This window comes from uncultured Limosilactobacillus sp. (genome assembly GCF_934202705.1).
Classification (GTDB): Bacteria; Bacillota; Bacilli; order Lactobacillales; family Lactobacillaceae; genus Limosilactobacillus.
On sequence record NZ_CAKPYE010000010.1, the window covers coordinates 1 to 57,671 of the forward strand.

At 42.3% G+C, this 57,671-nt stretch carries 50 protein-coding genes, 5 tRNA genes and 1 other annotated feature; of the genes, 40 read left to right on the forward strand and 15 right to left on the reverse strand.

Annotated elements, in window-relative coordinates; all coding sequences use genetic code 11:
* Positions 1–82 precede the first annotated feature (82 nt).
* The 16 genes from Q0C76_RS06975 (at position 83) to Q0C76_RS07050 (ending at position 14,944) form a co-directional block, all read left to right on the forward strand.
* Positions 83–155: transfer RNA gene (locus Q0C76_RS06975), tRNA-Asn, on the forward strand.
* A 51-nt stretch (positions 156–206) separates the two neighbouring features.
* Positions 207–279, forward strand: a tRNA-Thr gene (locus Q0C76_RS06980).
* Positions 280–459: 180 nt separating this feature from the next.
* On the forward strand, positions 460–1,368 hold the full coding sequence (locus Q0C76_RS06985; RefSeq protein WP_295731385.1) for a DUF4767 domain-containing protein: 909 nt from the start codon (positions 460–462) through the stop codon (positions 1,366–1,368).
* 217 nt (positions 1,369–1,585) lie between these two features.
* Positions 1,586–3,085 carry a peptide MFS transporter gene (locus Q0C76_RS06990; RefSeq protein WP_295731386.1) on the forward strand — a complete coding sequence of 500 codons (1,500 nt, stop codon included), beginning with the start codon at positions 1,586–1,588 and terminating at the stop codon, positions 3,083–3,085.
* A 154-nt stretch (positions 3,086–3,239) separates the two neighbouring features.
* Positions 3,240–3,322 (forward strand) — tRNA-Tyr (locus tag Q0C76_RS06995).
* An 11-nt stretch (positions 3,323–3,333) separates the two neighbouring features.
* Positions 3,334–3,405, forward strand: a tRNA-Gln gene (locus Q0C76_RS07000).
* 54 nt (positions 3,406–3,459) lie between these two features.
* Entirely contained in the window at positions 3,460–4,110 is a 651-nt protein-coding gene (locus Q0C76_RS07005; RefSeq protein ID WP_295731388.1) for a hypothetical protein, read from the forward strand.
* A 108-nt stretch (positions 4,111–4,218) separates the two neighbouring features.
* Positions 4,219–4,791, forward strand: coding sequence for a TIGR01440 family protein (locus Q0C76_RS07010; protein ID WP_295731390.1), 573 nt, complete (start codon positions 4,219–4,221; stop codon positions 4,789–4,791).
* A gap of 151 nt (positions 4,792–4,942) precedes the next feature.
* A complete protein-coding gene (locus Q0C76_RS07015; RefSeq protein ID WP_295731392.1) occupies positions 4,943–6,565 on the forward strand; it encodes a bifunctional aspartate transaminase/aspartate 4-decarboxylase in 1,623 nt (540 codons plus the stop codon).
* A 52-nt stretch (positions 6,566–6,617) separates the two neighbouring features.
* Entirely contained in the window at positions 6,618–7,319 is a 702-nt protein-coding gene (locus Q0C76_RS07020) for a GntR family transcriptional regulator (protein ID WP_295731394.1), read from the forward strand.
* Between the two features lie 75 nt (positions 7,320–7,394).
* Complete coding sequence (locus Q0C76_RS07025; RefSeq protein ID WP_295731396.1) at positions 7,395–8,858, forward strand: nicotinate phosphoribosyltransferase; 1,464 nt, start codon at positions 7,395–7,397, stop codon at positions 8,856–8,858.
* A 9-nt stretch (positions 8,859–8,867) separates the two neighbouring features.
* Positions 8,868–9,698: an ammonia-dependent NAD(+) synthetase gene (gene nadE / locus Q0C76_RS07030; RefSeq protein WP_295731397.1), complete on the forward strand. Its 831-nt coding sequence runs from the start codon at positions 8,868–8,870 to the stop codon at positions 9,696–9,698.
* Between the two features lie 16 nt (positions 9,699–9,714).
* Positions 9,715–11,889 carry a Tex family protein gene (locus tag Q0C76_RS07035; protein ID WP_295731399.1) on the forward strand — a complete coding sequence of 725 codons (2,175 nt, stop codon included), beginning with the start codon at positions 9,715–9,717 and terminating at the stop codon, positions 11,887–11,889.
* The gene (locus tag Q0C76_RS07040) at positions 11,889–12,359 is read left to right on the forward strand and encodes a SprT family protein (RefSeq protein ID WP_295731401.1); all 471 of its coding nucleotides are present in this window, start codon (positions 11,889–11,891) and stop codon (positions 12,357–12,359) included. Before Q0C76_RS07035 ends, Q0C76_RS07040 begins: the two co-directional genes overlap by 1 nt.
* Positions 12,360–12,401: 42 nt before the next feature.
* Positions 12,402–12,486: transfer RNA gene (locus Q0C76_RS07045), tRNA-Leu, on the forward strand.
* A gap of 253 nt (positions 12,487–12,739) precedes the next feature.
* Positions 12,740–14,944, forward strand: a complete 2,205-nt coding sequence (locus Q0C76_RS07050) for a glycoside hydrolase family 3 C-terminal domain-containing protein (RefSeq protein ID WP_295731403.1) — start codon at positions 12,740–12,742, stop codon at positions 14,942–14,944.
* Positions 14,945–14,960: 16 nt separating this feature from the next.
* Here the strand turns inward: Q0C76_RS07050 and Q0C76_RS07055 are convergent, their stop codons facing one another.
* Positions 14,961–16,007: an AraC family transcriptional regulator gene (locus Q0C76_RS07055; RefSeq protein WP_295731405.1), complete on the reverse strand. Its 1,047-nt coding sequence runs from the start codon at positions 16,005–16,007 to the stop codon at positions 14,961–14,963.
* A 149-nt stretch (positions 16,008–16,156) separates the two neighbouring features.
* Between Q0C76_RS07055 and Q0C76_RS07060 the strand changes: the two genes are divergently transcribed.
* The 6 genes from Q0C76_RS07060 (at position 16,157) to Q0C76_RS07085 (ending at position 24,437) form a co-directional block, all read left to right on the forward strand.
* Positions 16,157–17,431 (forward strand): MFS transporter, encoded by a 1,275-nt coding sequence (locus tag Q0C76_RS07060; protein ID WP_295731407.1) that lies wholly within the window; start codon positions 16,157–16,159, stop codon positions 17,429–17,431.
* A gap of 12 nt (positions 17,432–17,443) precedes the next feature.
* Positions 17,444–19,021, forward strand: coding sequence for an alpha-rhamnosidase (locus tag Q0C76_RS07065; RefSeq protein ID WP_295731409.1), 1,578 nt, complete (start codon positions 17,444–17,446; stop codon positions 19,019–19,021).
* Between the two features lie 16 nt (positions 19,022–19,037).
* Positions 19,038–20,243, forward strand: a complete 1,206-nt coding sequence (locus Q0C76_RS07070; RefSeq protein WP_295731410.1) for an MFS transporter — start codon at positions 19,038–19,040, stop codon at positions 20,241–20,243.
* A gap of 99 nt (positions 20,244–20,342) precedes the next feature.
* The gene (locus Q0C76_RS07075) at positions 20,343–21,035 is read left to right on the forward strand and encodes a 2,3-diphosphoglycerate-dependent phosphoglycerate mutase (protein ID WP_295731412.1); all 693 of its coding nucleotides are present in this window, start codon (positions 20,343–20,345) and stop codon (positions 21,033–21,035) included.
* A complete protein-coding gene (locus Q0C76_RS07080; protein ID WP_295731414.1) occupies positions 21,022–21,912 on the forward strand; it encodes an alpha/beta hydrolase in 891 nt (296 codons plus the stop codon). Before Q0C76_RS07075 ends, Q0C76_RS07080 begins: the two co-directional genes overlap by 14 nt.
* Complete coding sequence (locus Q0C76_RS07085; RefSeq protein ID WP_295731416.1) at positions 21,912–24,437, forward strand: M1 family metallopeptidase; 2,526 nt, start codon at positions 21,912–21,914, stop codon at positions 24,435–24,437. The genes Q0C76_RS07080 and Q0C76_RS07085 overlap by 1 nt, the downstream gene beginning before the upstream one ends.
* 60 nt (positions 24,438–24,497) lie before the next feature.
* Here Q0C76_RS07085 and Q0C76_RS07090 read toward each other — a convergent pair whose 3' ends face one another.
* Genes Q0C76_RS07090 through Q0C76_RS07105 form a run of 4 tightly spaced genes read right to left on the reverse strand, consistent with a single transcriptional unit; the run spans position 24,498 to position 27,550 of the window.
* On the reverse strand, positions 24,498–25,835 hold the full coding sequence (locus Q0C76_RS07090) for an aminopeptidase C (RefSeq protein WP_295731418.1): 1,338 nt from the start codon (positions 25,833–25,835) through the stop codon (positions 24,498–24,500).
* Positions 25,836–25,884: 49 nt separating this feature from the next.
* A complete protein-coding gene (locus Q0C76_RS07095) occupies positions 25,885–26,499 on the reverse strand; it encodes a sugar O-acetyltransferase (protein WP_295731420.1) in 615 nt (204 codons plus the stop codon).
* A gap of 58 nt (positions 26,500–26,557) precedes the next feature.
* The gene (rpiA, locus tag Q0C76_RS07100) at positions 26,558–27,241 is read right to left on the reverse strand and encodes a ribose-5-phosphate isomerase RpiA (protein WP_295731422.1); all 684 of its coding nucleotides are present in this window, start codon (positions 27,239–27,241) and stop codon (positions 26,558–26,560) included.
* A 27-nt stretch (positions 27,242–27,268) separates the two neighbouring features.
* The gene (locus Q0C76_RS07105) at positions 27,269–27,550 is read right to left on the reverse strand and encodes a GNAT family N-acetyltransferase (RefSeq protein WP_295731423.1); all 282 of its coding nucleotides are present in this window, start codon (positions 27,548–27,550) and stop codon (positions 27,269–27,271) included.
* Between the two features lie 121 nt (positions 27,551–27,671).
* Here Q0C76_RS07105 and Q0C76_RS07110 point away from each other — a divergent pair, with 121 nt between their 5' ends.
* The 12 genes from Q0C76_RS07110 (at position 27,672) to rplA (ending at position 36,983) form a co-directional block, all read left to right on the forward strand.
* On the forward strand, positions 27,672–28,208 hold the full coding sequence (locus tag Q0C76_RS07110; protein WP_295731425.1) for a dUTP diphosphatase: 537 nt from the start codon (positions 27,672–27,674) through the stop codon (positions 28,206–28,208).
* A 12-nt stretch (positions 28,209–28,220) separates the two neighbouring features.
* Positions 28,221–29,594: a DNA repair protein RadA gene (radA, locus tag Q0C76_RS07115; RefSeq protein ID WP_295731427.1), complete on the forward strand. Its 1,374-nt coding sequence runs from the start codon at positions 28,221–28,223 to the stop codon at positions 29,592–29,594.
* Between the two features lie 18 nt (positions 29,595–29,612).
* Positions 29,613–30,746, forward strand: a complete 1,134-nt coding sequence (locus tag Q0C76_RS07120) for a PIN/TRAM domain-containing protein (protein ID WP_295731429.1) — start codon at positions 29,613–29,615, stop codon at positions 30,744–30,746.
* A gap of 367 nt (positions 30,747–31,113) precedes the next feature.
* Positions 31,114–32,523 carry a cysteine--tRNA ligase gene (gene cysS, locus Q0C76_RS07125; protein WP_295731431.1) on the forward strand — a complete coding sequence of 470 codons (1,410 nt, stop codon included), beginning with the start codon at positions 31,114–31,116 and terminating at the stop codon, positions 32,521–32,523.
* A gap of 1 nt (position 32,524) precedes the next feature.
* Entirely contained in the window at positions 32,525–32,938 is a 414-nt protein-coding gene (locus tag Q0C76_RS07130; protein ID WP_295731433.1) for a Mini-ribonuclease 3, read from the forward strand.
* Complete coding sequence (rlmB, locus tag Q0C76_RS07135) at positions 32,928–33,677, forward strand: 23S rRNA (guanosine(2251)-2'-O)-methyltransferase RlmB (RefSeq protein WP_295731435.1); 750 nt, start codon at positions 32,928–32,930, stop codon at positions 33,675–33,677. Before Q0C76_RS07130 ends, rlmB begins: the two co-directional genes overlap by 11 nt.
* 299 nt (positions 33,678–33,976) lie before the next feature.
* Positions 33,977–34,549 (forward strand): RNA polymerase sigma factor, encoded by a 573-nt coding sequence (locus tag Q0C76_RS07140; RefSeq protein WP_295731437.1) that lies wholly within the window; start codon positions 33,977–33,979, stop codon positions 34,547–34,549.
* 99 nt (positions 34,550–34,648) lie between these two features.
* The gene (rpmG, locus tag Q0C76_RS07145) at positions 34,649–34,798 is read left to right on the forward strand and encodes a 50S ribosomal protein L33 (protein WP_295731439.1); all 150 of its coding nucleotides are present in this window, start codon (positions 34,649–34,651) and stop codon (positions 34,796–34,798) included.
* Positions 34,799–34,810: 12 nt separating this feature from the next.
* Positions 34,811–34,990 (forward strand): preprotein translocase subunit SecE, encoded by a 180-nt coding sequence (secE, locus tag Q0C76_RS07150; RefSeq protein WP_295731441.1) that lies wholly within the window; start codon positions 34,811–34,813, stop codon positions 34,988–34,990.
* 107 nt (positions 34,991–35,097) lie between these two features.
* A complete protein-coding gene (nusG, locus tag Q0C76_RS07155; RefSeq protein ID WP_295731443.1) occupies positions 35,098–35,646 on the forward strand; it encodes a transcription termination/antitermination protein NusG in 549 nt (182 codons plus the stop codon).
* Positions 35,647–35,772: 126 nt separating this feature from the next.
* Entirely contained in the window at positions 35,773–36,198 is a 426-nt protein-coding gene (gene rplK / locus Q0C76_RS07160) for a 50S ribosomal protein L11 (RefSeq protein WP_295731444.1), read from the forward strand.
* 92 nt (positions 36,199–36,290) lie between these two features.
* The gene (rplA, locus tag Q0C76_RS07165; protein WP_295731446.1) at positions 36,291–36,983 is read left to right on the forward strand and encodes a 50S ribosomal protein L1; all 693 of its coding nucleotides are present in this window, start codon (positions 36,291–36,293) and stop codon (positions 36,981–36,983) included.
* Positions 36,984–37,148: 165 nt separating this feature from the next.
* Here the strand turns inward: rplA and Q0C76_RS07170 are convergent, their stop codons facing one another.
* The gene (locus Q0C76_RS07170; protein ID WP_295731448.1) at positions 37,149–38,480 is read right to left on the reverse strand and encodes an APC family permease; all 1,332 of its coding nucleotides are present in this window, start codon (positions 38,478–38,480) and stop codon (positions 37,149–37,151) included.
* 318 nt (positions 38,481–38,798) lie between these two features.
* Positions 38,799–38,917, forward strand: a sequence feature (ribosomal protein L10 leader region).
* A 29-nt stretch (positions 38,918–38,946) separates the two neighbouring features.
* Between Q0C76_RS07170 and rplJ the strand changes: the two genes are divergently transcribed.
* Together rplJ and rplL are read left to right on the forward strand one after the other, a co-directional pair.
* Entirely contained in the window at positions 38,947–39,447 is a 501-nt protein-coding gene (gene rplJ / locus Q0C76_RS07175; protein WP_295731450.1) for a 50S ribosomal protein L10, read from the forward strand.
* 66 nt (positions 39,448–39,513) lie between these two features.
* Entirely contained in the window at positions 39,514–39,879 is a 366-nt protein-coding gene (gene rplL / locus Q0C76_RS07180) for a 50S ribosomal protein L7/L12 (RefSeq protein WP_295731452.1), read from the forward strand.
* A gap of 101 nt (positions 39,880–39,980) precedes the next feature.
* Here the strand turns inward: rplL and thrC are convergent, their stop codons facing one another.
* The gene (thrC, locus tag Q0C76_RS07185) at positions 39,981–41,474 is read right to left on the reverse strand and encodes a threonine synthase (protein ID WP_295731454.1); all 1,494 of its coding nucleotides are present in this window, start codon (positions 41,472–41,474) and stop codon (positions 39,981–39,983) included.
* A 112-nt stretch (positions 41,475–41,586) separates the two neighbouring features.
* On the opposite strand from thrC, the gene Q0C76_RS07190 reads away from it, so the two are divergent.
* Entirely contained in the window at positions 41,587–42,861 is a 1,275-nt protein-coding gene (locus Q0C76_RS07190; RefSeq protein WP_295731456.1) for a homoserine dehydrogenase, read from the forward strand.
* 13 nt (positions 42,862–42,874) lie between these two features.
* The gene (gene thrB / locus Q0C76_RS07195) at positions 42,875–43,735 is read left to right on the forward strand and encodes a homoserine kinase (RefSeq protein ID WP_295731458.1); all 861 of its coding nucleotides are present in this window, start codon (positions 42,875–42,877) and stop codon (positions 43,733–43,735) included.
* A 108-nt stretch (positions 43,736–43,843) separates the two neighbouring features.
* Here thrB and Q0C76_RS07200 read toward each other — a convergent pair whose 3' ends face one another.
* Together Q0C76_RS07200 and Q0C76_RS07205 are read right to left on the reverse strand one after the other, a co-directional pair.
* Positions 43,844–45,250, reverse strand: coding sequence for a glycoside-pentoside-hexuronide (GPH):cation symporter (locus tag Q0C76_RS07200; RefSeq protein ID WP_295731459.1), 1,407 nt, complete (start codon positions 45,248–45,250; stop codon positions 43,844–43,846).
* Positions 45,251–45,262: 12 nt separating this feature from the next.
* A complete protein-coding gene (locus Q0C76_RS07205) occupies positions 45,263–47,446 on the reverse strand; it encodes an alpha-galactosidase (protein WP_295731461.1) in 2,184 nt (727 codons plus the stop codon).
* A gap of 190 nt (positions 47,447–47,636) precedes the next feature.
* Here Q0C76_RS07205 and Q0C76_RS07210 point away from each other — a divergent pair, with 190 nt between their 5' ends.
* Together Q0C76_RS07210 and Q0C76_RS07215 are read left to right on the forward strand one after the other, a co-directional pair.
* Complete coding sequence (locus Q0C76_RS07210; protein ID WP_295731463.1) at positions 47,637–48,674, forward strand: LacI family DNA-binding transcriptional regulator; 1,038 nt, start codon at positions 47,637–47,639, stop codon at positions 48,672–48,674.
* 44 nt (positions 48,675–48,718) lie between these two features.
* Positions 48,719–49,282 (forward strand): TIGR01440 family protein, encoded by a 564-nt coding sequence (locus tag Q0C76_RS07215; RefSeq protein WP_295731465.1) that lies wholly within the window; start codon positions 48,719–48,721, stop codon positions 49,280–49,282.
* 46 nt (positions 49,283–49,328) lie between these two features.
* Here the strand turns inward: Q0C76_RS07215 and Q0C76_RS07220 are convergent, their stop codons facing one another.
* The 6 genes from Q0C76_RS07220 to nrdH all read right to left on the reverse strand — a co-directional run bounded on the left by Q0C76_RS07220 (position 49,329) and on the right by nrdH (position 57,399).
* Positions 49,329–49,955 (reverse strand): pyridoxamine 5'-phosphate oxidase family protein, encoded by a 627-nt coding sequence (locus Q0C76_RS07220; RefSeq protein ID WP_295731467.1) that lies wholly within the window; start codon positions 49,953–49,955, stop codon positions 49,329–49,331.
* A gap of 78 nt (positions 49,956–50,033) precedes the next feature.
* Entirely contained in the window at positions 50,034–50,831 is a 798-nt protein-coding gene (thiD, locus tag Q0C76_RS07225; protein WP_295731469.1) for a bifunctional hydroxymethylpyrimidine kinase/phosphomethylpyrimidine kinase, read from the reverse strand.
* A gap of 92 nt (positions 50,832–50,923) precedes the next feature.
* A complete protein-coding gene (gene adhE, locus Q0C76_RS07230; RefSeq protein WP_295731521.1) occupies positions 50,924–53,563 on the reverse strand; it encodes a bifunctional acetaldehyde-CoA/alcohol dehydrogenase in 2,640 nt (879 codons plus the stop codon).
* 293 nt (positions 53,564–53,856) lie between these two features.
* A complete protein-coding gene (gene nrdF / locus Q0C76_RS07235; RefSeq protein ID WP_295731471.1) occupies positions 53,857–54,858 on the reverse strand; it encodes a class 1b ribonucleoside-diphosphate reductase subunit beta in 1,002 nt (333 codons plus the stop codon).
* 54 nt (positions 54,859–54,912) lie between these two features.
* Complete coding sequence (gene nrdE, locus Q0C76_RS07240) at positions 54,913–57,084, reverse strand: class 1b ribonucleoside-diphosphate reductase subunit alpha (RefSeq protein ID WP_295731473.1); 2,172 nt, start codon at positions 57,082–57,084, stop codon at positions 54,913–54,915.
* A 93-nt stretch (positions 57,085–57,177) separates the two neighbouring features.
* The gene (nrdH, locus tag Q0C76_RS07245; protein WP_295731475.1) at positions 57,178–57,399 is read right to left on the reverse strand and encodes a glutaredoxin-like protein NrdH; all 222 of its coding nucleotides are present in this window, start codon (positions 57,397–57,399) and stop codon (positions 57,178–57,180) included.
* Between the last annotated feature and the right edge of the window lie 272 nt (positions 57,400–57,671).

The following is a 57,671-nucleotide window of genomic DNA, read 5'->3' on the forward strand; positions in this document are numbered from 1 at the left end:
CGAACACAGAAGTTAAGCTTCAACACGCCAAAAGTAGTTGGGGGATCGCTCCCTGCGAGGATAGGACGTTGCCACGCGTTATTGCGAATTAGCTCAGTTGGTAGAGCACCTGACTGTTAATCAGGTTGTCGTCGGTTCGAGCCCGACATTCGCAGTTGCTGAGAGGAAGTGTTGATTGTACCGATCGGCATTTCCTTTTTATTTTTGCCAACTTAGCTCAGCTGGTAGAGCATCTCCCTCGTAAAGAGAAGGTCGGAGGTTCGACTCCTCTAGTTGGCATTTGAAATTCTTTGTATGTATTAGGAAGTCTGCATATCGGACCGTAAGTGTTGATATGTAGGCTTTTTCTATATCATTCAGCGTTCTAGTAATGGAGACACGAAAGTAAATTCAATTTTAGGTTTAGCTTTCTGTCGAGTATACTAGAAAACGATTATTAACAATTAAGGAGATAGAATAATGTTTCGGAAAAGAACTTTAGTCATAATTAGCGCGTTAGCATGCATTTCGCTTTTATTAGTCGCTTGCGGTAAGAGTTCACCAACCAATCACTCCAACCAAGCTACAAGTACAAGTGCATCTTCAAAGACAAAGCAAAAAGGAAATGCTGATGCTAACTCGTCAGCTCTTTGGAATAAGAAAAAGGATCAGGAATTAACGAGTTTTATCAATCAATGGGCGCCAACAATGGGGCAATCCTATATTAAATATGATGGTAGTAATGATTTAAAAACTAAGGCCGGTATGTATTATCCAAAAGACCTTGGTAAGACAACCGTAAACGGTAGTAATGATTCAATCGGTTGGGCGCCATCAGGCAAGGGATCATATGACTATAATGTGGTTGCTTTGTATAATTATGATCGTCCAGGGAATGCGGCAACACACATTACGTATGCGTTTGCATTTCATAACGGTGAACCAGTCGCGTTGGTAGAGCAAAGTACGAATGGGACTGCAAACTGGACCCCGACAAAGAATACGGATGTTTCTAGTAATTTCGCTAAAATTGCTAATGGTAATGGATCAGCAAAACAATCCTCAACCACCCAGAAAGGCCATAATACTTCTAGTACTGCACAACTGTCGTTTGAAGATGCCGCTGCTTTAATTCAAAAGGGTGGGTTTAGCGATTTTAACTATGACTCTGCCAAGACGATGCACGATGGTAGTCACGCGACTAGTAATGGTGGTTATGTTATGATTACGTATCCTGGTGCTAAAGGCCAAGACCAATTCACGATTACTAAGACAGGGAAAAATAAGTATCACATTGAAGCAAAGTATGGCACTCTTGAAGGTGGTAGTTTCAAAGCCTTTGATGATCAGAGTACCTATGGTCCAACTTCAGCTAATGTAACTAAATAATAACGATCCAAAAGCGGGTGATCACGATATTTTGTGATCACCCGCTTGTTTATAGAAAACTGGTATATTTTGAGTAAAATTATCAACTTAGACGAATGAACTTTGCGTTTAACAATCAAAGGTGTATACTAACGAGGTTGTTATTAATTTCAAATGAAATCTTAATAAAATTTTCATGTGCGCCACTTTGGTGCCTTTTTCAATTAGGAGGAATTGCATGAAAACGCAAAGGAGCTTAGACGCAGCCTTTTTTGGTCAGCCCCGGGGTCTTTCCACCCTCTTCTTTACGGAAATGTGGGAACGTTTTAGTTACTATGGAATGCGTGCCATTCTGTTATTTTATATGTATTATGCAGTTAGTCAGGGTGGACTCGGGATGCGGCAAACGACCGCTGCTTCGGTAATGTCCATCTACGGCGCGTTGGTATATCTGTCTAGCATGGTTGGCGGTTGGCTAGCAGATCGAGTTTGGGGTGCTCGCCGGACAGTATTTATTGGTGGACTGCTTATTATGTTTGGTCACCTTGCTTTAGCATTACCGCTCGGTTTAAGAGCACTTTATGTTTCCATTGTTCTCATTGTTTGTGGAACGGGATTCTTAAAGCCAAATGTTTCTGAAATGGTGGGCCGACTATATTTACTAAATGACCGGCGAAGGGATGCTGGTTTCAGTATGTTCGTCTTCGGTATTAATTTAGGAGCTGCTCTTGCTCCGTGGTTAGTGCCATGGGCTGCCAACGGTTTTAGAAACTCCACGATTGATTCATCAATGAACTTTCATGCTGGCTTTGCACTTGCTGCAGTCGGAATGCTACTAGGGTTAATTCAATATTATTCTGGGGGCAAAAAGTATCTTTCTAAAGAGAGTTTGTATCCTAATAACCCCATTGATCAGGAAACATTACGACCGATTATGATTTGGTTGGGAGTTATCGCCGTTACTTTGACGGTGATTTTAGCGTTAATGGCCGCCATGCGCTTATTAACCGTCACCAATTTAATTACCTTGATTAGTATGTTGGCGATTTTATTGCCAATTGGTTATTTAATTATGATGCTTAATAGTCGCAAGGTAACAGCTAATGAACGGGTTCGTGTTTGGGCTTACATCCCGTTATTTATTGCAGCAGCAATTTTCTGGGGGATTGAAGAGTCGGGCTCAGTAGTTTTAGCTTTGTTTGCTGAACAACGAACGGTTTTACGAATTGGCAAATGGCAATTGATGGCAGCTAATTTTCAAACACTCAATCCATTATTTATCATGATCCTGACACCGATATTTGTATGGCTGTGGGATCATTGGAAAGACCAGCCAGGGGCGCCTACTAAATTCGCAGCGGGGCTAATAATTGCTGGTGTTTCCTATCTCTGGATGGCATTACCCGGGATGATCCATGGGACAACAAGTGGACGCGTCAGTCCTGTCTGGCTGATTGGTTCCTGGTTGATTGTCGAAATAGCGGAAATGTTAATTTCACCAATTGGATTATCGATTACGACCAAGCTAGCGCCAAAAGTATTTCGTTCACAAATGATGAGTATGTGGTTTCTTGCGGATGCCGTAGGACAGGCGATTAATTCACAGTTAGTGAAGTATTACTCGACCGCAACGGAAGTGCCATATTTCTTGATAATCGGCTTGGTGACCATTAGCTTTGGGGTGTTAATGGCTTTAATAGCTAAACGGTTGCAAATACTCATCCAGAGCCATCTTTAAATGAATTTAGACGGACAATCATGATGATGGTTCGCCTTTTTTTGTTAAAAAGTTGGACATTTTTTCAAAAAAGTCCGAAAAATCCCTTGCAAAAAATGGGGGAGTTGTGTATTATAATACATGTTGATTGTTAGTAAACAACAACAGACCTCACGGAGGAGTAGCGAAGTCTGGTTAAACGCGACGGTCTGTAAAACCGTTCCTTCGGGTTCGGCGGTTCGAATCCACCCTCCTCCATTTTTTATTATTGGGCTATAGCCAAGCGGTAAGGCAACGGTTTTTGGTACCGTCATGCGCTGGTTCGAATCCAGCTAGCCCAACTGTCAAAGTCGTCACATTGTGGCGGCTTTTTTGTTTGTCAAGGAGGATATGAAATGCCAAAACCGGGTCAGTTTGCACAAAGCCATCATCAGAAAATCAGCCGGCCAATTCAGCAACGTCATCAAGTAAAACGGCAACGAACAATTAGTTTAGAAATCGTGAATGATTTTGTGATTGTTCGGTATCGATTAACCACTGGTAAGCACTTTAATCCGGTAGATCGGGAAACAGGACAACGTTTTTTACAAGAGTTAATGCCACGGTTAATTCAAAATCAATTTGATTTAAAAGCTGCACTTTGGCAAACACTGTCATCAGTTAACGCTCGTGTTCCATGGCAGTTTTTCTATCAACTTAGTCAGAACTGGCAACAGTTAAGTCACTTTTTAGACCGTGAATTACCTGCTTTACCATTGAAAAAAAGGGTGGTCGTCAAGCACCCAGTGTCCCAAGTAATGTTTGATCAGCAAGTTGCGAAGTTACTTGCTCAGCGAATCATTTCAATGACCTTGGTTAAAAAATTCGTGGACACCGTAACCAAGCAAACCCTTGTGGATCAAATGCTGAGTTCAATCATGCAAGATCGACAAATTCGGTGGTCATCAGTTCAAGCGTTATTAGCGCCATGGCCATTTCCGATTGATCAAGAGCTTGATGAAGGGACTCAATCCTGGCTGAAGTCCATTTGTGAACTTCAGATGTAAATTTCGACGTTTTTGAAACATTGTCATACGGTATTTGCTAGCGTTTTCTTGTCGAGAACTTTATAATGAAGTTATTAAGATAATAGACATAAAAGGAAGGACGATATCATGACAGAGGAACTTGAAACCTATCGAAAAGAAGTCCATACTGGTTTAACTGAACTACTACAAGAAGCTAAACTGGAAAAGGGTGACTTATTTGTGGTTGGCTTGAGTACGAGCGAAGTCCAAGGTCAACACATTGGTAAGGATTCTGACATTGAAATTGGTCGGACCATTATCAAAGAAATTATTTCAATTCTCCAGCCATTGGGAATTCATCTGGCGGTTCAAGGCTGTGAGCACCTTAACCGAGCTTTAGTAGTTGAACGGGATGTTGCAAAGCAATATGGCTTAGAAATTGTTACAGTCTATCCACAAATTCATGCCGGTGGGGCTGGTCAAATTGCCGCTTTTGAAAACTTTGAGGATCCAGTTGAAGTTGAACATCTGCAAGCTAAGGCAGGGATGGACATTGGAGATACCTCAATTGGGATGCAAGTTAAGTTTGTCCAAATCCCAGTTCGGACTTCTGTTAAGGAAGTCGGCAAGGCACACACGACCTACCTTCGTTCCCGTCCAAAATTGATTGGTGGTGCGCGGGCTAAATACACTTGGGATCCATTCAATCAAAATAAATAGTTTAGCTTAATCGCGAAGCTGGCTTGTCTGATGACAGCCAGCTTTTTAATTCGATAAAAAGTGATCGTGATTCTAACGTGGTGTACACCAATTTGTTATAATTAATAAGAACGATTAAATAAGGTTAGAAACTTTGGGAAGGATCTCTAACATGACAGCAGATTTAAATATTTTTCACCAAGTCGATGACAAGCGGGTCAAACAATTTGATCAACTTTCTAATTTTGAAATTGCGGCGATTTTCAAACAGTTGGCCAAAAATAATTTACGAAAACAACCCGTGGTCAATGGTGGGCGGGGGAACCCTAATTGGATTGAAACTAGTGGACGGCTTGCCTATTCACGACTGTTAGAAATCGGTGTTGTGGAAGCTGAAAAAACCTATCAGGATAATGCCGGAATGGCCGGTAATGTTCAAAAGACTGGTTTATATGATCGAGTCATGACATCATTAGACGATGGGACTCGTCGTGATGAATTTCTCCGTCAGGTGATTGAAGCAGCAATTAGTCATCTTGAAATTACTGATCGAGATGAGTTTATGTATGAACTGATTGATGGTGCTTTAGGGGACCATTATCCATTCCCGCCACGCTGCCTGAAATATACCGAACAAATTTTGGCGCATTACTTGCAGAAAAACTGTTTTAAGGATCAACATTTATTAAATGATGTTGATATCTTTCCGACCGAAGGCGGAACTGCAGCGATGGTTTACATTTTCCAAGAACTTCATAGTGCGCATATTTTATATCCTGGAGATACGGTGGTAGTTAATTCATCAATTTTTACCCCATACTTGCAAATCCCCGTCTTAAGTGAATACGACTTTAATGTTAAAACGGTCACGACCAAGCGGAGCAATAATTGGCAAATGACTGATGAACAATTTGAAATATTGAAGGATCCAAAAGTTAAAGCCTTCTTTGCGGTGAATCCAACTAATCCAACGGCACGCGCAATCACGCCAGATAATTTACAAAAGTTTAAAGAGGTCTTGAAGGTCAACCCTAATCTAATCATTATTACTGATGATGTTTATGGAACCTTTTCACCAGATTATCAGTCCATTTTTGCGGTGGCGCCTCATAATACAATCCTGGTGTACTCATTTTCTAAGCTCTACGGAGCTACTGGGGAACGGTTAGGATTAATTTGTATGCACAAGAAGAATGTTTGTGACAGATTAATCTACGAAAACTTACTGAATTCGCACTTGAATGATTTGGATGAACAACGTTACTCAATTGTAGCGACTGACCCACATAAGATGAAGTTTATCGACCGGATGGTGGCTGATAGTCGGGCAATCGGTCTTTACCATACTGCCGGATTATCTTCGCCACAGCAAATTATGATGGATATGTTCTCACTATCGAATTTGCGGGAACCGGAAGGCGATACCTATGTTGATACTTCACGTCAAATTGTTGCAGATCGGTACAATGAATTCTGGAATACGCTTGGTCTAAAAGCTGACCAAACCGCTGAAAATACCCGATACTATACATTAGTCGACATCGACCGGTTAATGTCTGAACGTCATAATCAGGAGTTTGCGGATTACTATCAACAACACTATAACTACTTAGACTTTACGTATCGATTGGCGGTTGAATTTGGGACAGTCATTATGGACGCCACGGCTTTTGGTGCTGAAAAAGGGAATGTCCGGGTTTCGTTGGCTAACCTTAGAATTGCAGATTATCACCGAATTGCACAAGACATGCTGGATTTGGTTGATGAATATTACACAGAATATCAACAACGGTAACGTCTGATCCGTGTTAAAATAATGGCATTAGTGATGGAGGAGGAAGAGCAGAATGGGCTCACCGGTATACATTCAGATTCATAATCAACTACGGTCCAATATTGAAAAGGGAAAGTGGCATGTGGGCCAAAAAATTCCTGCTGAACGTGAGTTAGCAACGGACTTTGGTGTTAGTCGCATGACTCTCCGTCAGGCGATTCAAACTTTAGTAGATGAAGGGGTCTTGGAACGCCGTGTCGGTTCCGGAACGTTTGTTGCCAACCAGAAAGTCCAAGAAAAGATGTCTGGAGTAACGAGCTTCACGGAATTAATGCAGGCGATTGGTAAAGTTCCCTCAAGCAAGACAGTTTCGTATCACTTAACCATTCCGTCAGAGAGTGAAGCAGAAAAGTTACAACTAACAGCTGGTGAACGGGTGCTCCGGATGGAACGAGTCCGGTACGGTAGCAGGGTTCCCATCTGTTTTGAAATTGCAACGATTCCAGCATCCTTAATTACGAATTTTAGTAAGGATGAGGTGACCTCTTCTTTTTATCGGACGCTGGCTGAGAAAGCAAAACTTTATCCAGGACACGCCGTTCAAAAGGTTTCAGCCACTAATGCTACCGAAAAAATTGCGGAGTATCTTGATATTCGTCGTGGTGATGCATTGTTGAGAATGACGCAGATTTCCTATTTGCAAGATGGGCGACCATTCGAATACGTGCATACGCAATATGTTGGTAGTCGTTTTGAATTTGTTCTTGAAAAATAATGACTAAATCATAACAGCCGGTTTGGTAGCTGGGATGTTGCTAGCACGGCTGTTTTTTATTTAAGGGAGAAAATAATGAAGTTTCTTTATCCAGATGATAGTCCAGCTCTTCATACGGATGCTTATGAGCTGACGATGATGCAAACCTATTGGCAACAGGGATTAGGTCATCGACGAGCCGTTTTTGAAACCTTCTTTCGAAAAATGCCGTTTGAAAATGGGTATGCTGTCTTTGCGGGACTTGACCATATCATTCGGTACATTCAACAATTACATTTTACCCAGTCAGACATTGATTATTTACGTTCGACGCAGCAATTTGATGATCAATTTTTAGAGTATCTGGCCGACTTTCATTTCCACGGTAATATTCGAAGTATGGCCGAAGGTGAACTGGTTTTTAATCATGAACCCATTATTCAGGTTGAAGGAAACTTGCTAGAAACCCAGCTTGTGGAAACGGCACTGCTAAATGTGATTAACTATCAAATTATGGTAGCAACGAAGGCTGCCCGTATAAAGTCAATTGTTGGCGATCAAATTGTGATGGAATTTGGTACCCGACGCGCCCAAGAGTTTGATGCGGCATTGTGGGGAACGCGAGCAGCTTATATCGGCGGCTTTGATGCCACTAGTAATGTCCGAGCAGGGAAATTGTTTGGAATTCCAATTTCTGGCACCCATGCCCATGCGCTTGTTCAGACGTATCGGAATGATTATGAGGCCTTTAAAGCCTATGCAGAGACTCATCACGACTGTGTCTTCTTAGTGGATACCTATGATACGTTGAAGAGTGGGGTGCCCAGCGCTATTCGGGTAGCTCGTGAAATGGGCGATAAGATTAACTTTGTGGGGGTCCGGATTGATTCTGGTGATATGGCCTACCTTTCTAAAAAGGTTCGTGAAATGCTGGATGATGCCGGCTTCCCGAATGCTAAGATCATTGCCTCAAATGACCTGGATGAAAAAACCATTTCCAACCTAAAAATGCAGGGAGCAAAGATTGATACTTGGGGTGTCGGCACTAAGCTAATCACTGCTTTTGACCAACCGACGCTGGGGGCAGTATATAAGATGGTGTCAGTCGAAGACGAAAATGGTCAAATGGTTGACACGATTAAACTGTCAAATAATGTCGCTAAAATGTCGACACCAGGAAAGCATCAAGTTTGGCGCATTACTGATCGCAAGGATGGTAAGAGCGAGGGTGATTATGTCACGTTAAGCGATGAAGATCCACGCAAACTTGATTCCCTGTTTATGTTTGATCCGAATTATACATTTCTAAACAAGACGGTTGATGATTTTGAGGCACGTCCACTTCTTCAAGACATTTTTGTTAATGGTGAACTAGTTTATGATGAACCGGATTTGGATGACATTCGAGCATCACGACAACGGCACCTTAATAAACTTTGGGATGAATATAAACGGGATCTTAATCCTGAAGTTTACCCGGTTGATTTATCACAAAAGTGTTATGACAATAAGATGAAGATGATTCAGCAGATTCACGAAAAAGTGCGCCATTTACATTAGGAGCTGAAAATGAAAGAGTTACAATCTGAGATTATTAATAAGTTACACGTCAAACCAACGATTGATCCAGCGAATGAAGTTCAGCAACGAATTAGTTTTATTGTGGATTATTTAAAAATCACCGGGATGAAAACCCTGGTGCTTGGTATTTCAGGTGGTCAAGATTCCTCATTAGCAGGACGACTATGTCAACTGGCAGTTGAAAAGCTTCGTCAGGAAACCGCTAATGATCAATATCAATTTATTGCAGTCCGGCTCCCTTATGGCGAACAGGCGGATGAAGCGGATGCCATGAGTGCTATTAATGACTTTATTCATCCAGATCAAACGGTGCGGGTGAATATTAAACCGGCGACGGATGCCATGGTTGAACAACTAACGACTGCTGATCAACACATCTCTGATTTCAATAAGGGGAATATCAAGGCGCGAGAACGAATGATTGTTCAATATGCCATTGCTGGTGCTCATGGTGGTGCTGTCGTTGGTACTGACCATGCGGCAGAGGCGGTGACGGGATTTTATACCAAGTTTGGTGATGGCGGTGCAGACTTAACGCCGCTTTCTGGATTAAACAAACGGCAAGGTCGATCATTACTTGAATTTTTAAAGGCACCGGCACACCTTTATAAAAAAACACCGACTGCTGACTTGGAAGAAGATCGTCCCGCTTTGCCCGATGAACAAGCGCTTGGCGTTAGTTATCATGACATTGATGACTATTTAGAAGGAAAGTCCATTAATGGTCAAGCAGCAAAGCAAATTGAAACGTGGTATCTTAAGACTCGCCACAAACGCCACTTACCAGTAGCCCCTGCGGATACTTGGTGGCAAAAGTAGAAGACAGGAGAATTTGATGGAAACAAGTGTTGTTAAAGCGGTCACAACCGCAATGCCAGAACTGAAGGCACACCAGATTGAGGCAGCCTTAAAATTACTGGATGAAGGGAACACGATTCCTTTTATTGCTCGTTACCGAAAGGAAATGACGGGGACCCTGGATGAAGTCCAGTTGCAAGGAATCCAAGACCAATACCATAAAGCTAACGAACTGTTTGAACGTAAGCAGTCTGTAATTAAGAGTATTGAAGAACAGGGAAAACTCACTAACAAGCTCAAAGCAGCAATTTTAAATGCGGAAGATCTGCCAAGTGTGGAAGATCTGTATTTACCTTATAAACAAAAGCGTCGAACGAAAGCACAGGTCGCTCGTGAACATGGATTACAGCCACTCGCTAATTGGATTTTGTCGTATCCAACAGATGATTTAACGGCAAAAGCCGAAGAATTTATAAATGAAAATGTCGAAACTGCAGAAGATGCCTTGGCTGGCGCGCATGAAATTTTAGCGGAGGCCATTAGTGAAATGACGTCCGTGCGTGGTTGGCTGAGAAACTATACTGTTAATCATGGTGAAGTGCAGACTGCGTTGAAAAAGAACGGCGAAGATCATGATGAGTTAAAAGTTTACCAACAATATTATGATTTTTCATCGCCGGTTAAGGACATGAGCTCGTACCGAACGTTAGCGATTAACCGTGGGGAAAAAGAAAAGGTCTTACGGGTAAGTGTGGCATCTGACGAGCAAACGGTCCTTAATTATCTTCAATTTCGGTTAATCGGTTCGCATCAAGAAAACGCTGCGACCAAGTTTGTTGAAGCTGCAGCTACCGATGCTTATAAGCGCTTTTTGCAACCGGCAATCGAACGGGAGCTGCGTCGGCAATTAACTGCCGATGCTAATGAACAAGCCATTAAGGTCTTTGGTGAAAACCTTTATAATCTTTTAATGCAGGCCCCAATTAAGGGTAAAGTGGTACTCGGTTTTGATCCTGCCTATCGAACCGGATGTAAACTTGCGGTGATGGATCCCAATGGCAAATTATTAACAACGGCGGTCATTTATCCCCATAAGCCGGCACCGGAAAAGGAGCGAGCTCAGGCGGCTGGACAATTTATTGACCTGCTGAAGAAATATAATGTCGAAATGATTGCGATTGGTAACGGTACTGCTAGTCGGGAGTCTGAACGGTTTGTGGCAGACGTTTTGAAAAAGCTTGATCGGCAGGTCTACTACGTCATCGTCAATGAAGCTGGCGCGTCAGTTTACTCAGCCAGTCAGGATGCCCGGGATGAGTTTCCAGAACTACCCGTTGAAAAGCGGAGTGCCATTAGTATTGGACGACGGTTGCAGGATCCACTGGCTGAATTAGTGAAGATTGATCCACAGGCGATTGGAGTTGGTCAGTATCAACATGACTTACCGACTGCTGAGTTGAAGACTGAATTAGCGGCAGTTATTGAGCGAGCTGTTAACCGAGTTGGCGTTAATTTAAACACCGCCAGCTACCAACTGTTGACTTATATTTCGGGCTTATCAGCAACGATTGCGAAAAACATTGTAGCATTCAGAAATGAAAATGGTGCCTATACTAACCGAACACAATTAAAGAAGGTTAAGCGGTTAGGACCAAAAGCATATCAACAAGCGGTTGGGTTCTTGCGGATCATTAATGGCGAAAATCCGTTAGACAACACTGATATTCACCCAGAAAGTTATTCTTTAGCGAAGAAGATTTTAGCAGCAGTACAGGTTGACATGGCCGACTTGGGTTCTGCAACTGCTAATCAGCAGTTGCAAAATTTAGATGCGCAACAGTTCGTTAATGATGACCATGGACTGGAAACCGTTCAAGACATCATTGCCGACTTGCAAAAACCAGGTCGTGATCTGCGGGATTCTCTCCCAGCACCGCTGTTACGGACGGATGTCATGACAATGGATGATCTAAAACCAGGAATGAAGCTTCAGGGAACAGTACGAAACGTTGTGGACTTTGGCGCGTTTGTTGATATTGGAGTTAAGCATGATGGATTAGTCCACGTTTCCCAATTAACGAAGAAGTTCACCCGGGACCCACGACAAGTAGTAGCAGTTGGCGACATTGTTGATGTTTGGGTCCTGTCAGTTGATCATGAGCGGCAACGAATTCAGTTAACTATGATTGAACCAGGGAGCAGTAAGCAATAATGACTAATGAGCAACTCCAGCAGTTGACGGAGCGACTGTCATTACATTATTTTCATCAACCGTTTAGGCATCAAGCCGTTTTTAACCGCCGTTTGCGGACGACAGGTGGTCGTTATCACTTAACGGATCATCACATTGATATCAATCCGTTGATGTTAGAAGAGTTTGATGAACAGAATCTTGAACGGGTGATTTTGCATGAGTTATGTCATTATCATCTCCATCTTGCTGGTCGAGGTTATCGGCATCGTGACCATGACTTTAAAACACTATTAAAAGCGGTTGGTGGATCGCGTTACGCACCACTAACGAGCACGGCTGCTCAGCAGAAGACGCCACGTTACCGTTATCGCTGTCAAGGTTGTGGCGTAATCCTGCTTCGACAGCGGCGCTTTAATGTTTACCGTTACCATTGTGCACGGTGTGGCGGACGCTTTCGCCTAGAAAAAACAAGAAAAGTGAAAAAATAGTTGTCAATGAATGGTATTTTTGATATGATACTATTTGTTGATGCGGCCATGGCGGAATTGGCAGACGCGCAAGATTAAGGATCTTGTGGTCGTTTAGACCGTGGAGGTTCGAATCCTCTTGGCCGCATAACAAAACTTTATTAAGTTTAATAATCCTTGATATATCAGCATTTTATGAAGATATATCAAGGATTATTTTTGTTTATTTAAGAATATGATGCACCCAGTTGTGCACACGATTTGGACCGTGCGCACGGCAAAAGCTCGAAGGAGTACGCATAAACTGTAATTTTGCAATGAAAAGTCAGTTCTGAGCAGCTGGATAAAGCGGTTACATTAGTCCTATAATGATAATATCAGTAAAAAGGAGTGATGATAAAGTGGTGCAACTTAATCGAGAGTTTGTTAATGGCTTAACTCTTGAAGAAAAAGCCTCCTTAGTAACGGGACATGATTTCTGGTTTACCGCAACTGTTCCCGGGGTTGACAAAATGATGATGACGGATGGCCCTTCAGGGTTGCGGAAACAGGCTGATAGTAGTGATGCTTTAGGATTGAACGACAGTGTAGACGCGGTGTGTTTTCCAAGTTCTGCACTTACCGCTAGTTCATTTGATGATGATATGCTGTTTAAATTAGGTGAACATTTAGGGGTTGCGGCCAAAGCTGAACGGGTTGGTATCTTACTGGGGCCTGGTGTCAATATAAAGAGAAGTCCACTTGCCGGGCGGAACTTTGAATACTTTTCTGAAGATCCCTTGTTAGCAGGACGAATGGCGACTGCCTATGTCAAAGGGGTCCAAAGTAAGGGGGTTGGTGTTTCGGTTAAACACTTTGCGTTGAACAATCGTGAAAACCAACGGTTTACCAATTCGTCGAACGTGGATGAGCGAACAATGCGTGAGATCTATTTAGCCCAATTTGAACGGGTGGTGAAAGAAGCCCATCCGGCGACTATTATGTGTTCGTACAATAAAATCAATGGCACCTTAAACTCGCAAAATCAACGGCTCCTCACCAAAATTTTACGTGATGAATGGGGTTTTAACGGGTTGGTAATGTCTGATTGGGGAGCGGTGGCAGACCATGTTGCCGCTTTACAAGCCGGGCTAGACCTTGAAATGCCCGGGAAAGGGCAACCATCAGTTGATGAAATTGTTCGCGCAGTCAAGACTGGCCGACTGGATGAAGAAGTGCTAAATAAGGGCGCATTGCGGGTCCTTAAAATGGTCGAAAAGTGGCAGACGAAGGGTCCAATAGAAAGTTATGACAAAGAAGCCCAGCACCGGTTTGCACGACAGTTAGCTGATGATAGTATTGTTCTGTTACAAAATCATAATGAAGAACTACCAATTCAAGCTGGCACATCCCTTGCAGTGATTGGCGAATTGGCAGCGAAACCACGTTACCAAGGTGGCGGTAGTTCACATGTGAATGCTCACCGCGTTGTGACACCGCGGGATGCAATGCCTCAGAATGCTAGCTATGCTCAAGGATATCGATTAGACAGTAATACGGTTGATCAAAGATTAACGTCTGAGGCTGTTACACTAGCCAAAAAGAGTGACCAAGTAATTTACTTTATGGGGTATCCGGCTGAGATGGAATCGGAAGGCTTCGACAAGACAACGATCGAGCTACCAACTAACCAAGAAGCATTGCTCAATGAATTGATCAAAGCCAATCAGCACGTCACGGTAGTTCTCCAAAACGGTTCAGTTGTGGCGATGCCATGGGCTAACCAAGTAAATGCAATTGTTGAAACATATCTTGCTGGAGAAGCAGTTGGTGAAGCAACTTGGGATATTTTAACTGGCGAGGTGAACCCATCTGGAAAACTTAGCGAAACGTTCCCAATACGGTTAGCGGACAATCCAACCTATCCGACTTTTAATAGTGAACGGGGTCAAGAAAACTATCATGAAGGGCTGTTTGTCGGTTATCGCTACTATGACAGTAAAGAACAGCCAGTTCGCTTCCCATTCGGTCATGGACTTAGTTACACTACCTTCCAGTACGACCATTTAATCGTGACGCAACAGAATAATTGGGCGAACGTTGAATTTACGATTACCAATACTGGAAAAGTGGCTGGTCAAGAGGTCGCTCAGGTTTATGTTGCTAACCAGGTCAGTCGAGTTGAAAAGCCAGCCAAAGAGCTACGCGATTTCGTTAAGGTTAGCTTACAACCGGGTGAAAGTAAAACAGTAAAATGCTTACTAGGTCGGCGGGCCTTTGCTTGGTATAACGATGAGCAACGGATGTGGGAAGCAGATAACGGTCAATACGAGATCATGATCGGTAGTTCTGTGGAAGATATTCGGCTACAGCAAACGTTTGATTATCAATTGGGGGTAGATCCGCTGCAAAATATCACACCGGAAACTTACGTGGTGGACGTGGTCAATAATCAGTCGCCACAAATTCAACGTGCTTTGGAAAAAACGGGTTTGGGTAAGCAATTAACGGCGATTCTGCAATCGGATAGTGCAGAAATTTTTGAAAATATCCCACTACGTTCCTTGGTAATGGCGAATATCGATCCACAAGTGGTTCGGAAGTTTATCGAATTAGTCAATGCATAGAGCAAACGGAGCAGATTTATTGGTCTGCTCCGTTTTTATTGTCATAATTGCTAAAATACCCAAGGTCAATATCGAGCTGCCGCGGATGACGAACCCGTTGTCGATATTCAGTGGGCGTAGTATGAAGGATGTCTTTAAATAGGCGAAATATTGACGAGTGATTTTCATAGCCGATGGCAGCGCTAATTTCATGCATTGACATATTTGTTTGTTCCATCAGGTTACAGGCGATGTTGAGTCGGCGCAGTTGTAAAATTTCCTTAAAACTCCTGCCCATCGTGTGTTTGATCTTATCACCCAGGTAATTCGGATTATACCCAAAGTGAGTCGCCAATTGACTCAAGGTGATGGTTTGAAAATGGGTATTCAAATAATTAATTACTGGTAATAATTCATCCTGTCGGACATCAATAAAATTGGTTTTCTGTTGAATTACCAGATTGTCAGTCGCTAGTAATAATGATTTGGTAAGTAATTGGAGGATTTGGTTGTGTTGGCCGTTGTTTTGCCAACCATTGATAATGATGGCTTCAATGAGGTTGGTGGCCGTCACTGAGTTGTGACAATTGCAGATTAAATAGTTATCGTGATTGAAGTTTGGCTGGGCAGCGTTAAAGAGAAATCGGCACATTAAATTTTGTCGAATCGTCAAGCCTGATAATAATTGATTGATTTCGTCATCATCGCGAACCAGAATGTTGATCAGTAGGTCGTCTTTACCAGCATAGTTGATTCTTTGCTGGACGTCACGATCCATAATTAATAATTGACCAGGGTGGAGAACGACTTTTTGATCATCAATATACTGGTGACTACTTCCGCTTAACACATAGTTCATTTCAATAAAGGAATGGGTGTGGGCAGGAATGTAGGAAAACCGGTTCGATTTAGTCACACTGATTTTACCATGATCAAAGAAGTCCCAGAAGGGCATTTTGATAATTGTTGAATTCACGTCTTGGCTGGGGAAGACGTCTGGAATGTTGCGACCATCTTCAATGATTTGTTTCCTTTCAATTGGTGTAATTTCTAATAATTGACGCAGAAAGTATTTTGGTAACAAGTTCTTTGCATCTCCCTTAACATGCAATCGATTGTTCTGAGATTTTGCAATCAAAGTTCAGTTCCGTCGATACTGAAAGCGCTAACATAATTGCTTATACTAAACATGTTAATTGATATATAAGTAAAAAATCAAGGGAGTGGATCAGAATGGATGATCAATCAACGGTACCGAATTTGGTGAAGAAATATCAGCCACTGGCAATTGCGGCGGGTTTTGGCTCGATTTTAGGTTCCGGAATTATTGTGGGCATGTCCGCGACGATAACGGTTTGGCAATTAGGATTACATTTGACTAATGGGCAAGTTGGGGTGATTTCTGGATCCTTAACTTTTGTAATCGCCGTCGGTTCATTGTTAGCTGGTTGGGTTACCAAAACGTTTGGACTAGCACGGTCTTTTAACTGGATGAACTTTATTTATGCAATTGGTGCGTTAATTTGTGTATGTGCACCAAACTATGTGACATTGCTTGGTGGTGCGATTGTGACTGGTTTAGCTTCTGGACTTGATTTACCGATTAGCTTAACGATGATTAGTCATGACGCGCCAGATGATCAAACTTCCTCAAAGCTGGTAGCTTCGACACAAATTTTCTGGCAAGTCGGTGTCTTTGCTTCTTACGGAGCGGCATTTATTGTTTCGAAAATGGCTGGAGCAAGTGGTGCACGAGTGGTCTTTGCCTGCTTGGCCATCTTTGCATTGATTATTTGGGCATGGCGAACCTTCTCGAAGAAATTTAAGATTTTCCACGCTGAAGGTGATCAACGGCAGAAAGCGCAACAACATGGGCAAACGGATGTCGCAAAAATTTCCGTTAAGGAAGTCTTATTTGGCAAAAAGCGGTCAATGTACTTACGGATGTTTATTTGTATTATCGTCTTTTATTGTTGCTGGAATATTTTGGCAAATACGTTTGGTCAATTTCAGACCTTTATGTTAGTGCAAGCGCACGCTAGTCAAACCTTTGCTACGGGGGCTGGATTAGTCTTGAACTTTATTTCTTTGTTTGCTGCAATGGCATTTGCAAAAGCTGCTGGTTCACCATCACGAAACAAGTTCTATGTGATCGGGATGATTATTCAGTTTGTTGGCATGTTTTCGCTAGTAGTTCTTCGTCATGACCTCTGGCCAATTGTAATTGCGATTGGAATTACCAGTATTGGCAGCAACATTGCGGGTGAAGCGATCTACAAAGTTTGGACGCAAGAAGCCTTCCCGGTGGCGGTTCGTTCTTCGATTCAAGGATTCATTGGCGGTTTCTCACGATTCCTGTGCGGAGTTTTCGCGTTTGTGACGCCGGTGCTGGTTGTCCAATCAGTAATTAAGAAAACAATGGTTGGTTTCTCAATCATGATTTTAGTTGCTTTTGCATTTGGTCTGGCGATGATCCGTTTGGAAAAGCATTACAAGATTGGTCAATAGGGGTGATTTACAATGGCTTTTAAATTTCAGATTAATCAAGGACTGCAGTTTAACCATGATCAAAAACTGCTTCACAAGGCCGATGAAAATCTTCCAGAAACCAAGATCAACGTTGTGAAGGGGAAACGGCTAGTAGAACTGGTTAAAGATCCCGAAAAATTAGAACAAGTGGGGATCAAAAACGTTGGGACGATGGAAGATTTAGCACAACTAAAGATGACCCGTGGCAGTAAAATAATTATTGATTTTGGCCGCCATGTTGTGGGAAAGTTTAACGTTCAGATTGAACACGCTGGTTCACCAATGGATGCACCGCTAGCCTTTCGAATTCGTTTTGCAGAAATGCCCAATGAGTTGGCTCACCAATCAAGCGAGTATGATGGCTGGCTGAGCAAGTCCTGGATTCAGGAAGAAACTATTCACTTAGATCAATTACCAGCCGATTTACATTTACCACGACGGTATAGTTTCCGTTATGTAGAAATTAGTGTGATTGATACGTCGCCAAAGTGGTTCGCGCTCTTTTCAAATCCAGAAGTGACAGCCCAAAGTACGGTTGAGCAACCGGTGAAGGATGCTCCACAAACTGGTGATTCTGAACTAGATCAGATTTATCAAGTCGGGGTCGCGACGCTCCATGAATGTATGCAAGACGTTTTTGAGGACGGCCCGAAGCGTGACCGACGTCTTTGGCTTGGCGATTTGAGGCTACAAGCATTAGCGAATTACGCCAGCTTTGATGATGTTCAATTGGTCAAACGATGTCTCTACTTATTTGGTGCCATGACGACGGCGGATGGTGTCATCAGCGCGAACGTCTTTACAAATCAGCAGTATGTTCCGGACGATACCTTTATGTATGACTACAGTCTCTTCTTTATTTCAACATTGGATGATTTAGAGCAACATCATCCAGATGAAGAAATCTTGCAAGATCTTTATCCAATCGCCAAGAAGCAGTGGCAATCAACTGAACAATATATTGACGATCAGGGAAAAGTTAGGACAAACGATGACTATCCAGTCTTTGTAGATTGGTCGAACGAATTTGATAAGACGACTTGTGCCCAAGCAATTACCATTTACGCTCTTCGTCAATTGATTGATTTAGGGAAACGAATTGGTGATGATTCGGCAGTGAGTGACTATGAAACGTTGCTGACGAAATTAGTCGCCTATGCCAAAACGTTGTTTGACGCTGATCAAGGCTTCTTTGTTTCTGGTGATCATCAGGAAGTCAATGTGGCATCACAAGTCTGGATGGTGCTTGCTAAAGTCCTTGATGATGACCAAAACCAGCAATTGATGAAGCGAGTGGTTAATCAGTTATTCCCAATTCAGGGGATTGCAACGCCGTATATGTATCATCACGTTACGCAAGCCCTATTTGAAGCGGGTCTGAAGGATGATGCAGTTCAATTAATTAAGGACTATTGGGGCAAGATGGTTCAACTGGGCGCCGATACTTACTGGGAAGCCTTTGAACCGGACAAGCCAGATTATTCTCCATATGGGAGTCCGATCGTAAATAGTTATTGCCACGCGTGGAGCTGCACGCCAGTTTACCTATTGCAAAAGTATTGTCGGTAAAAGGAAGGTGATTTAAATGCCACAACGCATTAGTAGGGGGCACGAATGGCTAATCATTTTGGCACTCCTCTCGTTAAATATCGTTGAGCAGGCGGCCAGTGTCGTTAATGCAACCATTCCCGGGATGGCGAAATCATTTCCTGCACAATCGTTGGTGCACATTGAATTAGTCGCCACCGTAGTTTCGGTATTTGTGACTATCTTTGTTTTAATCAGTGGAGCGGTGGTTAGACAAATTGGTCAAAAACAGACGGCGATCCTGGGACTTTTAATTGCGACGATTTCTTCAGTCGTTCCGGCAATGGCAAACAACTTTACCGTGGTGCTCGTTAGTCGAGCAGTTTTCGGAATTGGAATTGGTCTAGCTAATCCACTAGCGATTAGTATGATTGGGGTCTTTTTTACTGGTGAACGCCGAGCACGCTTAATGGGCTGGCGGTCAGCGGTTGCTGGAATTGGGACTGCCATTATGACCTATGTTGCTGGTAAATTGTTGCTTTTTGGCTGGCACCAAGCATATTGGGTGTACTTGCTATTCTTGCCCACCTTACTTCTTTTCGTCTTTTTCGTTCCTGATCCGGAGAAAGTCGGGTTAGTTACTCTAAAGCCTAAGGATGAAGGCTGGCAAGCGACGACGAACCAAGCGATGGGTAAAAATCCGTCTGGATTAATCATTATGTATGCCGTTCTAATTTTCTTGTTGCTAGTGTTGACGATGGTCTTTGCGGTCAAGTTACCAACGTTCTTTGTTCAATCAGGAATTGGTAGTGCGACGCAGGCCAGCACGACTTGGTCAATCGTGAACGTTACAACCGTGATTGGTGGCTTTATCTTTGGCCCGGTTTATAAAAAACTCGGGAAGTATGTATTGCCGCTTAGTCTTGTATTAGGCGGACTATGTATCTTTCTGATTGGAATCAGTCATTCAGTTCTGATGGTCCAAGTGATTGCTGGGATTTCTGGAATTGCCAGTTCCTTAGCCATTCCGTATATTTTCGAACGCGTCAGTGAAGTTTCTAGTTCACAGCGAGCACCTTTCTATACATCAATCGTGTTAGTTGGTTCGAATTTAGGATCATTCCTTTCGCCATATGCTGGCGAAATCTTGGGAACAACTGCCAAAGCGACGATTATTCATGCTGGAATTTGTGAAATTGTTTTAGCGATTATTATTCTGGTGGCGGTCTTATTCATGAAAAAGTCACCACAAACAATGGAATAAAATTATTAGGTTGAAGTCGTTAGTTAAAAACTAGCGGCTTTATTTATTCCGTAAATTCAAAGGTGGTAAAATAAAACCATGATGAAAGGGGAGAAAGTAATGGCAACTTTAGTAATGGTTCGGCATGGGCAGAGTCAAGCAAATCTCGATAACGTGTTTACGGGATGGAGTGACTCACCTTTAACAACGAAGGGACTTGCTCAGGGACACCAAGTTGGCCGTGAATTGTGCAAAGCTGGTTACCGATTTAATGATGTGTACACGTCATATATGCGACGCTCAATTATGACTGCCAATATCATCTTAGACGAAATTGACCAGCTTTATTTACCGATCCACAAAACGTGGCGCCTGAATGAACGTCATTATGGGGCGTTAAGTGGCCAAAATAAGGCTGTGGTGAAACGCCAAGTGGGCGCTGAACAATTGCACCGATGGCGACGCGGCTATACTGAAGTTCCACCCCGTCTTACTAAACGTCAACACGAACGTCGGTATGACCGATTGGGGGTACAGGAGCCACTAAGCGAGAGTCTCCAAATGACTTTAGAACGGATTTTGCCATACTGGCAGGATCGGATTGCTCCCCGACTATTAGACCAGAAAAATCAATTGATCGTTGCCCACGGAAGCTCGCTTCGGGCGTTAGTCAAGTACATTGAGCAGATCCCCGATGATCAAATTGATCAGGTGGAAGTTCCCAATGGTCAGCCGATTGTTTACCAATTTGATGACCAGTTACACCTATTAAATAAGAAAATTTTAAAGGAGAACGAAAATGCCAATTCATGAGATTGAAAACAACCCCACGATGAAGGGTCAGGTACGGCTCATTGAAAATGTTGTGTACTCTGCTGTAGATGGTGAAGCAGTTAAGATGGACGTGTTAGCACCGTGGTCACAACGCTATGACTACCTAACAAGTAAGCCACGACCACTGATTGTTTTTGTTCAAGGCAGTTCTTGGCGTTTACCAACAATGGGTGAAGAAATCCCACAATTAGTTCAGTTCGTAAAGGCAGGCTACGTGGTTGCAACGGTGCAACATCGGAATTCATTGGATGGGCATCCCTTCCCAGCCTTTTTGGAGGATGTTAAAACCGCTATTCGGTATCTACGGACGAACGCTCATAAGTATTCTATTGATCCACAGCGGGTTGCCATTTGGGGAACCTCATCAGGAGCGAACGCGGCGTTGCTTGTGGGCCTCACATCAGATGATCCACGCTACAAAACTACTGAATACGCGGATCAATCTGATGCAGTCAACGCGGTGGTCAGTTGCTTTGCACCAACGGATGTTCTGGATACGTTCAACAGTACCAATCAAATGCCCGGTGCTGATATTTTACAATTGTCGCTATTTGGCAGTGATCCAACGAAGTGGGATCAGCTCAAGCGGCAAATGAGCCCGCTGTACCAGATCAAAGATGGGGCTAGTTATCCACCTTTCTTATTAATGCATGGCGATGCTGACCAAGTGGTGCCATACCACCAAATGGAAGATATGTACCAAGCATTAAATAATCATGGCACAAAAGTTGAAGCATACCGGGTCAAGGGGGCCAATCATGAACGCGACTTCTGGAGCCAGAAGATTTATGATTTGGTCAAGAAATTCTTGGCACCAGTCGAGCATCCTGAGCAAGAGAACGAGGAGGATTTTTAATGAGTAAACGATTATTAGATGATTTTGTCCCAAGTAACTATCAAGTGTTTTTGAACATTGATCGACAGGCTAAGGCAATCCAAGGGATAACTACAATCACTGGAACTGCTAAGCATCAACAGATTGCAGTTAATCAAAAATTCTTAAACGTGGACCAAGTTGAATTAGATGGTCAACCACTATCCTTTGAAGTTAATAATGACGCTGAAACGGTGATAATTGACTTGCCGACCACGGGTAAAGTTACCTTTAAGATTACCTACCATGCGACATTAACGGACACGATGATGGGGATCTACCCGTCATACTACCAAGTTGACGGGGAGCAGAAAGAATTAATTGGTACCCAGTTTGAAACGACTGCAGCTCGGCAAGCCTTCCCATGTGTCGACGAGCCAGCAGCCAAGGCAACTTTTGATTTATCCATTAAATATGATGAACAACCAGGCGAAACCATTATTGCCAATATGCCCGAAGACAAGTGTGAAGCAGGAATTCACTACTTCAAACGGACAGTTAAAATGTCGACCTATTTAGTGGCGTTTGCTTTCGGTGATATGCAAAAGAAGTTAACGACCACCAAGAGTGGGGTTCAAGTCGGCGTATTTGCCACTAAAGCGCACCAACCTAAAGAACTAGATTTTGCTCTCGACATTGCTAAACGTGCGATCGAATTTTATGAGGAGTTCTATCAAACACCATACCCGTTGGACCATTCATGGCAATTAGCTTTACCGGACTTTTCGGCTGGAGCCATGGAAAACTGGGGGTTAGTTACTTATCGTGAAGCCTACTTATTGCTCGACCCTGATAACACTACGCTAGATAATAAAGAATTAGTGGCGACGGTTATCACCCACGAACTGGCTCACCAATGGTTTGGTGATTTGGTTACGATGAACTGGTGGGATGATCTCTGGTTAAACGAGAGTTTTGCTAACATGATGGAATACCTGTCGGTCGATGCCATTCACCCAGAATGGAAGATTTGGGAAATGTTCCAAACATCGGAAGTTCCAATGGCTTTGCAACGGGATGCCACGGATGGTGTACAATCAGTGCACGTTGATGTAGAAAGCCCGGCGGAAATTGATTCGATTTTTGATGGGGCAATTGTTTACGCCAAGGGTTCGCGAATGTTGGTCATGGTTCGCTCACTGCTTGGCGATGAGGCCTTAAGAAGGGGCTTGAAGCAATACTTCATTGATCATCAGTATGGTAATGCTAAGGGTGATGACCTCTGGGATGCCTTAGGTCAGGCTTCTGGAATGAAAATCGGTGAAATCATGCATTCTTGGTTGAACCAACCGGGTTACCCAGTCGTGAGTGCTTCAATTGTGGATGGCCATTTGAAACTGCACCAACAACAGTTCTTCATTGGTGCTGGGCAGGATCAAGGTCGGCTATGGAAGATTCCGTTGAACGCTAATTATGATGCTGCTCCGGAAATTATGGGTGAGGCTGACTTGGATCTCGGTGACTACCAACAATTACGGGCAACGAATGGTAAACCGTTCCGTTTAAATGTCGGCAACAATTCTCATTTCATCGTGAAGTATGATGAAACATTATTGAACGATTTGCTTGAGCACGTGGATGATTTGGATAACATTACGCAACTGCAATTATTGCAAGACCTCCGACTATTAGCTGAAGGCCGCCAAGTAACATTCGCTTCATTGGTACCACTTCTTCATCGCTTCAACAATAGTCATTCATCCATTGTGAATACGGTGCTTTATCAGATTGCCAACGCCCTCAAGAAATTTGTTGAACCGGGGACAGTAATGGAAGACAATTTACGAAAGTTCTTTAACCAGCTTAGTCAACAGCAGGTTGAACGTCTAGGCTGGCAGCCAATTGCTGGTGAAAGTAATGACGATCAATTAACCCGACCGATTGTTTTAGGGGCGGCACTTTATGGTAAGAACCAAACAGCTATTCAAAAGGCACATGAATTATTTACTTCAGTTCAAAACTTTGCTGAATTACCGGCAGCTGTCCGTCCGGCAATCCTAAGAAATGAAGCTGAGAATTATGGGACAGCGGAACTTTTTGACCGCTTTTGTAATGGTTACCAGACTGCAACGGATCCAAGCTTAAAGCAAGACTTGTGCTTTGCTACAACCAAGTTTACCGAGCCTGAACTCCTGAAACGTTTAGTTGCTAACTTCGAGGATGCGGGCTTCATTAAACCACAAGACTTACGAGCTTGGTATCGTGGCGTGCTAGCAAATAGTGCGGGGCAACAATTAGCTTGGGATTGGATTCGGAATGACTGGTCCTGGCTTGAAGCCACGGTTGGTGGCGATATGGAGTTTGCCACCTTCATCACGGTTACGGCTGGGGTATTCCATACGGCAACACGGTTAGCAGAATTCAAAGAATTCTTCGAACCGAAACTGTCGACACCAGGATTAACGAGAGAGATCAAGATGGATACTGGTGTGATTACCAGTCGAGCTGCTCTGGTTGAACATGAAAAGAATGGCGTGAATGCCGCAATTGCAAAGCAAGTGCAGTAATTAAGTTCCAGATGAAAAAGGCGACCAGCTTTTTGCTGGTCGCCTTTAGTTATGTCCTGCTTAGGCTAAAGTACCCATTGGGTCCCATGGCTTTAGCACAATTGGTTTTTGAGCAGCGGCTTTCTTAAGCTCGTCGCTAAGGTATTTTTTATTAATCACGATTTGGTAACAGTATTGATCCATCCAGGCGTCGCTCATAACAAAGTAGCCCTTTGTACCAACCTTAAGCCCCCATGAATTTTCAACCTTCCACTTAGTAGGTTGATCATTCACGAGGTCCACACCCGTGAGCACCATCGCATGATCCATCATGCTTTCACCATAGTCAAGGGCTTCCGCTTTAGTCATAGTTAACTCCGTATCAAAAAGCTGTTCGTAATTGTAAGTATTCAGTGCCATCAATCCGTGTTTAGTATTAGAATACTTAACCACATCAGAGCCAAACCAAACGCTTTCGCCGCCTTTGAGTTGGTTAATTGCTAGTTGTTTAAAGTCGTCCATTGACAGGTTTAAGTGCTTAACTTGGCGTCCGCCAACGACATTGCCAAGCATTTCAATCGTGTAGGTCTTACGATATGCTTTATCAGCAGTGGGTGCTTGAATGATTGAAATATAATCGTCAAGGTTCCATCCGACATACTTCTTAAAGAAGTCTTGTGGGGTTAAATCAGCATCGTGATGGTATTCTTTGTCCTTTTTGGTACGGTATTCAAAGTCAAATTTCGTGACGGGTTCCCCAAAAGCATATGCGAGCATCCGATAAACGTTGTTGAGCATTTGTTTCCGAATTGCATTGATTTCATCATTTACTGTTTGATCTTGGACAAGCTTTCGTAAAACCACCGCATCGTGACGAAGTTGGTTGTTCAAGACAGCGTTGATTTCATTTGAACGGCTGGAATTATATGATTCTGGCATGGCGGACTTCGGAACAACTCCGTACTTTTCAATCAGGGCGCATAACATGTCCCATTGACCACCATCTTGTTGGGGTGTTTCTAGCAGCCAAGCTACTTTTCGATCGCCCAGTGGTAAGTTGGCAGTGTTAATGATATTTTCGTAGAACCAGTTGGCTTTTTCAAATTTATCCCAGAAGAAAGCGTAAGATTGTGACAATTCAAAATTATCTGGAAGGTTGAATTTTTGTTGCATTTCATGACGCATCGTATTTAACGCTGCAAACATCCAGCATCGACCAGACTGTTTTTGATCGGCCACGTCACCGGTCGCCAAATCAATGGAAAAAACCGGGGCATCATCAGCAATGGAATGCCAATTGAAACTGGCAGCGCGCACTCCATTAGTGGTCACCGCATTTTCTAAAACTTGGGCGTTTGGCCGGTTGTGATAATCTTGGGCAAAATCTTGAAGATCATTGTTAGTAATGGTAAAACTCACAAAAAATCACTCCTTTAAAAGATATTGGTTACCATTATACCGTATTTAATTAATACGGGTAGGAATCAAGATGATCATTTTTGGTGATTTGGCGAACGGCTCTGGCTGGAACCCCAAGGACAAGTGAATTTTCTGGCATATCATGAGTCACCACAGCACCAGCACCAACGACACAACCAGCACCAATTGTGACCCCCGGACAGACGGTGACATTACTCCCGAGCCAACAATTATTACCGATGTTGATGGGCTTGCCCAGTTCTAAGTCCGTAAACGTCCCATCCGCTTGCTGCCGAGGATTTCGTTGTTGCCACCGCAAAGGGTGGGTAGCGGTAATCAGACTAACATTTGGTCCCAACATCACATTGTTACCAATGGTAATGGGGCAGGTATCTAAGACAGTGAGGTTAAAATTTGCGTAAAAATCATCACCGATGTTAGTAAAGCGACCATAATCAAACTGCATGGGTCCTTGAAGATAGATGCCCTTACCGTGGTGAGGAATGAGCTGATCAACAATTTGTTTTCGTGCTGCGGTGTTAGTATCGCGGAGTTGATTATAATCCTGACAAAGTCGATGAGCGATTTCATGCAAAGTATTTAGTTCTGGTGTGTCGGGACGATAAGGTTCGCCGGCGAGCATTTTTTGTGTATTTTCTTCCATCGCAAAAACTCCTTTGGTGTAAAAAGCCCACTGGTAACTACCAGTAGGCTAGATGAAATTATCTATTAGCATGTAAAACTTCAGGACCGTTATCGCGACCAACGATAACATCGTCAACTCGGTTCAAGAATAGGCCGTGTTCTACTACGCCAACGGTGTGGATCAGATCTTCAGCTAAGGCATGAGGATCTTTAATTTGTCCAAGGTGGATATCAATGATGAAGTTATTTTCATCAGTGCGGTATTTTTGATCGTCCGCCATTCGCCAAACTGGTTTGTAGCCTTTCTTTTCAAAAGCGTTAAAGACGTGTTGAGCACCAAATGGGATGACTTCGACTGGCACACCAAAATCACCGATTCGTGGTACCAGTTTTGATTGGTCAACAATCCAAATCTTCTTAGTTGAAGCGTTATTAACGATCTTTTCCCAGAGGAGGGCGCCACCACCGCCTTTAATTCCGTTAAAGTCATCGTCAACTTCATCGGCACCGTCAATACAAAGATCAATGTGGTCAACCTCATCAATATCTTTAATCGTGATCCCTAAGGATTCGGCCTGCTTCGTTGTACGGTTGGAAGTGGTGACCCCAATAATATTGAGTCCTTCATTTTTGACCCGGTCGCCAAGGGCATCCACCATGTAGCGAACCGTAGAACCAGTGCCAAGGCCAACAATCATGCCATCTTTGATATACTTAACGGCCTCTTTACCGACTTGTGCTTTTAATTCGTTTTGATCCATTTAAATAATCTCCTTTTACATTCGATCTTATGATAATAATACGGATTGTGCTTTCGGATGCAATTTAAAGTAGTGTTTGGCATATGGACACATGATTTTAACAGTCCATTGATGGTCACGAGCCTGCTGAACAAAATGATCCATCAGTCGAGTGGCTAAACCATGACCACGAAATGCCGGTACGACAAAAACTCGTTCAACTACTACATGATTACTGCCAGCGGTGACGGCTGAGAAACTGACTTCGCCAGCCCAACTGTCATCATCAGAGAATGCGCTGATTTTACCATTTGTAACAACGAAATGCATACCGAAAACACCTCCTTTCTAACGATCTTTTTTGCACAATAAATTGTCACTGTTTTAATAATAAAAGTCAAGCAAACTTCATGTTACAATTGATAAGTAATCAGATAAACGGGGTGAAATTATGAAACGGGGATTTAAAGTCGTTTCCACAAAGCTAGATCAAGGATTGCACTTACCACAGCGTCAAACCAAACAGGCAGCTGGCTATGACTTTGAAGCGGCGGAAAACTTTGTGTTGCCTTCGATTTGGAAGGGCAATTTTATTAAAACTTTATGGAAAATTCATCATCAGGACCAATTAACGGCAGATGATATTAGCAAGGGTGATCAGAGCTTGAAGCCATATTTGGTGCCAACGGGGATTAAGGCCTATATGCAGCCAGATGAAGTATTAATGTTGTTTAATCGTTCTAGCGGACCATTGAAACGGCGACTCATTTTACCGAATGGAGTTGGGATAATTGATGCCGATTATTACGATAATCCTGCCAATGAAGGCGAAATTTTTGTACAGTTAATTAATTATGGGTTGACTGATTACCACATTAAAAAAGGTGAACGAATCGCTCAGGGGATTTTCGTTCCTTACTTAATGGCAGACACGGAAGAACAACCGCAAGCCATGCGGGAAGGTGGTTTTGGGTCAACCAAGGAATAAGAGGGATAAAAGATGGCAAAAGCCAAAACACACTATGTATGCCAAAATTGTGGTTATATTTCACCGCGCTTCCTGGGACGTTGCCCGAATTGTGGTCAATGGAACACGTTAGTTGAAGAGGTGGACCAATCCACAATTAGGCAGCCTAAGACCACCACAACAACGTTAACCGGGATTGTGGCTAAACCACAACGAATTAACGAAATTGACACACAAAAGACGCCGCGGGTTAAAACCAAGTTAAATGAGTTGAATCGGGTTCTGGGCGGTGGAATTGTACCAGGATCATTAGTTTTGATTGGTGGAGATCCGGGAATTGGCAAATCAACATTACTATTACAAGTTTCGGGTCAATTAAGTCATGAAGGTCACTCGGTGCTCTACGTTTCTGGTGAAGAGAGTGCTAACCAGATTAAGATGCGGGCACAGCGGTTGAACGTTTCTGGTAATGATTTTTTCATTTACCCAGAAACAAATATGGACAGCATTCGAGCAACAATTGACGAAATGGATCCAGAATACGTGGTGATTGATTCAGTGCAAACGATGCAAGCCACTGACGTTACTTCTGCGATTGGGAGTGTTTCTCAGATTCGTGCAGTAACTGCGCAACTGATGCAGATTGCAAAGGGCAAAAATATCACTGTCTTTGTGGTGGGACACGTAACTAAAGGTGGAGTATTAGCTGGTCCAAAGATTTTGGAACATATGGTTGATACTGTTTTATATTTTGAGGGCGACCTTCACCACACTTATCGGATCTTGCGGTCAGTCAAAAACCGGTTTGGTTCGACTAATGAGTTAGGGATTTTTGAGATGAACAGTAGTGGCCTCAAAGAAGTTGCTAATCCTTCAGAAATTTTCTTAGAGGAACGACTAAAGGATGCCACTGGGTCGGCTGTGGTTGTTTCCTTAGAGGGAACCCGACCGATTTTAGTTGAAATTCAAGCACTGATTACGCCATCAGTGTTTGGTAATGCGCAGCGGACTGCCACCGGCTTGAGTCGAAATCGAGTTTCATTAATTATGGCGGTTTTAGAAAAGCGAGCCAATTTACTTCTCCAGAATCAGGATGCCTATTTAAAGGCTGCTGGTGGGGTAAAATTAGATGAACCAGCAATTGACTTAGCGATTGCGGTGGCGATTGCTTCTTCATATCGTGATAAAGGGACTCGCCCGACCGATGCCTTTGTGGGTGAAGTTGGATTGACTGGGGAGATTCGCCGGGTTAACCGGATTGAACAACGGGTTGCTGAAGCTGCCAAATTAGGTTTCCGCCGAATTTTCATTCCCAAAAACAACCTGCAAAACTGGGACCCGCCAAAAAATATTGAAGTGGTTGGGGTAACGACCATTAGTGAAACGTTGCAATTAGCTTTGGCATAATCGAAAGGAGGATGCATAATGAGAAAGGGAATTGTTCGATTAATATTTACAATCTTAGGAGCCGCCATTGGGTACTACTATCTTCCGCCATTATGGCCAGCGATCGGAGTCGAGTATAACTCTGTCTTAATGATTATTGCTGATCTGTTCATTGGTGGGATTGTTTTCTGGTTGATCTCACTGATTTCGATTGGCTGGGTACTACGATTAGTTCAACGAACTGAAGATTACTTAACGAAGAAGAGTCCGCTTTATTTATTTTTTGGTGCATTATTAACCATCATTGGTTTAGTTTTAGCAATTTTAATTTCGATTCCACTGTGGCGAACTCATATTCCGGTAATTAATAACATTGTCCCGATTTTATTAATGCTGATCTTTAGTTACTTTGGTTTTCGAATGGGGACAACACGACTGGACGATTGGCGGACTTTTTTGACGCTGAAACGTGGAACGAAAGACGGTGCTGGTAAAAGTGGCGATGTGATTAAGCAGCAAGACGCTAACTATCACCATTATAAAATTTTGGATACTAATATCCTGATTGATGGGCGGATTTATGATTTGGTTAAGACTGGTTTCCTTGAAGGAACGCTGTTAGTACCGAACTTTGTTCTATATGAACTGCAGTACATCGCCGATTCAGGTGAAAGTATCAAACGGGTCCGTGGTCGACGTGGCCTGGATATTTTGAATAAGTTACGGAAAGAGAAAATCGTCCCAATTGAAATGTATGATGGGGACTTTGAAGATATTCCAGAGGTTGATAGCAAGTTAATTGCGCTGGCTAAAAAAGTTGATGGTGTGATTGTAACCAATGACTGGAACTTGAATAAGGTCATCCAATTTCAAAATGTTCAGGTTCTTAATATTAATAATTTAGCAAAGTCACTACGCCCACGGTTTATTCCAGGCGAGCAGCTGCACGTCACTGTGGTTAAAAAAGGAACCGAGCGGCAGCAAGGGGTTGCTTATTTAGATGATGGAACAATGGTTGTGGTTGAAGATGGTCGCTTCTACATGAATGAAAATATTGAAGTCGAAGTCACAAGTGCTTTGCAAACTGATGCAGGGCGAATGATTTTTGCTCGACCACTCCATTCTGCCAAAGGAATTAGTAACGAGCAAGATCAACCGCAAAACGAAAAATAACCGATAAAAAAATCAGGTGAATGATGACTGATTCAACATTGTTCACCTGATTTTTAGTTTTTAATAAGAAAAAGCCGTGGCTTGGGAGGACCACGACTATAGTATTACGAATATCTTTGGGGAAGATTTCGTAAAGGAGTATTTTTCGGTTACTATTGGGAGGAGTAATTGAAAAATAATCGGTTTCGGTTAATTTGTAGTAGTTGTTTTTCTACTACGGTTTTTATACTAACAATAGATTGTGAAGAAAATGTGACCAAACAGTAAATATTATTTGCTTTTGAAAAATCAACCGCGGAAAGTGTGGTCGAGCAGTGAGTGTGTTACTATTAAACTATTCAAAGTGGCCCGTAAAGGAGATTTAGAGATGTTAAAAATATACAATACTTTAACCAGAAAAAAAGAAGAATTTCATCCAGTTCATCCGGGTGTGGTTAACATGTATGTCTGTGGGCCCACGGTGTATAACTACATTCATATTGGTAATGCACGAAGCGCGATTGCGTTTGATACGGTTCGGCGGTATCTGGAATTTATTGGTTACCATGTGAACTATGTTTCTAATTTTACTGACGTCGACGATAAAATGATTAAGGCAGCTCGTGACCAAGGGATTACTGTACCCGAATTAGCGAATAAGTATATTCAAGCCTTTATGGAAGATACTACGGCAGTGAACATTGAACCAGCCACTCGGCATCCACGGGCAACCGATAATATTCCAGAAATTATCAAGTTTATTCAACGATTAGTTGATCGTGGATATGCCTATGCAGTTAATGGTGACGTTTATTATCGTGCCCGTAAATTCAAAAATTATGGACAGCTGTCTGGACAATCAATTGATGACCTAGAGGTTGGGGCAAGCGAACATGTTAGTGCTGACGAAGTAAACAAAAAAGAAGATCCAATGGATTTTGCTTTGTGGAAAGCGGCCAAGCCACAAGAAATTAGTTGGGATTCACCATGGGGAGCCGGTCGCCCCGGGTGGCACATTGAATGTTCAGTGATGTCGACCAAGTATTTGGATGATACGATTGATATTCACGCGGGTGGTCAGGACCTGGAGTTTCCGCACCACGAAAATGAAATCGCACAGTCAGAAGCCGCTACTGGTAAAAAGTTTGTTAACTATTGGATGCATAATGGGTTTGTGACAATTGGCAAGGAAAACGAAAAAATGAGTAAATCATTGCATAACTTCATTACTGTACATGATATTATTCAGCACGTTGATCCACAGGTGCTTCGCTTCTTCATGGCTACCACTCAGTACCGTCGGCCAATTCAGTATAGTGAAGCTAACCTAACCGATGCACAAAATAATTTAGCACACATCCAAACTGCATATAATAATTTAGACTACCGGAAGAATGACGCTAATGATGGTGATGATCAAGTGGTTACCCAAAGATTACAAGCTTTCCGGCAAGACTTTGTGAAGGCAATGGATGATGATATCAATGTGCAAAATGGGATTGCCGTAGTTTACGAATTGGTGAAGTTTGCTAATCGTTATACCGAAAATGAAGTCGTTTTAAAGGGTGCTATTGAAGCCATTCAACAATTATTAAAAACATTATTGCTGATTTTTGGAGTGAAATTAACCGCAACTGGTCAAATTGATGATGAGGCAATTAAGCAACTGATTGTTCAGCGGGATGAAGCACGTCGCCAGAAGAATTTTGCGCTTAGTGACCAAATTCGTGATAGTCTAAAAGCTCAAGGAATCATCATTGAAGATACACCGCAAGGGACACGTTATAGAAAGGAATAGCATGGCAAAAATTGATTATCGACAATTGAACGGGATTGCGCTGGCTTACCTGGGCGATGCCGTTTATGAAGTTGCAGTTCGGGAACACCTTCTTGACTTAGGGATGACGAAGCCGAATCGCCTGCAAAAAAAAGCGACTTCGTATGTTTCAGCAAAGGCGCAGGCTGGGCTAATTAAATTAATGGAAGAACAAGCTCTGCTTACCGATGATGAATGGGAATTCTTTAAGCGCGGTCGAAATGCTAATAGTTACACCCACGCAAAAAATACATCGGTATTAACTTACCGTATTTCGACGGGGTTTGAAGCTCTGATGGGATACTTGCAATTGTCTGGACAAGCAGATCGATTAGCGGAACTATGTCGGTGGTGTATTAAACAAGTTGACCTCGGGAGGGTTGAATATGAGCGATGAGACACCGGAATTTGTGATTGGTCGGCACCCAGCAGTGGCAGCTTTAAAGTCCGATCAGGAAATTAACAAAGTTTTTATTCAAAAAGGACTACGAACAGACGCCATTGCTCAAATTATTAAACTAGCTAAGGATCGACATTTAGTGATTTCTAACGTGCCAAAGACAAAATTGGATCAAATGGTTAATCATCAAAATCACCAGGGAGTGGCGCTAGCAGTTGCAGCATATCGTTATTCAACTGTTGATGAATTGTTTGATAATGCTGCTCGTCACAATGAAGAACCATTCTTTTTGCTGCTTGATGAATTAGCGGATCCCCATAACCTGGGCTCGATTATCCGAACTGCGGATGCTGCGGGAGTCCACGGCATTATTATTCCAAAGCGGCGGGCAGTCGGTCTCACTTCAGTGGTGGCTAAAACATCAGCCGGGGCGATTGAAAGAGTGCCAGTCGCACGGGTTACTAACTTGGTCCAAACCGCAAAAGAATTAAAAGAGCGTGGGGTCTGGCTATTTGGCACTGATATGAAAGGGACAGATTACCGTCGTTGGGATGCTCATGGCGCAGTTGCAGTCGTGATTGGTAACGAAGGAAAAGGTATTTCTCAACTATTAAAAAAGACTTGTGATGAAATGCTCACTATTCCAATGGTGGGACAAGTTCAAAGCTTGAATGCCAGTGTTGCTGCTAGTCTATTGATTTATCAAGGGTTCAGTTCTCGTCATCCTCTAAAATAATTTAAAAAAAATAACCTCAGGAATGACTAGTTCTAGAGGTTATTTTTTCTTATCCAGAGATCAGAGACAAAAATTAAGGATTGTCTCTTTTGACAGAATCTGGTAAATTATTTTAGACAACTAACGAGTGATGGTCAAATCCTGCGGCAGCGGAATCAAGCGTTGGAGAAAAGCCATCGTAGAACTAAGGTGAGAGTTAGTTCTAAACCCCCGTTCAATACGCTGTGACGGTGAGATGATTAGCTAGCTAATTTTCAAGTGGGTCCGTTAGGGGTTAGTGGAACAAGAGGTTGCATCTAATGAGTCCAAAGCTGATTCAAACAACCCCAGAAAGTGAACTGATTAAGCAGGTCGCTGGAAAAGACTCAGCGAGTTTTGCAGTTTTATATAACCAGTATTTACCATTGATTTGTAAACTATGGTATCAATTTAGGCTGGATGAAGTACCTCTTGATGATTGGAAACAGGAGGCAGCGGTGGTATTGTACCGAACAGCATGCTCGTATTCATGTAATGAGGCACGCTTTTGTTGGTATTTAAGGCAGGCGCTTACAAATAAAATTCGTGATTTATATCGCCAACAGGTTGCTAAAAAGCGGGTTCCAGCTCATCAAATCGAGTCTATTACGGATGTACAAATCGATCAAAGATTGGTTGACATTAACTTACAACCCGACGAGGTGAGCCATTTCCGTTCAATCTACCAGCAATTCTTAAAAGAGTGTTCACGTTTAGAAAAGGATGCCTTTTTAGGAATTAATTCTGGTGAACGCTTAGAAAGCATTGCTCAACAATTACGTTGCTCACCACTAGCAATTCGAGCTGCTTTTGAGCGCGCTCGCAAAAAACTAAAACAACGGCTTCTTAGTTAGTTCACTACGCTTGTTTGGGACAACTCCGATCGAAATTTTTGATTGGAGTTGTTTTTATTTGACGAAAATGATAGCCTTAGATAGATGGAGGTGACTATAATGGCGCAAAAGAAAGTTGGTTTAGAGTGTACCAAATGCGGTATGCGTAATTATACTGTTACGGTCAACTCAACCCGTGATCATCGGTTAGAACTAAAAAAATTTTGTAAACATTGTGGTGAATATACTATTCATCGTGAAACTAGGTAGTGGAGGAAGACAATGCATTTATTTAGATTTTTAAAGGGTGTTGTTCAAGAAATGCATAAGGTGGTTTGGCCAACCTGGAAGGAAAACCGCCGTGATACAGGTGTTGTGATTTCTTTAACGATTTTCTTTGTCATCTTCTTTGCATTAGCAGATTGGATCATTCAAGCTGGAATGTTAGCCTTTGTCAAGTAGAGGTGGCTAGTCAACGCCGTTATTTTTTGATATAATTTTAAAGAAGCAAAACTTCGTGGTACACGAGGTTTTTTTATTTTGACACAAATAACTAAAGGAGAATTATCATGGAATCACATGAAAAACGCTGGTACGTATTGCATACTTACTCTGGATATGAAAACCGGGTGAAGAGTAATTTAGAGTCACGTGCCCAATCAATGGGGATGGAAGATTACATTTTCCGCGTTGTTGTTCCTGAAGAAACAGTGCGAACAGTGAAAGATGGACAAGCCAAAGAGACGGAAGAAAAGACATTTCCTGGCTACGTCTTAGTTGAAATGGTTATGACGGATCAAGCTTGGTACATTGCCAGAAATACGCCAGGGGTAACCGGATTTTTAGGATCACATGGTGGTGGATCCAAGCCAACTCCATTACTTCCGGAAGAAGTTGACCGCATTATGAAACGGATGGGGGCCGATGTGGCACGGACTGATATTAATGTGAATGTTGGTGACAACATTAAGATTATTGCCGGACCATTCGCTGATTTGACTGGCAAGGTAACGGCTGTTGATCATGACAAGATGAAGGTCAACGTTGATATTGAAATGTTTGGGCGACAAACGAGTGCTGAAGTTGGCTTTGATCAAATCGACACAATGGATAATTAAGCCTACTACTTGAAATTAATTGATTTTTATGGTAGTTTATTCTGGTATGTAATATGCATACTGTGGGAGAGGTAAAAACTTACTACCTCATCATTACCACAACACGGACTAAGGAGGTTTTGTCTCGTGGCAAAAAAAGTAGCTAACATTGTTAAGTTGCAAATTCCTGCCGGTGCAGCAACGCCAGCTCCACCAGTAGGTCCTGCACTTGGACAAGCAGGGATCAACATTATGGGCTTCACTAAGGAATTCAACGCACGGACAGCTGACCAAAAGGGTATGCTGATTCCAGTTGTAATTACTGTTTATGAAGATCGTTCATTCGACTTTATTACGAAGACCCCACCTGCTGCCGTATTGCTTAAGAAAGCCGCTGGTGTTGAACATGGTTCCGGCGAACCTAACACAAAGAAGGTTGCTAAGGTAACCAAGGATCAAGTTAAGGAAATTGCCGAAACTAAGATGCAAGATCTAAACGCTGCTGACGTTGAAGCAGCAATGCGCATGATCGAAGGTACTGCACGGAGCATGGGCTTCACTGTTGAAGACTAGGCTAGGCGTAGCACCGGAACTCTTATCAAAATAAGGGTTCCCACGTGGGAGGTCAACCCGTTAGACCACATTTGCAAGGAGGAAAACACAAGATGGCTAAAAAACATGGTAAGAAATACCTTGAAGCGCTCAAGAAAGTTGATAGCAAAAAAGAATATGCTGTTAACGATGCGGTTCAATTAGTAAAGGATATTGACTTTGCAAACTTTGACTCCACAGTTGAAGTTGCATTTAAATTAAACGTTGACACTAAGCAAGCTGATCAACAATTACGTGGTGCCGTTGTATTACCAAACGGTACTGGTAAGGACCAAACAGTAATTGTGTTTGCTAAGGGTGATAACGCTGAAGCTGCTAAGAATGCCGGTGCTGACTTTGTTGGTGACCAAGACTTAGTAGAAAAGATTCAAGACGGTTGGTTAGACTTTGACGTTGCAATTGCAACTCCGGACATGATGCCACAAGTTGGTCGTTTAGGTCGGGTCTTAGGCCCAAAGGGCTTAATGCCAAACCCAAAGACTGGTACGGTTACGATGGATGTTGCTAAGGCTGTTGAAGAGTCTAAAGCTGGTAAGGTTACTTACCGGACTGACCGTGATGGTAATGTGGCGGTACCTTTTGGTAAGGCTTCATTCGATACTGATAAGTTAGTAGAAAACTTGAAGACGATCGAAGATATTATTGTTAAGTCTCGTCCAGCTTCTGTACGTGGGACTTACATTCAACATGTTTCAATTGCTTCAACATTTGGACCAAGTGTTACGCTTGATTTAACTTCTTTCTAATTAAGTAAGGCATATTAAAAGAGGAATCTGAATTTAATTTCAGATTCCTCTTTTTTGCTTTTTGTATTAATGTTAATGCAAGCTAATTCTAGCTACGCTTATTAACAAGATTTACCAATCTTGGTCATTAATAGCTGATAATCAGGATTGGCGAAGAATAGCTAATTAACCTTTTTGATAAAACATTTTTACAAAGTAGAGAATTGGTAAGCCGACAACCACAATGCCAATAAAGAGGATGACCCCAGCTGGATCGTTGAACATCTCACTAATGAGCACAAAGAAGCCACCGACGATCGCAACAATTGGAACCAATGGATAGAGCGGCGTGGAAAACGGTCGTTTCACAAACTTATTCCGCTTGCGGAGGATAAAAACGCCAAAGAAGGCTAGCATATAGAAACAGTAAACGGTAAATACACAGAGATCCGATAAATGGTCGGGATCAAAGAACAGCATCATGATGAAGGCCAGGGCCACGATAAAGATGGTAGCGGTAACCGGAGCTTTGCCCTTTGGGCTTAAGTAGGCGAGAAACTTTGAAAACGGAATATCTTTACGCTTCGCCATTGCGTATACTATGCGCGGGAAAGTAAGCATTTTACCGTTTAAAGTGCCCATCATTGAAATAATGATTCCGGCAGAGAGCAGTTTGCCGCCCACTTGGCCAAATGCTTTTGTCGCAAGGTAAGCGGTAGTGTTTTCTCCTAATCGATGAATTGTGCCCACTGGTAGAAAACGCAGAATACCGACGGTAATGAGCGTGTAGATGATCAGGACGGCAGTGATTCCAAAAATAATGGCTTTTGGTAATAGCTTCTGGGGATTTTTCATTTCGCCACCAAGGTTAGCGATGAGAATCCAGCCATCATAGCCGAACAGAGTTGCCAAGACGGCAACCCCAAAGCCGCCCGAAGTTTGATGGATTTCACGCATGGTTTGACCAAACGCATTCTGATGTCCCCAGAAGAGGCCAAAAATAATGATCGCAGCAATTGGAATGAGCTTACCGAGCGTAGTAATGACTGAGAAAAGAGCACCAACCTTGTTTTCTAAGAGGTTCATTAATCCAATTAACCCAACAGTAATAATTGCTAACGGAATTCGCCATTCATTCCCGAGGCCAAAGAAATTTGCCATCAGAATACTCATAAAACCAGCAACTGAGGCGATAATTGCTGGTCCATATACAATGATTTGCATCCAGCCAGCAAGGAACCCAAGAATTCTTCCGTAAATGTTTTCAATGTAAATATACAAACCACCAGTATAAGGCATTTGAGCACCAATCTCAGCGACGGTCAACCCACCGGTTAAGGTGATAATTCCTCCAAAAACCCAGGCAAGGATTGCCATTGTGGAAGAACCGGCACTATCGAGAACGGAACCCTGCTTAAAAAAGATTCCGGAACCGATAATGGTTCCAATCACGATTGAAATTGCCGAGCCAAAACCTAACGACCGTTTCAGATCTTCGGTTGGTTGTTGATCCTGCATAACTAATTCCCCCATTCTTTGACACAATAAAAGCCGTCCCGTTCAACCATTCATAATCCGATCAGTGGTTGAAAGAGACGGCTCATTGATTTCTTTTTTAAAATTAATGAATACCAAAATCACTCAACCACATTTATAGATGATGAGGTTGAGGCAGAGGACATATTAAGCTGTGTTAAGTGATGCTGTAACATTACGCTTTCCTCCAGGAATTTTGATTGGTATTAGAATACCATTAGAAAAAATTAACGCAAGGAATTATTTTAATTTTTATGATTGCTTGCAAAATAAAAGATAATTATGTATACTATCCAAGTGGTTATAAATATGACTCTGCCTAAGACTCAGGTGACAAACGTCTCAATCATACCTGCCGAGGAAGAAATGAAATGTTCCTTCTCTATGTCTGCCGGTCATAGGGATTTTTTTAAATCCGTGCCAAATATAATATAGGAGGTGTAATTTCATGAGTGAAACAGCTATTGCTAAAAAGGCTGAAGCCGTTAAGGTTGCCAATGGTTTATTGACCGATGCTGAATCTGCCATCGTTGTTGATTACCGTGGTTTAACGGTTGATGAAGTCACAGATTTGCGTAAGCAACTTCGTGATGCCGGTGTTAAGATGGTCGTTATTAAGAACAAGATCTTGGAACGGGCCGTTGAAGGCACTGACTATGAAGACTTGAAGAGCACTTTTGTTGGCCCAACTGCAGTTGCCTTTTCTAACGAGGACCCAATTGCTCCTGCAAAGATTATGAAGAAGTTTGCAGAAGACCATGATGCTCTTGAAATTAAGGGTGGATTCATTGAAAAAGACATCAAGACTCTTGATGAAATTAATGAATTCGCTGAATTGCCAAGTCGGGAAGATCTTCTTTCTATGCTTGCCTCTGCATTGCAAGATCCAATGCGGAAGATCGCACGGGCTGTCAAAGCCGTTGCCGACAAGGCCGACGAAGCCGCATAATTGTGCAGTTTCATTTACATTTAGATTATCAATCAAACAAGAATTAATTATTGGAGGAATTTAAAAATGGCTTTTGATAAGGATGCTATTATTGCTTCATTAAAAGAAGCATCAATCTCTGACCTTAACGACCTTGTTAAGGCAATCGAAGACGAATTTGACGTTTCTGCTGCTGCTCCAGTTGCAGTTGCAGGTGCTGCTGGTGGCGACGGTGCTGCTAAGGACAGCTTCACTGTTGAATTAACTGAACCAGGTGCTGCTAAGGTTAAGGTTATTAAGGCTGTTAAGGATATTACTGGTTCAGGCCTTAAGGATGCTAAGGACCTTGTTGATAACGCACCATCCGTTATTAAGGAAGACGCTAAGGAAGACGAAGCTAAGGACATCAAGGCTAAGCTTGAAGATGCCGGTGCTACTGTTACCCTTAAGTAGTTTTAACCAACTAAAAGGACTGTCACTTTGGCAGTCTTTTTTTGTATGAAAAAGCGGTGTTGACTAAGGATCCTGGAGGATCGCTAATCAACACCGTTTTATTATTTTAACTTGAGAATTTCACTAATGGTTGCTGCCATTGCGGACGGTTCAATTACTTGCTCAGCTTTGGAAGACTGTTCAAATAATTGTTGCACATTAGCATTCAATGGTTGTTTAAGCACAGACTGAAGTTGCTTGATTGCGGCCAACCCGCTGGTTGCTATTTCTTTGCCAGTAATGGCTTTGTAAACCGTTTCGGGAAATTTATATGGACTGGCCGTTGAAACGATTACCATTGGTGTATCATCACGGTGTTGTGACTGATACTGACGGGCCACGAATGAGGCAACAGCAGTGTGTGGATCAATGGCGTAACTATTTTGCGCATAAATTTTGTCGATCTCTTGTAAGACTTGTTTTTGAGTTGCAAAGCCAGCGTTAAAGGTGGCACTCAGTTTGCCAAGGACGGATGAACTGATTTGGTAGCTACCGCTTTGGTTTAACTGATCCATTAATATCTTTACCTCAGTAGCATTTTCATCATACAAGTCAAACAGTAGTCGCTCTAAATTACTGGAAACCAAAATGTCCATGGCTGGTGAATTAGTTAGGTAAAATGGTCGTTGGCGATCATACTTGCCACTGTTAAAGAAATCGGTAAGAACATTATTCTCGTCAGAAGCACAAATTAGTCGATTAATTGGTAAGCCCAGTTTTTTTGCGTAGTAGCCAGCTAGAATATCACCAAAATTGCCGGTAGGTACCGCAAAATTCAGTGGTTCACCAGCCTGGATGACATTACGACGAACTAACTGCCCGTATGCACTCAGGTAGTAAACAATTTGCGGCACTAGCCGACCAATATTCATGGAATTAGCAGAAGAAAATTGAAAACCATTCTGCCGTAATTCTTGATTAAAGGATTGATTATTAAAAATAGCTTTAACGGCCGTTTGTGCATCATCAAAATTACCATCAATCGCAATGGCCGTTAAATTTTGACCACGTTGACCCAACATTTGGTGGAGTTGAACAGGACTCACGCCACCATGCGGGTAGAAAACAATAACTTGGGTACCTTCCTGATTGCTAAAGCCACGCATTGAAGCAGTTCCAGTGTCCCCAGAGGTAGCAGTTAAAATGATAATTTGGTTATTAATTTGTTCGATTGTTAGGGCTCTTTTCATTAACCGCGGGAGGGCTTGCAGAGCAATATCCTTAAACGCCAGAGTAGGTCCATGGAATAATTCCAGGTAATAATTACCGCTATGCTGAGCGGAAACGGGGGCAATTGCATCTTGTTCCCATTGTGAACCGTAAGCATCCTTGACAATCGTAGTTAGCTGTTCAGGGGCCAAATCATCGAAGAACCAGCTTAAGACTAGTTGAGCAATTTCTTGGTAGTTCATCCTGGAAAGATTCTTTAGTGGCAAATTAACCTTTGGAAAATCAACTGGGACGAACAGGCCGCCGTCAGGAGCCAATCCTTGGATAACAGTTTGCGGGGAATTTAATGCTTCTGTAATCGAACCACGGGTACTGCGATATTGCATGAAAAAGCCTCCATTTCGAAGAATAGTGATTATTTATTGGTTATTGTAACCTGTGAGGGACGTATGTTACAATGCTAAAAATGAAAAAATAATGAGAAAATGAGGTGGCATGATGGAAACCATTCAAATCGGGATGCTCGGCTTGGGAACGGTCGGTTCTGGTGTTTTGCAAATGATCCAGCATAATGAAGATAAGGTGGTTAATGTCACCGGACGGCAGTTAAATGTTAAGCGAGTCCTCGTTAAACACCCAGCACATCATCAAGACGTTGCTAACCAAGTCGCTTTGTCCACTTCAGTAGATGAAGTGATTAACGATGACGAAATTCAGATTGTAGTTGAACTGATTGGTGGAATTCACCCAGCAAAAGAATACATTGAAGCGGCTTTACGCAACCATAAAAATGTCGTGACTGCTAATAAGGATCTATTAGCAACATATGGACCCGAGTTAGTCAAACTTGCTCATGCTCACCATTGTGATTTGATGTATGAAGCGAGTGTGGCAGGTGGAATTCCAATTTTACGGACGATTACTAATAGTTTTGCAGCTGATAAGATTACTGAAGTCAAAGGAATTGTCAACGGAACCACGAATTATATTTTGACACAGATGAGCCAGCAGGGCTGGCCGTATGATCAAGCGTTAAAAGCGGCCCAAAAACTTGGCTTCGCAGAAGCAGATCCGACCAATGATGTGACTGGCAAGGATGCTGCCTACAAGATGGTGATCTTAAGTCAATTTGCTTTTGGCACGCAACTAACGATCAATGATTTTGCGGTCACGGGGATTGATCGCTTAAATGGTTTTGATGTTCAGCAAGCGGGCAAGTTTGGTTATGTCATTAAATTGGTAGGAATCGCCCAAGTGATTGGTGACGGAGTGTTTGTTGAGGTGGCACCGACTTTGGTACCAGTTGATCATCCTTTGGCAACCATTAACAACGAATACAATGCGGTGATGGTGACTGGGGAAGCCGTTGGTGACACGCTATTTTACGGTCGTGGAGCAGGTGGCTTGCCAACTGCCAACAGTGTTTTAAGCGATATTATTTCAGTGACAAAGAACCTCGTTTTGAAGACTAATGGTAACTTCTTTAATAACTATCAACGTCAATATATTCCCGCTGCGGTTAGTGAAGTAGTTTATCCATACTTCTTATCGATTACTATGCCAGATGTTACTGGTCAGATGTTGAAATTAACCCAAATTATGACGGAAATTGATGCCAGCTTTAGTCAAATTACACAGACCGAGGCAGATGGACTCGCCCATATTGTGATCATTACACATAAAATGACGTCACAGCAGTTAGCGGCCTTTAAAGCACGCGTGGCAGATGATTCCACCATCAATTTAGGGGCGGCCTACAAGGTCTTAAAGTAGGGTGGTGAACTAAATGGAAATACAAGTTCCGGCATCTAGTGCAAATTTGGGACCAGGATTCGATTCCATTGGGATTGCGGTGTCACTATATTTACATTTAACAGTAGTGAAGACTAGTAACCAGTGGCAAGTGGATCATCAATTGGGCAACCTGCCGCATGATCAGAACAATATGATTGTCAAAACGGCATTGAAAGTTGCCCCTAATTTAAAGCCTCACCATCTCCGTGTTCAAAGTGATATTCCGGTAACTCATGGACTGGGAAGCAGTTCGAGCGCGATTGTTGCTGGAATTGAGTTGGCAAACCAATTAGCACATTTACAACTAAGCAATGAAGCCAAGGTTGAAATTGCTAGTCAATTTGAAGGGCATCCTGACAATGTTGCGCCGGCAATTTTAGGTGGCTTAGTAGTGGGCACAAATGTAAATGATCATTTTGCTGCTGTGGAGGCCCCCTTGCCACCGTTTGATCTGGTTGCTTATATTCCAGCTTATAATTTAGCAACCAAAAAGGCGCGGGCAGCGCTGCCTCACCAACTTGATTATCAGCAGGCAACTCACGCGAGCGCGGTTGCCAATACTTTAGTGGCCTCATTGTTTAGCTGTAATTATCAAATGGCTGGCGAACTCATAGAAGCGGATGAATTTCATGAACAGTATCGTGCTTCACTAGTTCCAGAACTCGTAACAATTCGAAACTTAGCTCATCAAAACACTGCTGTTGCTACCTACTTGAGCGGAGCAGGACCAACCGTGATGACAATCCTTCCGCATGAACAGACTCCACCGTTTATCGAGAGTCTGCGGGGAGCTGGTTTAAATGATCGGGTGGAAATCTTGCATCCTGATCAATCAGGAGTGATCGTCAATTAGGAAGTTCATTGGTAATTTAAAAGGCGGCTCACGTGATTAAGCGTGAGCCGCCTTTTTGAGGCCGAAGCATCAAATTAAATTAATGAGTTAGATAGGGAGTTATGAAATTTAATTGTTGCTATCTTCGGCCTTGATGTTTTGAGCAATCTTATTAACGATGTCCTTGTGCATCTTTTCGTCCAACTTAACTTTAGCGATGAAGATGATCATCCCAATTAAGATGCAGAAGAAAGGAATGTAGAAACAGAAGGACTTAAAAATAAAGATGTCGTGAGTGGAGATGGAAGCAGCAGTTGCATTCCCGGTCATGCCGGCCAAGCCAGCAATGAGTCCAGTTAATCCAGTAGTGACAGCGCCACAGAATTTATCCAGCATTGGCCGAACAGCTGAAGTAGCTGCTTCGGAACGGTGACCAGTTTTCCATTGTCCGTATTCCACACAATCTGCGATGGTTAAGAGTAACACCATGAAGACCAGTGGGTTTGCTAAGGTATAAAGAACTTGGGCAACTAGCGTCATGGCAACGGTTTGGGTAAATGAGAAGATGATAAAGGCAATTAGTTCTACACAAAGTGCGCCTACCATGATCTTACGCCGACCGAAGTACTTTGCCAAAGTTGGGTAGGAAATGATGGAAATAAATCCAGTTACCATCCCAACCCAACCAACCAGGGCCCAGCTAGATTGCGCATTCAAAACGTAACGGAAGTAGTAAAGTAAGAAGTTGTTTGTTGTTGAAGTACCTAAACAATAGATGATGTAAGAAAGTGACATCCAAAGCAGTTGGTCATTGTGAACTAACGTATGGAAAACTTGTTTCAACGTAATCTTTTCAGCGTTTTGATCGGTGACGATGGAGTCCTTTTCCTTCGTTCCAAAGGCAGCAAAACAAGATCCAATTAATTCAACTAGCCCAACAGTCAAAGCAAACATAAACCAACCATGAACAGTAAAGTTTTTGGAACCGGAGAAGAAGGTCAATAGTGAAGCATAGACAACAGTAATGATGTTCCCACCAAGGGTTGAACCAATCCGAGCACCAGTTGCGGTAAAGCCACGATCATCTGAGCTAAGGGACATTGCAGGGAGTAATCCCCAGAAAGAAATGTCCTTAAATGCATAAACTAAGTAAAGGGCAAGAAATAAGATTGTGAATAGAACCAAGAAGAGGGCACCATTACTGGTTGACATCCCACCCATGGTCGTGAAGAGGAATGGACTACAGATTCCTAAAATCAGCCCAGTACCAAAGATCCATGGACGGTACTTCCCCCATTTAGAGTCGGTTTTGTCAATCATGGAACCAATAAATGGATCCAGAACTAATTCGATAATCCGGATAATCATTAAAATCATTGTCACAATGGCGACCATTTTGGTGGTGTAGCTTTTGCTACCATTGGAGAACATTAAACTTGTAATAAACATGAGCATGTATGTGTTTAGAATCCCATAGAAAGAATCATGACCAAATGCTCCTAAACCGTAACAGATTGTGTTTTTCCATTTACTCATAATTAGACACCTCTAAACTTCCTTAAAGTAATGAACTTCTGACAGGTAATCACCAACATGGGTTGGATCTCTAAATAGACCAACGTTCATAAGCTCGTCCCCACCATAGATTGAGCTATTTTCTTCTTCGCGGTAATCGCGGTACGGATCGAGGGCGACCATCTTTGTGTTAACGATTTCCATCCGATTCGTGTGCTGTTTTCTGAACATAAATAAGAGGGCTTCTGATTTGTCAGGACTGACAAATTCCCAGGCAACAGTATTGCCCTTGAACGGACTTTCCAAGCGATAGAAATCACCATATTGGATTAAGTGCCGATGCTTTTTGTAAAAGGCGATTTGTTTTTTCACTAATTTTTTCTCTTTGTTAGTTAGATCGGCGAGATCAAGTTCGTAACCAAAGACACCAGCCATAGCAACGTCACCACGGGTCTTAAAGCTAATGTCGCGACCAGTTTGCTGGTTTGGTGAGACTGAAACATGGGCGCTCATCGAAGAGATTGGATAAACTAGGGAAGTCCCATCCTGAATTTTTAGCCGTTCGCCAGCATCAGTATCATCTGATGGCCAACTTTGTGGCATATAATAAAGAATTCCAGCATCAAAACGGCCCCCGCCACCAGAACAACCTTCAAAAAGAATGTTGGGATAGCGCTTAGTTAAGCGATCCATTAAGTCATAAACCCCTAAGATTACTCGGTGGGCAATTTCACCCTGATGTTCAGCAGAAGTTGCTTTCGAGAAGACCTCGGTTAGATTACGGTTGCAATCCCATTTAATGTAATCAATTGGCACATGATCTAAGATGGCACACATTTGCTTAAAAATGTTATCGACAATTTCTGGACGGCTAAAGTCCAAAACTAGTTGGTTTCGCGAAAGAGTTGATCCCCGGCCGGGTTCGGCTAAGGCCCAATCAGGATGTTTTTGGTAGAGTTTAGAATCAACTGATACCATTTCTGGTTCAAACCAAAGACCAAATTTCATCCCTGCATCATGGGTTTGCTTGGCCACGCGCTGGAGGTTGACTTTATCATGGTTAACAAACCAGTCGCCAAGTGAAGAGTTGTCATCATTACGATGACCAAACCAGCCATCGTCAAGGACAAACATTTCAATTCCCAGTGGCTTAGCTTCCTTGACAACCTCATCGAGCTTATCGTTATCAAAGTCGAAGTAGGTCGCTTCCCAATTATTGATGACGATTGGACGATCAGCATACTTAAACTTGCCGCGGGCTACCCGTTCACGAAGCAGGTGGTGGAATGCCTGTGACATTCCGTTCAGTCCTTTTGTACTATAGACGGTGATTGCTTCTGGAGTTTGAAATTCCTCACCAGGTTCAAGATGCCAAGTAAAGTTAAAATCATTAATACCTGCAATTAGTCGTGTTTGATCGATTTGATCCCGTTCAATGGAGATTTGGTGATTACCTGAGTAGACTAGCAAGATCCCCAATGCGTTACCACTGAATTCATCAGTATTTGGATCCACCAACGCAGCAAATGGGTTCATATGATGGGAACTGGAATCCCGACGACTTGAAATTTCAAAAATTCCTTGATGTAGACCAATCCGTCGGGTTTGTCGCTCAAGCGCATATTGCCCCGGAAGGTATACCAGATCGTAGTTGTGCTTTGGTAAATCGAGTTGCAAAGACGCAATTTTTTCAATATCAATTGATTGTTGGCTGGTGTTTTTCAAACGTGCGTTGCGAGTGATGACTGGCCGATTTTTATAAATTGTGTAAACCAAGATCAGTTCAACATCCAAGGTTTGGTCTTTTAATGTGACTTCCAAAGTTTCCGCTTCGTCATCATCGTTAACGTATGATGATGGTAAGCCGTTTAGTGTTGGTTTTCCGGAAATAATTCTGTATGAATCATAACGAAAGTCCGTTAATCGTGCCCCATCTGCCCCTTTAATCGTAATAGCAGGGAGGCGATAGTCACCGGTATTATTACCAGAATATTCCTGTAAGAGGTCATCTTTTGAATAAGTCCGATCTGTCGAGTGCGGAAGGTTACCAGAAAAACCACGATCTACTCGTGGATAGCGACGTTCACCATGGTAGTGACGAATTTTCGGTCCATAGTAAAGATGACTTAGTAGACCGCCCTTTTCAATCGAGAATAAGTAAGAGATTGAAGAATTGCTAAGATTAAAAACCTGTTGCTTTTCATCGAAAGTAATCATAACGTAACTCCCTTTCATTTGATGTTTCAAGAGTAAAATAAAAAGCGCTTACAGTAAACGCTTTCTTTGATTTCAACAATGAAACAAACTTTAATATCCCTGATATTATCACGACTTGAAACGTTTACTATTTTATTGGTAAACATTTAGTGGTATGCTAATAAACAAAAAAACAGTGAGGTAGTTAGGAATGGCAAGTATTCGTGATATTGCAAAAGAGGCCGGTGTTTCACCCGCTACCGTTTCACGGGTGTTAAGTCAAGATAAAAAGTTTTCAGTCCGTTCGTCAACACGGAAACGAGTGATGGAGGTGGTCAATAAACTTCATTATGACCCACGGGAACATCGTGACATGGTTCAACCCATTCCTCACCGTGACCGTCAGATTATTGTCTTATGTTCGCTGACTAGTAGTCAAGAAACGCGAGATCTGTATTTTGCAACAATTGATGAGGCAATTCATGAAGAAGCTGAGATGCTCCATATTAAAGTCGGAGCGTTTGTGCGTTTCCCAAATCCAACATTTGATTATGCAGTTGTCGAAAAATTTGATGGGGTCATTATTATTGGAACGTTTAGCGAACGGTTTTTAAATAGCTTGCATCGTTTTAATCGGAATATGGTCGTGGTTGATGAGTACCGGTATTTCGATCAATTTGACCTGGTAAGGAATAATTATCATGATGAAACGGTACGAACATTAGATCTGCTGTATCAACAAGGCCACCGCAAAATTGCGTTTATCGGCGGTGAAATTAATCAGATGGAAAAGGCCGGGATTACTGGTGAAAAAATAATGGATATTCGGACTTCTGCGTATTTAAATTGGATGCAGATTCATCACTTGCATTCCAAAAATTTAACTACTGATTGGAGTACTCACGAAGGGTACCAGGCAATGGAAGAATTGTTGAATAGCGATACCTTGCCAACAGCAGCCATGGTCGCCAGTGATCAATTAGCGATTGGTGCGTACCGGTCAATTCAATTGCATCATTTAGTGATCCCCGAAGATTTAGAGGTGGTCAGTTTTAACGATTCACAGGTTGCCTCATATTTAGTGCCTTCGTTATCGTCTGTTCATGCACCCAGTAAGGAAATGGGGCGTTCGGCGGTGCGATTATTGTTAGATCGTTGGCATAACCGACGGACAGTTCCGTGGCAGGTAGTCTTGCCATCAAAGTTGATCCTTCGGGAAAGTACAACGCTTTCGAGCAAAAAGGGTTGAGTTAATTCATTAAAGTTAGGTACAATTTAAGCGAGGTGATGATGATGACAGTTAACTTAGCAGAGATTAAGCAGCAAGTCACTCAGGGTGTGAATGAGTTACTTGAGGAAGCTCATTTACAAGCTGGAGACACATTCGTTCTCGGTATTTCAACTAGTGAAGTGGCGGGCGTCAAATTGAGTGGTGCGCCATCTGTTGATGTTGGACGGACCATTGTTAATACGCTGGTTGATATTTTATCTCCCCTGCAGATTAATTTGGCAGTGGAAGGATGTGCTGAAATTAATCGCGCCTTGACGGTTGAACGCCAAGTTGCGGAAGAACATCATTGGGAAATCGTAACGGTTTATCCATCAGTGAATGCAAGCGGTGCAGCCCAGATTGCTGCTTTTGAGCGTTTTGAAGACCCGGTGGAAGTTGAACATATTACTGCTCAAGCCGGAATGGACATTGGTGATTGTGATATTGGAATGCATGTCCAGTTCGTTCAAATTCCCGTTCGAACGTCAATTCAAACAGTTGGTCAGGCCCATACACGATACTTACGTTCACGCCCGAAATTAGTTGGTGGAGAACGAGCTAAATACACCTGGAAACCGTTCAGTTAAAAAGAAAGCCGCAGTTTAGTGATTGACGCTAAACTGCGGCTGTTATTTATTTTTGCTCGTCATTCGATTGCTCATCTTTGTAAACATCTGAATAGTCGGCATTCTGGGAAGCACTAGCGAGTGCGTCTAAATCCACCGTGGTGTTTGGATCACCATAAACGGTTTCAGGACCGGCAAGCTTTTCACCAGGCTTCATGTCCTTCAATCCGGCCGGAATATGAATACGAGCCGAAATTTTATTGGCATCAAGTCGCCAGACCGCAACCTTGCCCAGCATTCGCTCTGTAAATTGCGGGTGCTCTTTAATGTAGTGATCGGTCATGACGTTTAGACCATGAAGCATTTCTTGGTGATCAGTAACTTTAGTAATAATCCCTTGACCAATCACGCTTTGAAATTCAGCGCTGTAATGGAAAGGTTTCGGGACAAGGCGGAATTTTTGACCACCATCTAGTTCGAAGCCAACGTGAGGATCAGCAGCTAATAATCGACCCGTAGTGTGACTGTCATCACCATGAAACCAGAAAGTATATTGACCGTCAACTTCTTCATAGCCAAAGTGCACAGGAGTTTGATAGATGCTTTCGCCATCGTGCATGCCAATGACCAGGACTTCCATCTTATCGAGAACTTGGTTAATGTGATCATGATCAAAATAAGTGTCAGCTTTCATAATGCGCCTCCGAATAAACTATTGTTATACTTTAATTGTAGCAGAAATAAAATTAAAAGTTGTCGGGAACGTGATATTTTATAATGATTGTTCACCAGCCCAATGGTTAATGGGACCAAAACTTTGACCAATTGCCAGCGGATGGTGAATCGCAACATCGACAAAATGATTGGCTCGTTTAATTGCATTTGAAATTGAATTTCCCTTAGCCAGTTCTGCAGTAATAATTGCGGAGAATGAGTCACCGGCACCGTTGAGCTTTTTAGTTTTCACAAATTGATTGTCTAACCAAAAAGAGGTTCCGTCTGCTAAGAGCACGTAATTATGGATAATGGAATTATGCTTTGCATCATGTTGTCCTTTAATTACCACGTTTTTGGCACCCATTTGTTGGAGTTCATGAGCCCCCGCGATAATGTCTTGTGAACTTAGGAAATCTTTGCCCAGTAGTTCTTCGGCTTCCATAAAGTTTGGCGTGATGATCGTTGCCAGAGGAATGATTTGCTTGCGGAAATTCTCAAATGCTTCATTGCTCAATAAACGGTCATGTCGTTTTGTAATGATTACCGGGTCAACAACTAATGGACCAAAATCTGCGGAGGCATATCGTTGAGCAACGACATTAATTGTTGCTGAATTAGCTAACATGCCGGTTTTAGCTGCAGTAATATGGAACTCTGCGAGGTCATGAAATTCCTCTTTAATAAATGAAGGCGGCATAATTGATGAGGCTGTAATGGCGGTGGCATTTTCGGCAACGACTCCGGTGAGGACTCCATGCCCGTAAACACCATCTGCATAGAATGAATGGAGGTCAGCTGCTAATCCAGCGCTCCCGTTCGAATCAAATCCAGCAATTGTTAATGCTTGTTTCATAATACTTCTCCCATTATTAAATAATTTATACTTACCCTAACACAAAACCCGGAATGTATCATCAACATTCCGGGTTAAAAAGTTAATTAAGACTATTTGTCTTGTGGTTCAACACCATTTCCGTTGTAACAACGTTCAAGTAGTTCTTTCAGTTGGCTAACTAATGGTTCAACTGGATTAGTGGTTGTACATTGGTCCTCGTAGGCCAGGACAGCTAACTGATCAACGGCCTGATCAAAGTCTTTCCGACTAACGCCATTCGCTTTGAGGCTCAAGGTAACACCGCATTCGTGCGCTAATTCAATAATCTTTTGAACGTAAGCTTCCATAAGTTCCTCATCAGAGTCGCCCTTTAAGCCAAGGAACCGTGCGATATCAGCGTAGTCCTTAGTGGCATGGTAAGTAGCGTAGTGTGGCCACATTGCTAACTTTTGTGGACGTTTAGCATTGAAACGAATAACTTGTGGTAATGCGATTGCAATACATAAACCATGAGGAAGATCGAAGGCACCACCCATCTTGTGGGCAAGGGAGTGGTTAATTCCTAAGAAGGCTTGACCAAAAGCCATTCCGGCAATCGTTGAATAGTTGTGCATCCGGCGTCGAGCATCTTGATCACCCTTCACAGAAGCAGCTAAGGTTTCCATAACCCCTTTAATTGCTTGGAGTGACCACCCGCGGGTGTAGTCGGTTGACATCACTGAAACGTAAGATTCAGTTGCGTGACAGAGAACATCGAGTCCGGTATAAGCGGTAGTCTTTGGTGGCACTGTTTCAACGAACTGTGAATCAACAATGGCAATATCAGGAGTTAAGGCATAGTCAGCTAATGGGTATTTAACGTGAGTCTTGGAGTCAGTAATGACTGAAAAACACGTAATTTCCGAACCAGTTCCGGAAGTTGTCGGGATCCCAATAAATTGGGCCTTGTGTGGTTTACCAATTTGGTAAGCACGCTTCCGAATATCGAGGTACTTTTGCTTAACACCGTTCCAGCTAGTTTCTGGGTGTTCATAGAACATCCACATTGCTTTAGCAGCATCCATTGGTGATCCACCACCAAGGGCGATAATCGTGTCTGGTTTAAAGTCACGCATTAAAGCAACACCCTTATTAACAGTGTCTGTCGATGGATCTTCTTCAACCTCGTCAAATACTTGGAAGTGTGCTTCCAGCGGACGTTGACGAAGCTGATCAATGACCCGTTGAGCATAACCACGCTTAACGGTACCAGGGCCAGTTACGATAAAGGCCCGGTTAATGTTTGGAATATCTTGTAATTCCTTTAATGAGTTCCGTTGAAAGTAAACTTTTGGGGGGATCTTGACCCATTGACGGTTTTCACGACGCTTAGCAATGACTTTGTAGTTTAAGAGGTCATAATCAGAAACGTTATGGGAAACGGAGTTCTTTCCGTAGGAACCAGTTCCTAAGGTCAGAGAAGGCGTCATGTTGTTATAGATGTTACCGATTCCACCAAGTGCTGATGGAGAGTTCACAATAATCCGTGAAGCCCGCATTTCTAAGCCATATTGAGTTGCAAGACTATCATCTGTAGTGTGAATGGCAGCCGTATGACCTTCACCACCGTAGTGGAGCAGTTCCTTACATTTGTCAAATGCTTCCTTGTGGGAATGAACACGATACATGGTCAGAACTGGTGATAACTTTTCAGCTGATAGTGGATAATCATCACCAACACCTTCATATTCAGCGATTAAGACCTTCGTATTATCAGGAACATTCTTTAAACCACACATTTCAGCAATGTCGTTAGCAGAACGACCAGCGATTGGACCGGCCACTTGATGACGCTTCGGGTCAATGAAGCCTTTGGTAAAGGTATCAATTTCATCTGGCTTGATGAAGTAACAATTCCACTTCTTCAATTCGTCCTTGACTTGATCATAAATTTCATCGTCAACTACGATGGAGTTTTCTGAGGCACAGATCATTCCATTGTCGAAGGTCTTAGAAAGAACAATATCGTAGATTGACCGTGGAATATTAGCAGTCCGTTCAATGTAAGCAGGACCGTTACCAGGGCCAACTCCGAGGGCAGGGTTACCAGAGCTGTAAGCAGCCTTTACTAGCCCAGGACCACCAGTGGCCAAAATTGTTGCTGTCTTTTCGTGTTGCAGCAGGTCGACAGTTGCATAACGTGATGGCTTCGTAATCCATTGAATAACATTCTTTGGTGCACCAGCTTTTTCAGCTGCCTGTTCTAGAATTTGAGCAGTATGGATTGAAGCTTTTAATGCTTGTGGGTGCATAGAGAAGACAATGGTGTTTCGGGTCTTCAAAGAAATGATGGACTTAAAAATAACCGTTGAAGTCGGGTTCGTAACGGGAACTACGCCGGCAATAATTCCTAGTGGATCAGCGATGGTGATTGTTTGGTTTTCGTCATCATCTTTGATAATACCAACGGTCTTATCATGACGAATATTATTCCAAATATATTCACTGGCGTAGATGTTCTTGATGGCCTTATCTTCAGCAACTCCACGACCGGTTTCTTCAGCAGCTTCCATTGCTAATTCCATGTGGTGTTCTTCAGCAGCAAGCGCCATTGCCTGACAGATATGGTCCACTTGTTCTTGGGTGAAGTTTCGTAATTCATTAAAAGCAACTTCACTTTTGTCCATTAAAGTATCAATTTGCTTTTTGGCTTCCGCCGCCTGATCGGCTTCGGTTGCATGATTAACTTTCTTTTTTGAATCAGCCATAATAATAATTCTCCCTTGTTTTGAAAAAGTTTGTTAATAACTGAACAATTAAAGTATACAAAGTTTTTTTGAAATGTAAACAGTTTTTGTGAAAATTAACACAAGACTAGTGTAATAAGTTTCTCACAAGGTTTAATGATTACTAAAATAATTCAAATTAAGAGAACATGACTGGTGCTGATGGTAGCGTTTCCAATTGGATTCATAACAGATTGTGAATTAGCTAACAAAAATAAAAAAATAAATATTATGTTAAAAGAAAAAACCACGACGATGATTCGTCGTGGTAAAGGAAATTATTCCCGAGAATTACGATCTTTGCCAGCGTTTGGATCTTTAACATGGTAATCACTATCATGCATTGCTTCCACGGCGCCAAGACGATAACCATTACCAACCTGACTAAAGAAGTCGTGGTTAGAGGTGGTGGTGGAAATGCCGTTCATCACGACCGGGTTAACATCGGAAGCGGTGTCTGGGAATAATGGATCTTGACCAAGGTTCATTAAAGCCTTGTTGGCATTGTAGCGGATGAAGGTGAGAACATCATCAGTCCAACCGATTTGGTCGTAGAGCAGGTGAGTGTAGTTTTCTTCATTGTCATAGAGTTCATAAAGGAAGTTGTACATCCAATCCTTCATTTCTTGTTGCTCTTTTTCAGTTAATTGACGCATGCCAACTTGGAACTTATAACCAATGTAAGTACCATGAACCGATTCATCACGCAGAATCAGTTTAATGATTTCAGCAACATTATTGAGTTTGTTGTGGCCAAGGTAATAAAGCGGGGTGTAAAAACCAGAATAGAATAAGAAGGTTTCGAGGAAAACATTAGCAACTTTCTTTTTTAATGGATCGACGGTCTCGTCTAAGTAAATATTACCAATTTTCACTGCTTTATTCTGCAAGTATTCTTCACTATCGGACCAGTCAAAAATTTCTCGAATCTCGTCTGGGGTATTTAGGGTTGAAAAGATAGTGGAATAGGATTTGGCGTGAACGGACTCCATAAATTGAATATTATTCAAAACTGCCGTTTCGTGTGGCGTTTTGACATCCTCTTTCAAAGCCGTCAATCCTGCCTGTGATTGGAGGGTGTCCAGTAAGGTTAGCCCACCAAAGACGTGGCCGACTGTCCATTGATGGTCAGTGTCTAATTCACGCCAATCATCAAGGTCATTAGAAACGGGAATTCGTGTATCTAACCAAAATTGTTCAGTTAACTTTTCCCAAGTAGCCTTATCAATCATATCGGAAACTTCATTCCAATTGATAGCCTGGTAGTTATTAATTTTCATTCGTTATCTCCTTATTAATAATACGTTAAATCCTAAGTAATTATATCGTGTTAACTAAATTACGCAACTTTCACATTGGTTGGCCCCAATCTCGTCTTGGTCATCAGTAAACGTTCGAATATAGTAAATCGACTTAATTCCTTTTTGATAGGCATAATGACGTAGAATATTGAGATCTCGAGTAGTCATTTTATCGGTCCGGCCAGCTTTCCACTCATACATTCCGGCGGGAATTGTGGAACGCATGAAGAGGGTCATGGACAAAGATTGATCAACGTGCTGTTGAGCAGCAGCATAGGTGTCGATAACTGAACGCATATCAGTATCATAGGCTGATTTGTAATATGGCATTGTGTCGTTACTGAGGTAAGGGGCGGGGTAGTAGATTTTCCCAATCATCTTTTCCTGACGTTCTTCAATCTTATTAATGATTGGCTGAAGGCTGGAAGTAGAATCACCAATGTAAGAGGTGGAGCCATTTGGAGCAACTGCTAACCGATAAGCATTGTAAATTCCATCCTTCATAATGGCATCCTTTAATTTCTTCCAATCGTCAATTGTTGGAATGAAAATTCCTTGGAATAATTCTTGAACGGCATCAGATTGGGGGCCCCAGTCTTTAGTAACGTACTTGGTGAAGTATGAACCATCAGCGTAGGCACTCTTATCAAAGTCGGCAAACGTTTCTTGACGTTCAACAGCGATTTCATGAGAAGCAACTAGTGTCCAGTAATTGAGAAGCATAAAGTAAACACTAGTAAACTCAAGAGCCACTGGTGACCCGTACTGAATATGGTGTTTAGCAAGGTAGCCGTGGAGTCCCATTGCTCCAAGACCGATTGCATGTGACCGAGCATTGCCACGTTTGATTGATGGTACAATATCTAGATTCTCAATATCAGAAATATGAGTTAACCCACGGGTAATTGCCCGAATGGATTTGCCGAAGTCGGGTGTTTCCATCATGTTAGCAATATTGGTTGAACCAAGGTTACATGAGACATCTGTTCCTAATTCCTTATAGGTTTGATCATTATTAACCACGGATGGCTTTTGAACTTGAGCAATCTCAGAACAAAGGTTACTCATAATGATTTTGCCATCGATGGGGTTAGCCCGATTTTCAGTATCAATATTCACAATATATGGGTAACCGGATTCTTGCTGAAGTTTGGAAATTTCGTCCTCTAGATCCCGGGCATTAATCTTCTTTTTGGTGATTTGATCATTAGCAACTAAATTATCATATTCTTTGGTAATATCGACGTAAGCAAATGGTTCGCCATAAACGCGCTCAACGTCATATGGACTAAATAAGTACATATCTTCATCATTTTCCACAAGTTCATAGAACTTATCAGGAACAGTAATGCCGAGTGATAGCGTTTTAATTCGAATTTTTTCATCGGCATTTTCTTTTTTGGCACCGAGAAATTCAACAATGTCTGGATGGAAAACGCTTAAGTAAACGACACCGGCCCCTTGGCGTTGCCCTAGTTGATTTGAATATGAAAAAGCATCTTCCAACAATTTCATGACGGGAACGACCCCACTGGCTGCGCCCTTAATTTTCTTGATTGGTGCACCAGCTTCACGAAGGTTAGTCAGGTTAATACCAACCCCGCCACCAATTTTGGAAAGCTGAAGTGCAGAATTAATGGTCCGACCGATAGTATTCATGTTATCGGTGGTTTGAATTTCAAAACAGGAGACAAATTCACCCCGACGTTTCCGACCAGTATTAAGGAAAGTTGGGGTAGCTGGTTGGTAACGCTGGTTGATTAATTCATGTGCCAGATCCATTGCCAAGTCCTCATTACCATTGGCCAGATAGAGGGCGTTCATTGCGACACGGTCAATGTAATTTTCTAAATAATATTCTTTATCATTGGTTCGCAACGCATACTGGGCATAAAACTTGTAAGCGGCCATGAATGAATGAAAGTGGAAGTGCTGAGCTTTTAAATAATCATATAACTTGTCAATAAACTGATTACTGTATTGACGAATGAAGCCTTCTTCGAGATAATCGTGGTCGATTAACCATGTCAGTCGTTCCTGAACGGAATTAAAACGTTTTGTGTTGGGTTCAACGTTGTTTTTGATAAAATCCGCTAATGCGAGCTGATCTTTATCTAATTGAATCTGCCCATTCTTAGGAATGTTAATTTCGTTGTTGTAATCAAAGTACTTAACCTTGGTAAGGTCGATGTCTGATAAAGCCATAAATTCACACACTCTCTTATATTTGAATTGATTAAAAACAGCAAAAAGAAAACAGGCACTGTATGATTACTGGTGCCTGTTAAGGCTGAAACTTTAGGCAAGTTGTTTCAGCATGTCAGGACGAAATCCGGAAAAGGCATCGCCGTTTGGTAACTTAACAACAGGAGTTGCTCGGAAACCATCTGCCTTCAGCCGTTCAATAAATTCTGGTTGTTCGTCAATGTTATGTTCAATAAAGTTAACATTGTGTTGCTTAAGAAACATTTTGGTCATTTTGCATTGTACACAATTATTTTTTGAAAATACGGTTACCATGATTCTCATCCTCCCAGAGACCTGTACTGATCTCTTTAATTGATGTTTTCTAGTATAGCTTTTTTTAACAAAAAATCAATGCGTAATTAGCAGATATTGTGTTACAAAATGATGGCAGCCACCACATATGGTATTGCAAAGGCATTTTACGTCAGCAATGTTTTTTGATAATTTAGTTAATCAGTAATTAGCCAAGAATCAGTTTTAATAATAAAATTAGAAGTGATTATTAATTATTAAACACCACAGATTGTTATTTGGAGGTGACCAAT

Bases quoted from the DNA above. Each gene is read 5' to 3' on its own strand.
- nusG (WP_295731443.1), top strand. From the start codon at position 35,098: ATGGAATCACATGAAAAACGCTGGTACGTATTGCATACTTACTCTGGA.
- Q0C76_RS07210 (WP_295731463.1), top strand. From the start codon at position 47,637: ATGGCAAGTATTCGTGATATTGCAAAAGAGGCCGGTGTTTCACCCGCT.
- rplL (WP_295731452.1), top strand. From the start codon at position 39,514: ATGGCTTTTGATAAGGATGCTATTATTGCTTCATTAAAAGAAGCATCA.
- Q0C76_RS07170 (WP_295731448.1), bottom strand. From the start codon at position 38,480: ATGCAGGATCAACAACCAACCGAAGATCTGAAACGGTCGTTAGGTTTT.
- Q0C76_RS07190 (WP_295731456.1), top strand. From the start codon at position 41,587: ATGGAAACCATTCAAATCGGGATGCTCGGCTTGGGAACGGTCGGTTCT.
- nadE (WP_295731397.1), top strand. From the start codon at position 8,868: ATGAAAGAGTTACAATCTGAGATTATTAATAAGTTACACGTCAAACCA.
- Q0C76_RS07020 (WP_295731394.1), top strand. From the start codon at position 6,618: ATGGGCTCACCGGTATACATTCAGATTCATAATCAACTACGGTCCAAT.
- Q0C76_RS07110 (WP_295731425.1), top strand. From the start codon at position 27,672: ATGAAACGGGGATTTAAAGTCGTTTCCACAAAGCTAGATCAAGGATTG.
- Q0C76_RS07220 (WP_295731467.1), bottom strand. From the start codon at position 49,955: ATGAAAGCTGACACTTATTTTGATCATGATCACATTAACCAAGTTCTC.
- Q0C76_RS07005 (WP_295731388.1), top strand. From the start codon at position 3,460: ATGCCAAAACCGGGTCAGTTTGCACAAAGCCATCATCAGAAAATCAGC.
- cysS (WP_295731431.1), top strand. From the start codon at position 31,114: ATGTTAAAAATATACAATACTTTAACCAGAAAAAAAGAAGAATTTCAT.
- Q0C76_RS07065 (WP_295731409.1), top strand. From the start codon at position 17,444: ATGGCTTTTAAATTTCAGATTAATCAAGGACTGCAGTTTAACCATGAT.
- Q0C76_RS07060 (WP_295731407.1), top strand. From the start codon at position 16,157: ATGGATGATCAATCAACGGTACCGAATTTGGTGAAGAAATATCAGCCA.
- rplJ (WP_295731450.1), top strand. From the start codon at position 38,947: ATGAGTGAAACAGCTATTGCTAAAAAGGCTGAAGCCGTTAAGGTTGCC.
- thiD (WP_295731469.1), bottom strand. From the start codon at position 50,831: ATGAAACAAGCATTAACAATTGCTGGATTTGATTCGAACGGGAGCGCT.
- Q0C76_RS07035 (WP_295731399.1), top strand. From the start codon at position 9,715: ATGGAAACAAGTGTTGTTAAAGCGGTCACAACCGCAATGCCAGAACTG.
- rpmG (WP_295731439.1), top strand. From the start codon at position 34,649: ATGGCGCAAAAGAAAGTTGGTTTAGAGTGTACCAAATGCGGTATGCGT.
- Q0C76_RS07015 (WP_295731392.1), top strand. From the start codon at position 4,943: ATGACAGCAGATTTAAATATTTTTCACCAAGTCGATGACAAGCGGGTC.
- nrdF (WP_295731471.1), bottom strand. From the start codon at position 54,858: ATGAAAATTAATAACTACCAGGCTATCAATTGGAATGAAGTTTCCGAT.
- radA (WP_295731427.1), top strand. From the start codon at position 28,221: ATGGCAAAAGCCAAAACACACTATGTATGCCAAAATTGTGGTTATATT.
- nrdE (WP_295731473.1), bottom strand. From the start codon at position 57,084: ATGGCTTTATCAGACATCGACCTTACCAAGGTTAAGTACTTTGATTAC.
- Q0C76_RS07215 (WP_295731465.1), top strand. From the start codon at position 48,719: ATGACAGTTAACTTAGCAGAGATTAAGCAGCAAGTCACTCAGGGTGTG.
- thrB (WP_295731458.1), top strand. From the start codon at position 42,875: ATGGAAATACAAGTTCCGGCATCTAGTGCAAATTTGGGACCAGGATTC.
- Q0C76_RS07075 (WP_295731412.1), top strand. From the start codon at position 20,343: ATGGCAACTTTAGTAATGGTTCGGCATGGGCAGAGTCAAGCAAATCTC.
- Q0C76_RS07010 (WP_295731390.1), top strand. From the start codon at position 4,219: ATGACAGAGGAACTTGAAACCTATCGAAAAGAAGTCCATACTGGTTTA.
- rlmB (WP_295731435.1), top strand. From the start codon at position 32,928: ATGAGCGATGAGACACCGGAATTTGTGATTGGTCGGCACCCAGCAGTG.
- Q0C76_RS07040 (WP_295731401.1), top strand. From the start codon at position 11,889: ATGACTAATGAGCAACTCCAGCAGTTGACGGAGCGACTGTCATTACAT.
- Q0C76_RS07070 (WP_295731410.1), top strand. From the start codon at position 19,038: ATGCCACAACGCATTAGTAGGGGGCACGAATGGCTAATCATTTTGGCA.
- thrC (WP_295731454.1), bottom strand. From the start codon at position 41,474: ATGCAATATCGCAGTACCCGTGGTTCGATTACAGAAGCATTAAATTCC.
- Q0C76_RS06985 (WP_295731385.1), top strand. From the start codon at position 460: ATGTTTCGGAAAAGAACTTTAGTCATAATTAGCGCGTTAGCATGCATT.
- Q0C76_RS07105 (WP_295731423.1), bottom strand. From the start codon at position 27,550: ATGCATTTCGTTGTTACAAATGGTAAAATCAGCGCATTCTCTGATGAT.
- Q0C76_RS07130 (WP_295731433.1), top strand. From the start codon at position 32,525: ATGGCAAAAATTGATTATCGACAATTGAACGGGATTGCGCTGGCTTAC.
- Q0C76_RS06990 (WP_295731386.1), top strand. From the start codon at position 1,586: ATGAAAACGCAAAGGAGCTTAGACGCAGCCTTTTTTGGTCAGCCCCGG.
- Q0C76_RS07200 (WP_295731459.1), bottom strand. From the start codon at position 45,250: ATGAGTAAATGGAAAAACACAATCTGTTACGGTTTAGGAGCATTTGGT.
- Q0C76_RS07120 (WP_295731429.1), top strand. From the start codon at position 29,613: ATGAGAAAGGGAATTGTTCGATTAATATTTACAATCTTAGGAGCCGCC.
- Q0C76_RS07080 (WP_295731414.1), top strand. From the start codon at position 21,022: ATGCCAATTCATGAGATTGAAAACAACCCCACGATGAAGGGTCAGGTA.
- Q0C76_RS07025 (WP_295731396.1), top strand. From the start codon at position 7,395: ATGAAGTTTCTTTATCCAGATGATAGTCCAGCTCTTCATACGGATGCT.
- secE (WP_295731441.1), top strand. From the start codon at position 34,811: ATGCATTTATTTAGATTTTTAAAGGGTGTTGTTCAAGAAATGCATAAG.
- rpiA (WP_295731422.1), bottom strand. From the start codon at position 27,241: ATGGATCAAAACGAATTAAAAGCACAAGTCGGTAAAGAGGCCGTTAAG.
- Q0C76_RS07085 (WP_295731416.1), top strand. From the start codon at position 21,912: ATGAGTAAACGATTATTAGATGATTTTGTCCCAAGTAACTATCAAGTG.
- nrdH (WP_295731475.1), bottom strand. From the start codon at position 57,399: ATGGTAACCGTATTTTCAAAAAATAATTGTGTACAATGCAAAATGACC.
- rplA (WP_295731446.1), top strand. From the start codon at position 36,291: ATGGCTAAAAAACATGGTAAGAAATACCTTGAAGCGCTCAAGAAAGTT.
- Q0C76_RS07140 (WP_295731437.1), top strand. From the start codon at position 33,977: ATGAGTCCAAAGCTGATTCAAACAACCCCAGAAAGTGAACTGATTAAG.
- Q0C76_RS07205 (WP_295731461.1), bottom strand. From the start codon at position 47,446: ATGATTACTTTCGATGAAAAGCAACAGGTTTTTAATCTTAGCAATTCT.
- Q0C76_RS07095 (WP_295731420.1), bottom strand. From the start codon at position 26,499: ATGGAAGAAAATACACAAAAAATGCTCGCCGGCGAACCTTATCGTCCC.